This window comes from Allobacillus saliphilus (assembly GCF_018138385.1).
Taxonomy (GTDB): Bacteria; Bacillota; Bacilli; order Bacillales; family Alkalibacillaceae; genus Allobacillus; species Allobacillus saliphilus.
In genome coordinates this window covers 1-57671 of the sequence record NZ_JAGSIE010000026.1, presented here as the reverse complement: position 1 = coordinate 57671, position 57671 = coordinate 1, and the positions used below count along the sequence as shown (strand labels likewise).

The 57671-nt window shown below is 40.5% G+C and carries 61 protein-coding genes, 2 tRNA genes and 1 other RNA gene; 5 read left to right on the top strand and 59 right to left on the bottom strand.

What is annotated here, in order from left to right; genetic code table 11:
• Nucleotides 1–143 precede the first annotated feature (143 nt).
• The 14 genes from KC820_RS09245 to spoIIE form a co-directional block, all read right to left on the bottom strand.
• The gene (locus KC820_RS09245; RefSeq protein WP_212370436.1) at nt 144–782 is read right to left on the bottom strand and encodes a hypothetical protein; all 639 of its coding nucleotides are present in this window, start codon (nt 780–782) and stop codon (nt 144–146) included.
• Nucleotides 783–1005: 223 nt separating this feature from the next.
• Nucleotides 1006–2499 (bottom strand): lysine--tRNA ligase, encoded by a 1494-nt coding sequence (gene lysS, locus KC820_RS09240; protein ID WP_377862677.1) that lies wholly within the window; start codon nt 2497–2499, stop codon nt 1006–1008.
• A 125-nt stretch (nt 2500–2624) separates the two neighbouring features.
• Nucleotides 2625–2780, bottom strand: a complete 156-nt coding sequence (locus KC820_RS09235) for a hypothetical protein (RefSeq protein ID WP_212370434.1) — start codon at nt 2778–2780, stop codon at nt 2625–2627.
• A gap of 48 nt (nt 2781–2828) precedes the next feature.
• Nucleotides 2829–3323 (bottom strand): 2-amino-4-hydroxy-6-hydroxymethyldihydropteridine diphosphokinase, encoded by a 495-nt coding sequence (gene folK, locus KC820_RS09230; RefSeq protein WP_212370432.1) that lies wholly within the window; start codon nt 3321–3323, stop codon nt 2829–2831.
• Entirely contained in the window at nt 3313–3687 is a 375-nt protein-coding gene (gene folB, locus KC820_RS09225) for a dihydroneopterin aldolase (protein ID WP_212370430.1), read from the bottom strand. The genes folK and folB overlap by 11 nt, the downstream gene beginning before the upstream one ends.
• Nucleotides 3680–4516 (bottom strand): dihydropteroate synthase, encoded by an 837-nt coding sequence (gene folP / locus KC820_RS09220; protein WP_212370428.1) that lies wholly within the window; start codon nt 4514–4516, stop codon nt 3680–3682. Before folP ends, folB begins: the two co-directional genes overlap by 8 nt.
• Nucleotides 4517–4560: 44 nt before the next feature.
• Nucleotides 4561–5433, bottom strand: coding sequence for an Hsp33 family molecular chaperone HslO (hslO, locus tag KC820_RS09215; RefSeq protein WP_212370426.1), 873 nt, complete (start codon nt 5431–5433; stop codon nt 4561–4563).
• A 6-nt stretch (nt 5434–5439) separates the two neighbouring features.
• A complete protein-coding gene (locus tag KC820_RS09210; RefSeq protein ID WP_144089594.1) occupies nt 5440–6213 on the bottom strand; it encodes a type III pantothenate kinase in 774 nt (257 codons plus the stop codon).
• A 904-nt stretch (nt 6214–7117) separates the two neighbouring features.
• On the bottom strand, nt 7118–9193 hold the full coding sequence (gene ftsH, locus KC820_RS09205; RefSeq protein WP_212370424.1) for an ATP-dependent zinc metalloprotease FtsH: 2076 nt from the start codon (nt 9191–9193) through the stop codon (nt 7118–7120).
• A gap of 149 nt (nt 9194–9342) precedes the next feature.
• Nucleotides 9343–9879 carry a hypoxanthine phosphoribosyltransferase gene (hpt, locus tag KC820_RS09200; protein WP_144089592.1) on the bottom strand — a complete coding sequence of 179 codons (537 nt, stop codon included), beginning with the start codon at nt 9877–9879 and terminating at the stop codon, nt 9343–9345.
• A 29-nt stretch (nt 9880–9908) separates the two neighbouring features.
• Nucleotides 9909–11288, bottom strand: a complete 1380-nt coding sequence (gene tilS, locus KC820_RS09195; protein WP_212370422.1) for a tRNA lysidine(34) synthetase TilS — start codon at nt 11286–11288, stop codon at nt 9909–9911.
• A gap of 80 nt (nt 11289–11368) precedes the next feature.
• The gene (locus tag KC820_RS09190; protein WP_212370413.1) at nt 11369–12337 is read right to left on the bottom strand and encodes a protein kinase domain-containing protein; all 969 of its coding nucleotides are present in this window, start codon (nt 12335–12337) and stop codon (nt 11369–11371) included.
• Nucleotides 12300–13040, bottom strand: a complete 741-nt coding sequence (locus KC820_RS09185) for a vWA domain-containing protein (protein ID WP_212370411.1) — start codon at nt 13038–13040, stop codon at nt 12300–12302. Before KC820_RS09185 ends, KC820_RS09190 begins: the two co-directional genes overlap by 38 nt.
• A gap of 86 nt (nt 13041–13126) precedes the next feature.
• Complete coding sequence (gene spoIIE, locus KC820_RS09180) at nt 13127–15571, bottom strand: stage II sporulation protein E (protein ID WP_212370409.1); 2445 nt, start codon at nt 15569–15571, stop codon at nt 13127–13129.
• Between the two features lie 1125 nt (nt 15572–16696).
• Here spoIIE and KC820_RS09175 point away from each other — a divergent pair.
• Nucleotides 16697–16770: transfer RNA gene (locus tag KC820_RS09175), tRNA-Met, on the top strand.
• Between the two features lie 52 nt (nt 16771–16822).
• Nucleotides 16823–16894: transfer RNA gene (locus KC820_RS09170), tRNA-Glu, on the top strand.
• A gap of 150 nt (nt 16895–17044) precedes the next feature.
• On the opposite strand, the gene KC820_RS09165 is transcribed toward KC820_RS09170, so the two are convergent.
• The 26 genes from KC820_RS09165 to metG all read right to left on the bottom strand — a co-directional run bounded on the left by KC820_RS09165 (nt 17045) and on the right by metG (nt 41058).
• Entirely contained in the window at nt 17045–17425 is a 381-nt protein-coding gene (locus KC820_RS09165) for a S1 domain-containing RNA-binding protein (RefSeq protein ID WP_212370407.1), read from the bottom strand.
• A 71-nt stretch (nt 17426–17496) separates the two neighbouring features.
• Complete coding sequence (locus KC820_RS13395) at nt 17497–17889, bottom strand: FtsB family cell division protein (protein ID WP_212370405.1); 393 nt, start codon at nt 17887–17889, stop codon at nt 17497–17499.
• A gap of 15 nt (nt 17890–17904) precedes the next feature.
• On the bottom strand, nt 17905–18471 hold the full coding sequence (yabQ, locus tag KC820_RS09155; RefSeq protein WP_212370403.1) for a spore cortex biosynthesis protein YabQ: 567 nt from the start codon (nt 18469–18471) through the stop codon (nt 17905–17907).
• On the bottom strand, nt 18468–18770 hold the full coding sequence (gene yabP / locus KC820_RS09150) for a sporulation protein YabP (RefSeq protein WP_212370401.1): 303 nt from the start codon (nt 18768–18770) through the stop codon (nt 18468–18470). Before yabP ends, yabQ begins: the two co-directional genes overlap by 4 nt.
• A 58-nt stretch (nt 18771–18828) precedes the next feature.
• Nucleotides 18829–19095 (bottom strand): RNA-binding S4 domain-containing protein, encoded by a 267-nt coding sequence (locus KC820_RS09145; RefSeq protein ID WP_212370399.1) that lies wholly within the window; start codon nt 19093–19095, stop codon nt 18829–18831.
• A 1-nt stretch (nt 19096) separates the two neighbouring features.
• A complete protein-coding gene (gene yabN / locus KC820_RS09140; RefSeq protein ID WP_212370397.1) occupies nt 19097–20560 on the bottom strand; it encodes a bifunctional methyltransferase/pyrophosphohydrolase YabN in 1464 nt (487 codons plus the stop codon).
• Nucleotides 20561–20565: 5 nt separating this feature from the next.
• Entirely contained in the window at nt 20566–22068 is a 1503-nt protein-coding gene (locus KC820_RS09135) for a polysaccharide biosynthesis protein (protein WP_212370395.1), read from the bottom strand.
• A 94-nt stretch (nt 22069–22162) separates the two neighbouring features.
• Nucleotides 22163–22354, bottom strand: coding sequence for a hypothetical protein (locus KC820_RS09130; protein WP_212370393.1), 192 nt, complete (start codon nt 22352–22354; stop codon nt 22163–22165).
• A 54-nt stretch (nt 22355–22408) separates the two neighbouring features.
• Entirely contained in the window at nt 22409–22942 is a 534-nt protein-coding gene (gene spoVT / locus KC820_RS09125; RefSeq protein ID WP_212370390.1) for a stage V sporulation protein T, read from the bottom strand.
• Between the two features lie 107 nt (nt 22943–23049).
• Complete coding sequence (gene mfd / locus KC820_RS09120; RefSeq protein WP_212370388.1) at nt 23050–26589, bottom strand: transcription-repair coupling factor; 3540 nt, start codon at nt 26587–26589, stop codon at nt 23050–23052.
• Nucleotides 26590–26666: 77 nt separating this feature from the next.
• Nucleotides 26667–26894 (bottom strand): anti-sigma-F factor Fin, encoded by a 228-nt coding sequence (locus tag KC820_RS09115; protein WP_144089370.1) that lies wholly within the window; start codon nt 26892–26894, stop codon nt 26667–26669.
• Nucleotides 26895–26978: 84 nt separating this feature from the next.
• Nucleotides 26979–27536, bottom strand: coding sequence for an aminoacyl-tRNA hydrolase (gene pth / locus KC820_RS09110; protein ID WP_212370387.1), 558 nt, complete (start codon nt 27534–27536; stop codon nt 26979–26981).
• A 209-nt stretch (nt 27537–27745) separates the two neighbouring features.
• Nucleotides 27746–28387, bottom strand: coding sequence for a 50S ribosomal protein L25/general stress protein Ctc (locus KC820_RS09105; RefSeq protein WP_212370385.1), 642 nt, complete (start codon nt 28385–28387; stop codon nt 27746–27748).
• 110 nt (nt 28388–28497) lie between these two features.
• Entirely contained in the window at nt 28498–29451 is a 954-nt protein-coding gene (locus KC820_RS09100) for a ribose-phosphate diphosphokinase (protein WP_212370383.1), read from the bottom strand.
• Between the two features lie 18 nt (nt 29452–29469).
• Nucleotides 29470–30840: a bifunctional UDP-N-acetylglucosamine diphosphorylase/glucosamine-1-phosphate N-acetyltransferase GlmU gene (gene glmU, locus KC820_RS09095; RefSeq protein ID WP_212370381.1), complete on the bottom strand. Its 1371-nt coding sequence runs from the start codon at nt 30838–30840 to the stop codon at nt 29470–29472.
• Between the two features lie 153 nt (nt 30841–30993).
• A complete protein-coding gene (spoVG, locus tag KC820_RS09090) occupies nt 30994–31281 on the bottom strand; it encodes a septation regulator SpoVG (RefSeq protein WP_144089365.1) in 288 nt (95 codons plus the stop codon).
• A 238-nt stretch (nt 31282–31519) separates the two neighbouring features.
• Entirely contained in the window at nt 31520–32332 is an 813-nt protein-coding gene (purR, locus tag KC820_RS09085; protein WP_212370379.1) for a pur operon repressor, read from the bottom strand.
• A gap of 90 nt (nt 32333–32422) precedes the next feature.
• Nucleotides 32423–33277, bottom strand: a complete 855-nt coding sequence (ispE, locus tag KC820_RS09080; protein ID WP_144089363.1) for a 4-(cytidine 5'-diphospho)-2-C-methyl-D-erythritol kinase — start codon at nt 33275–33277, stop codon at nt 32423–32425.
• A gap of 190 nt (nt 33278–33467) precedes the next feature.
• On the bottom strand, nt 33468–33644 hold the full coding sequence (locus tag KC820_RS09075; protein ID WP_212370377.1) for a small, acid-soluble spore protein, alpha/beta type: 177 nt from the start codon (nt 33642–33644) through the stop codon (nt 33468–33470).
• A gap of 199 nt (nt 33645–33843) precedes the next feature.
• Entirely contained in the window at nt 33844–34098 is a 255-nt protein-coding gene (gene veg, locus KC820_RS09070) for a biofilm formation stimulator Veg (protein ID WP_144089361.1), read from the bottom strand.
• Nucleotides 34099–34270: 172 nt separating this feature from the next.
• Nucleotides 34271–35158 carry a sporulation peptidase YabG gene (yabG, locus tag KC820_RS09065; RefSeq protein WP_144089360.1) on the bottom strand — a complete coding sequence of 296 codons (888 nt, stop codon included), beginning with the start codon at nt 35156–35158 and terminating at the stop codon, nt 34271–34273.
• Between the two features lie 59 nt (nt 35159–35217).
• Nucleotides 35218–36096 carry a 16S rRNA (adenine(1518)-N(6)/adenine(1519)-N(6))-dimethyltransferase RsmA gene (gene rsmA, locus KC820_RS09060; protein ID WP_212370374.1) on the bottom strand — a complete coding sequence of 293 codons (879 nt, stop codon included), beginning with the start codon at nt 36094–36096 and terminating at the stop codon, nt 35218–35220.
• A complete protein-coding gene (gene rnmV / locus KC820_RS09055; protein WP_212370372.1) occupies nt 36093–36674 on the bottom strand; it encodes a ribonuclease M5 in 582 nt (193 codons plus the stop codon). Before rnmV ends, rsmA begins: the two co-directional genes overlap by 4 nt.
• 78 nt (nt 36675–36752) lie before the next feature.
• Complete coding sequence (locus KC820_RS09050) at nt 36753–37994, bottom strand: G5 and 3D domain-containing protein (RefSeq protein ID WP_212370370.1); 1242 nt, start codon at nt 37992–37994, stop codon at nt 36753–36755.
• 301 nt (nt 37995–38295) lie between these two features.
• Entirely contained in the window at nt 38296–39063 is a 768-nt protein-coding gene (locus KC820_RS09045) for a TatD family hydrolase (protein ID WP_144089356.1), read from the bottom strand.
• Nucleotides 39064–39093: 30 nt separating this feature from the next.
• Entirely contained in the window at nt 39094–41058 is a 1965-nt protein-coding gene (gene metG / locus KC820_RS09040) for a methionine--tRNA ligase (RefSeq protein WP_144089355.1), read from the bottom strand.
• Between the two features lie 295 nt (nt 41059–41353).
• Here metG and KC820_RS09035 point away from each other — a divergent pair, with 295 nt between their 5' ends.
• Nucleotides 41354–41635, top strand: coding sequence for an AbrB/MazE/SpoVT family DNA-binding domain-containing protein (locus tag KC820_RS09035; RefSeq protein ID WP_144089354.1), 282 nt, complete (start codon nt 41354–41356; stop codon nt 41633–41635).
• A gap of 89 nt (nt 41636–41724) precedes the next feature.
• Here KC820_RS09035 and rsmI read toward each other — a convergent pair whose 3' ends face one another.
• The 12 genes from rsmI to KC820_RS08980 form a co-directional block, all read right to left on the bottom strand.
• The gene (rsmI, locus tag KC820_RS09030) at nt 41725–42606 is read right to left on the bottom strand and encodes a 16S rRNA (cytidine(1402)-2'-O)-methyltransferase (protein ID WP_212370368.1); all 882 of its coding nucleotides are present in this window, start codon (nt 42604–42606) and stop codon (nt 41725–41727) included.
• On the bottom strand, nt 42575–43366 hold the full coding sequence (locus KC820_RS09025) for a tRNA1(Val) (adenine(37)-N6)-methyltransferase (protein ID WP_212370366.1): 792 nt from the start codon (nt 43364–43366) through the stop codon (nt 42575–42577). Before KC820_RS09025 ends, rsmI begins: the two co-directional genes overlap by 32 nt.
• A gap of 213 nt (nt 43367–43579) precedes the next feature.
• Nucleotides 43580–43705, bottom strand: a complete 126-nt coding sequence (locus KC820_RS13390) for a hypothetical protein (protein ID WP_272874476.1) — start codon at nt 43703–43705, stop codon at nt 43580–43582.
• Nucleotides 43706–43742: 37 nt separating this feature from the next.
• The gene (locus KC820_RS09020) at nt 43743–44069 is read right to left on the bottom strand and encodes an initiation-control protein YabA (RefSeq protein ID WP_236782597.1); all 327 of its coding nucleotides are present in this window, start codon (nt 44067–44069) and stop codon (nt 43743–43745) included.
• A 25-nt stretch (nt 44070–44094) separates the two neighbouring features.
• Entirely contained in the window at nt 44095–44925 is an 831-nt protein-coding gene (locus KC820_RS09015; RefSeq protein ID WP_212370364.1) for a PSP1 domain-containing protein, read from the bottom strand.
• A 7-nt stretch (nt 44926–44932) separates the two neighbouring features.
• Complete coding sequence (gene holB / locus KC820_RS09010; protein ID WP_236782594.1) at nt 44933–45919, bottom strand: DNA polymerase III subunit delta'; 987 nt, start codon at nt 45917–45919, stop codon at nt 44933–44935.
• Nucleotides 45920–45947: 28 nt separating this feature from the next.
• Nucleotides 45948–46388: a YaaR family protein gene (locus KC820_RS09005; protein ID WP_212370362.1), complete on the bottom strand. Its 441-nt coding sequence runs from the start codon at nt 46386–46388 to the stop codon at nt 45948–45950.
• A gap of 29 nt (nt 46389–46417) precedes the next feature.
• The gene (locus tag KC820_RS09000; protein ID WP_212370361.1) at nt 46418–46747 is read right to left on the bottom strand and encodes a cyclic-di-AMP receptor; all 330 of its coding nucleotides are present in this window, start codon (nt 46745–46747) and stop codon (nt 46418–46420) included.
• Nucleotides 46748–46818: 71 nt separating this feature from the next.
• Entirely contained in the window at nt 46819–47451 is a 633-nt protein-coding gene (gene tmk, locus KC820_RS08995; protein ID WP_212370360.1) for a dTMP kinase, read from the bottom strand.
• 14 nt (nt 47452–47465) lie between these two features.
• A complete protein-coding gene (locus KC820_RS08990) occupies nt 47466–48902 on the bottom strand; it encodes an aminotransferase class I/II-fold pyridoxal phosphate-dependent enzyme (RefSeq protein WP_212370358.1) in 1437 nt (478 codons plus the stop codon).
• Nucleotides 48903–49183: 281 nt separating this feature from the next.
• Nucleotides 49184–49363 (bottom strand): sigma factor G inhibitor Gin, encoded by a 180-nt coding sequence (locus tag KC820_RS08985; protein WP_186279657.1) that lies wholly within the window; start codon nt 49361–49363, stop codon nt 49184–49186.
• 87 nt (nt 49364–49450) lie between these two features.
• Nucleotides 49451–49717 carry a pro-sigmaK processing inhibitor BofA family protein gene (locus KC820_RS08980; protein ID WP_144089343.1) on the bottom strand — a complete coding sequence of 89 codons (267 nt, stop codon included), beginning with the start codon at nt 49715–49717 and terminating at the stop codon, nt 49451–49453.
• A 194-nt stretch (nt 49718–49911) separates the two neighbouring features.
• On the opposite strand from KC820_RS08980, the gene KC820_RS08975 reads away from it, so the two are divergent.
• Nucleotides 49912–50463 carry a hypothetical protein gene (locus KC820_RS08975; protein ID WP_212370356.1) on the top strand — a complete coding sequence of 184 codons (552 nt, stop codon included), beginning with the start codon at nt 49912–49914 and terminating at the stop codon, nt 50461–50463.
• 373 nt (nt 50464–50836) lie between these two features.
• Here KC820_RS08975 and recR read toward each other — a convergent pair whose 3' ends face one another.
• The 6 genes from recR to tadA all read right to left on the bottom strand — a co-directional run bounded on the left by recR (nt 50837) and on the right by tadA (nt 55337).
• The gene (recR, locus tag KC820_RS08970) at nt 50837–51433 is read right to left on the bottom strand and encodes a recombination mediator RecR (RefSeq protein ID WP_212370354.1); all 597 of its coding nucleotides are present in this window, start codon (nt 51431–51433) and stop codon (nt 50837–50839) included.
• A 12-nt stretch (nt 51434–51445) separates the two neighbouring features.
• A complete protein-coding gene (locus KC820_RS08965) occupies nt 51446–51763 on the bottom strand; it encodes a YbaB/EbfC family nucleoid-associated protein (protein ID WP_212370352.1) in 318 nt (105 codons plus the stop codon).
• Between the two features lie 12 nt (nt 51764–51775).
• A complete protein-coding gene (gene dnaX / locus KC820_RS08960; RefSeq protein WP_212370350.1) occupies nt 51776–53473 on the bottom strand; it encodes a DNA polymerase III subunit gamma/tau in 1698 nt (565 codons plus the stop codon).
• Nucleotides 53474–53681: 208 nt separating this feature from the next.
• The gene (nadX, locus tag KC820_RS08955) at nt 53682–54458 is read right to left on the bottom strand and encodes an aspartate dehydrogenase (RefSeq protein ID WP_212370349.1); all 777 of its coding nucleotides are present in this window, start codon (nt 54456–54458) and stop codon (nt 53682–53684) included.
• Nucleotides 54459–54520: 62 nt separating this feature from the next.
• An RNA gene (gene ffs / locus KC820_RS08950) (signal recognition particle sRNA large type) lies at nt 54521–54787 on the bottom strand.
• A gap of 79 nt (nt 54788–54866) precedes the next feature.
• Entirely contained in the window at nt 54867–55337 is a 471-nt protein-coding gene (tadA, locus tag KC820_RS08945; RefSeq protein ID WP_212370348.1) for a tRNA adenosine(34) deaminase TadA, read from the bottom strand.
• A gap of 108 nt (nt 55338–55445) precedes the next feature.
• Between tadA and KC820_RS08940 the strand changes: the two genes are divergently transcribed.
• Complete coding sequence (locus tag KC820_RS08940) at nt 55446–56729, top strand: glycoside hydrolase family 18 protein (protein ID WP_212370347.1); 1284 nt, start codon at nt 55446–55448, stop codon at nt 56727–56729.
• Nucleotides 56730–56798: 69 nt separating this feature from the next.
• On the opposite strand, the gene KC820_RS08935 is transcribed toward KC820_RS08940, so the two are convergent.
• The gene (locus tag KC820_RS08935) at nt 56799–57563 is read right to left on the bottom strand and encodes a DUF3891 family protein (RefSeq protein WP_212370346.1); all 765 of its coding nucleotides are present in this window, start codon (nt 57561–57563) and stop codon (nt 56799–56801) included.
• Between the last annotated feature and the right edge of the window lie 108 nt (nt 57564–57671).

Below are 57671 nucleotides of genomic sequence, written 5' to 3'. Positions count from 1 at the left end.
AATTACCCAGCATAAACACGCTCTTTCTTTTAAACTAAATCACGTTATAATCACTACTTGTTCGCACCTTACCAGCAAGTGTGTTCATCAAAAAACCAGCCGATCCTTTATTAAAGGATGACTGGTTCCCGACATTCGTTCTCTTACCAGATTCTTATCTCTTCCCCTAATCTTGTTTCTTCTACTTCCCCGTTCGGCTTTAAAGAATAATTGACCCATCCCACATAGTGGTTTTCGTTCTTCTTCGCTTGTTGTTCTGTCCATCCACCTGCAGTGCTTAACCATTGGCCTGTTTCATCACCAGGAGGTGTACCTGGTTTCGGATGACTTGATCCATTCGAAGCAATCACTTCGCAGCCACTTACATATAGAAATTCGACCGGGAATTGACTAGATGCTACTCGACACCCTGTAAAAATCACCTTGCAAGATGAACAAAAGGTAATTTTCCCTTGCTGTACAAGTTGCGCAAAATCATTCATATATCTTGCATCTGCATCATCGTATATACTCGGTTGCGAATAAAAACCAGCAACATCTATTCCACCTAACTTTACACCCCCACGGTTACCACCTGGAATATAGGGCCACGCATGTGAGAATATATATAATCGTTCAATACAGTTTTCTCCACCTCGAGATGCGTTGACCAAATGAGTAAGCAGTTCTTTCCCTGACCCCCATTGTTTCGTATTCGATGCTCCTACCGCTCTTGTGCCCCACGCTTTGAACGCTCCCTCATCCGTCCCTCTAGCTGCAAGCGCTAATGCAATCTTCGCCATTTTTATCCCCCTTGAAATTGAACTGATATAGCTTATGCGAGCATCTGTCGTTGTTGCATTTTCAAGGCAATGGCTTTCCCAAAAGGTTTCTTATAAGTACAATTCTCCGCCCGGTCTATTGATGTGACTGTATATACTCGATTGTATTCACAGATCGCGTTATTTTAATTTGAATCAAAATGAAAAAAGCCACTTACCAATCGGCAAGTGGCAATCATCCATATTATTCAGAGCGTTTTCTCATTTGAGGGAAAAGCAATACATCACGAATGGATGGAGAATTTGTGAGCAACATAACAATTCTGTCGATTCCAATTCCTAAACCGCCTGTTGGCGGTAAGCCGTATTCTAATGACTCAAGGAAGTCTTCATCCATATAATGCGCTTCATCGTTTCCTGCTTCCCGTTCTTTTAATTGGGACTCAAAACGTTCGCGCTGGTCAATTGGATCATTTAATTCAGAGAATGCGTTTGCGTGTTCACGACCTACGATGAATAATTCAAAACGATCGGTAAACCGCTCATCTTCAGTATTCTTTTTGGCCAATGGCGAAATTTCAACTGGATGACCGTAAATAAATGTTGGTTGAATTAAGTGTTCTTCAACTTTTTGTTCAAAGAACTCATTAACAATATGACCAAACGTCATATGCTTCTCAATTTCAACTCCATGCTCTTCAGCTAACTGACGAGCTTGTTCATCAGTCATTTTTTCAAAGAAGTCTACACCTGTATATTCTTTGATTGCATCGACAATATGCCATCTTTTCCAAGAAGGTGCTAAGTCAACTTCATATTCCCCATATTGAACTTTCGTTGACCCTAATACTTCTTGAGCGATGTGAGCAATCAACTCTTCGGTAAGGTCCATAATATCGTTGTAGTCCGCATACGCTTCATACAATTCAATCATCGTAAATTCCGGATTATGTCTTGTAGAAACACCTTCGTTTCTGAACACACGGCCGATTTCATACACTTTTTCGAGCCCACCAACAATTAGTCGTTTTAAATGAAGTTCAATTGCGATTCGCATATACAACGGCATATCTAGCGCATTGTGGTGCGTTTCAAACGGTCTAGCAGAAGCACCTCCTGGAATGGAATGCATCATCGGTGTCTCTACTTCTAAAAATCCTTGTCCATCTAAATAACGACGCATCGCTTGGATAATCTTACTCCGTAAAATGAATGTTTCTTTACTTTCATGGTTTGTAATTAGATCCAAATAACGTTGACGGTAGCGTTGTTCAACATCTTTCAAGCCGTGGAACTTCTCAGGTAATGGACGCAGCGACTTTGTTAACAATTCGAATGTAGTAGCCTTTACGGAAAGTTCGCCAACGTTTGTTTTAAACATAACACCAGTTACTCCGACAATGTCTCCTAGATCAGCGGATTTAAAAAGCTCATATGCTTCTTCCCCGACTTCATCTTTTCTGACATAAAGCTGAATTTGTCCATCCACATCTTGAATATGGGCAAAGCCTGCCTTCCCTTTACCTCGTTTCGTCATAATTCTACCTGCGATTGTAACTTCAGTTTCCGCTTCTTTCTCAGCCAATTCCTCTTTCGTAAATTGATCAAAAGCTTCTTTTAATTGATTGGTCAAGTGGGTACGCTCAAATTTATCGCCGAATCCACTGATTCCTTTTTCTTCTAACCCTCTCAATTTCTCTAGGCGGGTTTTCATTTGGTCATTCAATTCTTCAGACACTTGCTTCACCTCATATATGTTAGTTGTTTAACTTGATCTATTTTTGCAGATTCATCTGCATTGTTCTATAAACTGTTTAACATTCATCGTAAATCACAAGGTTCCAACAAAAAACAATCTACTTATTAATGAAAACTGCCTACAACAAGCAGTGAAGGCAGTTTCTCAATGGTGACATTCATTACAGGAAGTGGCTCGTTCATCGAAACACTTCTCTTTCTCACAATATAATGGTCATCGCTTCCACATAAGTTGATTCGTTTACTTACTTTATCATTCACTTTGATGCCTTTCAAGCACCAGAGTGAACGCTCTCGATTGTTCTGACTTTAGTCGGTTTGTCGTTTTCTCACATCCGCTAAGTCTTCTTGTGAAAGTTTACTGACGTACTCCCTTACTTGTTTGCCTCCAATTTCAATAGACGCGTCTATTTCAGCTAATGGCACTAATACAAATGCTCGTTCCTTCATTCGTGGATGAGGGATTGTCAGTTGCTCCGTTTTTACAGTTTCATTTCCATATATTAATAGATCTAAGTCGATTGTTCGCGGACCATTTTTTATTGTTCTTCTTCGCCCTAATGATTGTTCGATGGATTGACAAGCAGTCAACAATTCTTCGGGTGTATAAACCGTCTCGACTTCAACAACCATATTCAAAAAATAATCTTGATCGGTGTATCCGACAGGGGCGGTTTCATAAACAGAAGATTGATGAATCATCTTTATAGATGTATCAGCTTCCAATTTCCTTAACGCTTCGTTTAAATAATGATTCTTCGGTGGGATATTGGCACCTAACGCTATAAATACTCTAGGCTTCATAATCGCTTCTCTTTCGTGTGACTTCAACACCGACGGATTGATAATAACCGGGGATTGGTGGACCTGGTTTATCTATATAAACTGAAATGACATCCAATAAAGAAAAGGACTCGAACATCGACTGGGCAATGGACTCAGCGAGTGATTCCAGCAAATTATGTGCTTTTCCTTCCATAATGTCTTTGGTTACTTCATAAACCTGGCCATAATCAATGCTGTCTTCCATTTGGTCGGTTTGTCCGGCTTTGCGGAAGTTACCCATTAGTTCTACGTCAACGGAAAATCGCTGACCTAATTTGTTTTCTTCCGGAAATAGGCCGTGATAGCCGTAAAACATCATTTGGTTCACCTTAATTTTATCCAAATGAAACGCCTCCTTTGCCAAGCATTGCATCCATCATTTGAACGGCCCGATTGACTTCTTTCACATCATGCACCCGGACGATCTCAACACCTTGTTGAATGCCAGAACAAACAGTTGCAATCGTACCCTCTAACCGCTCTTCTACAGGTAAATCAAGTACTTTTCCGATCATTGACTTTCGTGACGTACCGAGTAAAATTGGATAACCCATCGCTTTCAATTCACTTAACCGGCGCATTACTAATAGATTTTGTTCAAGTGTCTTTCCGAAACCAATCCCTGGATCGATAATAATTTTATCTTCTGAAACGCCATTTTTCTTCGCAATTTCTATACTTTCACTCAAGCTTTTTTTCATATCTTCAATGATGTCATCATAAATAGGTTCATCTTGATTATGCATTAAAACGATTGGTGCATTGAACGATTTGGCTACAGCAGTAATTTCCGGGTCAGCTTTTGCTCCCCAAACATCGTTTATAATCGTTGCACCCGCTTGAAGGGCGTTTTCTGCTGTTTTTGCTTTAAACGTATCAATGGAGATCGGTGTGTCAATTGTTTCTGCCAACCGCTCAATCACCGGTACAACGCGTTCACTTTCTTCTTCGCAGGGTACGGGATCATGACCAGGTCGCGTTGATTCACCGCCAATATCGATTATTCCAGCTCCATCAGCAACTAGGCTTTTAGCGCGCTCAACGGCGTCATCTAACCGATTGAACTTGCCACCGTCTGAAAAAGAATCAGGTGTCACATTCAAAATCCCCATAATCGTTGTTTTTTTGTTGAAATCAATGCGGGATTGACTATTAATCGTTAGAGATTTCATCGCTCAACCTCCCTGAAGACTTTATATCTCTTTCTCATGAAAACTTAAGATGATTTTAATGCCGCTAATTCTTCAACGGTTAAATGGTAGCGTTCGTTACAGAAGTGGCAAGTTGCTTCTGCTCCACCGTCTTCCTCAATCATCTCATCGATTTCTTCATCGCCTAATCCGCGGATTGAATTTTCTACACGTTCTTTTGAACAATGGCATTGGAAACGAACATCTGATTGCTCATTAATTTTCCAGTCTTCTCCATCGAAAAAGATACTTAAAATGTCTTCCGGGCTTTTTCCTTCTTGAATCATTGTTGAAATCGCTGGAATTTCTCCAACCCGCTTCTCAAGCTTTGTGATGACTTCATCTGAAGCGCCTGGCATTACTTGAATAATGAAACCGCCAGCAGCCAAAATTGAATAATCCGTATCTACTAAAACACCCGCACCGACAGCAGATGGGATTTGCTCGGAATTAACAAAGTAATAGGTGAAATCCTCGCTCACTTCTCCTGACACAATTGGTACCTGGCCTGTAAAGTTATTTTTCAACCCTAAATCTTTCACGATATTTAAGGAACCATTGACTCCTACAGCTCTTTTGACATCCAATTTACCGTGCTCGTTAGATTCAAAATCGACATGCGGGTTCATGACATATCCACGGACTTCTCCTTTTGCATTACTATCTGCAATGATTGCACCAAGGGGTCCATCACCTTCTAGCTTGACGGTAAGCTTATCTTCATTTTTCAACATCCAGCCCATCATAGCGGATATAGTCACAGTTCTACCAAGCGCTGCCGATGCTGTTGGCCACGTGTCTAACCGTGAACAATTTTCCTGCACGGTATTCGTCGAGCGAATCGCAAACGCTCGTACAGATCCTTCAAATGCTGTTGCACGAATCATATAATCCTTCATATATCATCAATCCTTTGTATTGTTTTGATAAATTTCATATAAGCCTTTTAATGTTAATGAGTCATCGACATGATCAATCGTTCGAGAACCTTTTCCGATTAGTTTAGCCAAACCGCCCGTTGCTATAACGGTTGGTTCTGTACCGGCTTCTTCTTTCATTCGACGCACAAGCTCATCCACTTGGCCAACATAGCCGTAAAATACACCCGATTGCATAGCTCCTACAGTTGATGTGCCAATTACAGTATCAGGACGTGAAATTTCAATTCTCGGAAGCTTTGCTGCCTTCGTGTAAAGTGCTTCAGTCGAAATTTTTATTCCCGGGGAAATAAGTCCTCCGCTGTATTCTGCGTTTTCATTGATATAACAAAATGTCGTTGCCGTTCCAAAATCGACAATGATTAACGGAGCACCGTATTCTTTAATCCCTCCGATTGCATTAACAATTCGGTCTGCCCCGACTTCCTGTGGCTGAGGGTAATTCATTTTCAATTCTGTTTTAACGGAGCTCTCACCGACAACCAATGCTTTTGTTTTAAAATACTTCTTACTCATATTTTCTAATGCAAACATTGCCGGTGGAACAACGGACGAAATAATGACACCTTTGAAGTCACTGAAATAAAGTCCGTGGTGTCGTAATAATGCTTTTATGTTCATGGCATATTCATCTTCAGTTTTAAAACGATCTGTTTTAATTCTCCATTGATAGATTAGCTTGTCATCTTCGAACGCACCAAGCACAGTATTCGTGTTTCCGACATCTAAAACAAAGATCATAAATTCAACCCATTTCTGTCTGGTTTTTGTTTCTAAGCAAGTTTTGGGGAGGCTGGGACATAATCTTTAAAGTTAACACAGAAACGAACATCCTAATTCAGTGTAGTGGAAATACCCGCTTCGGAAATATACTCCGCTTTTCGCGGGCAGCTGTTGAGCCTCCTCGTGCTTCGCACTGCGGGGTCTCACCTAGGCTTTTGCTCCAGCAGAAGTCTACGTATATTTCCTACGCTAAGTTGGATTGTTATTCGTGTTTCTTAGTTTATAACCTTGATTTGTCTCAGCCTCTCCTTATTCACACCATAAACGTTGTGTAAGTTGTCTTCGAAGAGGTTCATATTTTCCTTTTGCCGATTTTGAAGTATCTCAATCTCTTTTTCGAATTTTGGTGTCGCTGATATTTTTACGGTATCGTAAAACTCATACATTTCGTTTTAATCGTGCTGAAGACCTCTCGCCCTATCTTGCGTGTTTTTTATGTCTCATCTAACACTTAGTTGGTCCAGGCGAGGAGCGTCGGCGGTGACGCCTGCGGGTCAACTAAGATCGGTCACGTCCTGTGACCAACGTTGACACTAGCCCGTCCTGGCCGTCGGAAAAGCGCAAGCTGTGCCCGGCGGTATAGAAGACACTGCGATTTATCGCAGATGTCGCCTTATGCCCTGTGGGTACAAGCACCCACCGTAAGTGTATCGCCTGATACCAACGGCCATAATCAAAACTATGCTAAGTTGTGTATTTACTCTAACAAATACTTTAGAGCCTGGTTTTTCACCGTAAATCATATCACAATTGGCAACATGATGTGTAACAAGAGTTCTTCATTTTACAAATTTTTGTGCGTTCAATGAAAAAGCGAAACACCAATCAGATGATTAGTGTTTCGCTATTATATACGCTCTTGTTATTCTTTACGATTTGAATCATCTTGGCTATCTTCTGGCTTGTTCGAATCACTTTCTTCCGTGTCTTTCGAATCAACAACCGAAGAATCACTCTCTTGACGATTAATGTTTACTTTCACATCTGATTGACCTTCTCGATTTTCCATTTGCTCTGAGGTCGTATCAGATTCGTCTTCTTTATACTCAGCCTTCGTATTGTCAATTTCATTTAATTGCTCTTCGACATTCTCTTCTTCCTCTTTTGGCTCAGGGAGCTTTCCGTGATAGAAGAGGCCATCGATTTGTTCTGCATCTAAAGTTTCAACCTCTAGTAATGTTTGAGCAATTAACTCAAGCTGTTCTTTATGCTTTGTAATGATCTCTTTAGCTCGTTCATAACAAGTATTAATGATATGTTGAATTTCTAAGTCAATTTCATAAGCGATTTTATCACTATAATTCGGTTCGTTTTGTAGGTCGCGACCTAAGAATACTTGACCGCCACCAGAGCTACCGAACTGAAGTGGACCTAATTTTTCACTCATACCAAACTCTGTAACCATACGTCTGGCAATATTCGTTGCTCGTTGGAAGTCGTTATGTGCACCCGTACTTGCTTCATTAAACATAACTTCTTCAGCAACGCGTCCGCCAAGCAATCCAGTAATTTTATCCAATAACTCTGGTTTTGTTTGGAAGTAACGATCTTCCCTAGGAAGCATAACGGCATATCCGCCTGCCTGGCCACGAGGAACAATCGTTACTTTGTGTACCATATCTGCATCGTTCAACACAACACCGATTACTGTATGGCCACTTTCGTGATAAGCGACGATGTTTTTCTCTTTTTTAGAGATGACACGGCTCTTCTTCGCTGGTCCTGCAATCACACGGTCAATCGCTTCATCGACGTGTGACATATTAATCATCTTCGCATCTTCACGAGCTGCAACAAGTGCTGCTTCGTTTAACAAGTTTTCTAAATCGGCACCTGAGAATCCAGGTGTACGCATAGCAATTGTTTTCAAGCTAACGTCTTTCGCAAGTGGCTTGTCTTTCGCATGAACACCAAGCACTTCTTGACGACCTTTGACGTCTGGCGCATTGACAGGAATCTGTCTGTCAAAACGACCTGGACGAAGCAATGCTGGGTCAAGGATGTCCGGACGGTTAGTAGCCGCCATGATGATAATTCCTTCGTTCACACCAAAGCCATCCATCTCAACAAGAAGTTGGTTCAATGTTTGTTCACGCTCATCATGTCCACCACCGACACCTGCGCCACGTTGACGGCCGACAGCATCGATTTCATCTATGAAAATGATACAAGGTGCGTTTTTCTTCGCGTTTTCAAACAAATCACGAACGCGCGATGCACCAACACCGACAAACATCTCTACGAAATCAGAACCACTGATGGAGAAGAACGGTACGCCCGCTTCACCAGCAACAGCTTTCGCAAGGAGTGTTTTACCGGTACCAGGAGGTCCAACGAGTAGAACACCTTTCGGAATACGTGCACCAAGGGCAGAGAACTTACGCGGATCCTTCAAGAATTCAACCACTTCAACAAGCTCTTGTTTCTCTTCATCTGCACCGGCAACATCGGTAAATCTCGTTTTCTTCTTTTCTTCGGTATACATTTTCGCTTTACTTTTACCGAAGTTCATCATTTTACCGCCGCCGCCTTGCATTTGGCTAAGCAAGAAGAAGAAGAGAATGAAGATAATGATGAAAGGAATGAGCGTCGTCAAAACACGAGCCCACGCACTTGGTTCTTCAGCTGGTTTTATTTTCAAGTCACTTTGCTGCTTTGCTTCTGTGACAATCGAATTAATAATCTCATCATTTGCTGGAATTTCAGCAACGAAACTTTGTGTACCTTCATCTCCCGTGTATTCACCACGGACTTCATAAGCAAAATTCGTATATTGCAAGGTCATTTCTTTTACTTGACCTTCTTCTAACACTTCAGTGAATTGGTTATAATTCAATTGTTCTGTCTCTGGCGCAGGGTTATTAAACATACTGACAATCGTGATCAGAACCAAGAATATAACCAAATAAAATATGGTATTACGGAACACCCGACTCATTACTTACCTCCTCCTAAAGCACAAAACTAAACTCATACTATCACAAATTTTTTTGCTCACTCAACTATAAGGTCTTGACTTTTTTCCAAATCATTAAGATGTGGATCAATTTGCCAACTATAGCTTGTTCTACGACGATTCAACTCATTCTATGAGTAAATTTCCGGTTTCAACACACCGATATAAGGAAGATTTCTATATTTCTCTTCGAAATCTAACCCGTAACCGACAACAAATGCATCTGGCACTTCAAAACCAACTAAATCAGCCGAAACATCCGCTTTGCGACCACTCGGTTTGTCCAACAAGGTTACAATCGTGATCGACTTTGCTCCTCGGTGTTTAAATAGATCTACTAAATAACCGAGTGTCAAACCGCTATCAATAATATCTTCAATGATTAATAAGTCACGGCCTTTGACTTGCGTGTTTAAATCTTTTACGATTCGAACTTCTCCGCTGGATTCCATGCCACCGCCGTAGCTTGAAACGTCCATGAAATCCATTTCCACATGTGTGTTCACATTTTTCAATAAATCGCTCATGAACGGCATGGCACCTTTTAAGACGCCGATCGCTAACGGGAACTTGCCTTCAAACTGCTTCGTAATGGTTTGCCCCAGTTCCTTTGTTTGTTTCTGAATTTCATCTTCTGTAAACAATATTTCCTCGATCTCATTATGCATGGATGGTCCTCCTAATCTTCGTTGGTCCTTCAATTTTTCTTTTGATGGTTCACACGAATCACAACATAGGAAGTCACTTGATCACTAAGTGTACCCAACTCACTTCGGGCCAATAAAGGAAGCCAAAGGATTTCTCCATCTCCGTTCACGACTATTGGCCATGAGTCCCGGTCATTGGCTGGTATTTTTTTATCGATAAATATATCCTTCACTTTTTTACTACCCGCTAATCCTAAAATTCGAATTCGATCACCGGGTTTCCGTGTACGAATGTGTAAAGGAAATTCGATCAGCCGTCGATCACAAACAAAAACATTTGCATTCGTTAATTCGCTCGTATTCGCTTCTGTTTCCTCGACGGTCACTGACCAACCGTTCGGTAAGTGTCGTGTATCATTTAACTGAATTTCTTCAGAAAATGATGAATTGAACCTCTCGTTCTTTTGTATTACACATTGTCCATAGCTTTTAATCCAACTATAGTCTTTTTGAAAAGAATATGTAGCATTCGGCTTTTCAGCTTGAATCCATTCCAAAAAATCAAAAAAATAATCTTTTTTTCCTATCGGAACTTGAAGATAGTTTAATATTAGATGAAACCCTCTTCTTTGTAAAGGTAAAGGAAGCGCCAGAAAACCATCTATTGAAAACGTCACTTTTTGTTCATAAAACTGAGTGAAATCACACATTTTTTCTTCAGACAGCTCATCCAAAATCGCATCTTCATCACGCTGGATTTCAGCCACTCGTTGTACACCTTCCAGAAACTTAGGATTTTCGTCTTTAAAAAATGGCAACACATATTTCCGAAATCGATTTCGAGTGTATGTATCTTCTTCATTGGAAGGATCTCGATGATAAGGGATTTCCTTTTCATTCGCATACGAAATCAACGCTTGTTTACTGACGCACAGAAAAGGTCGGATTAGTTGGATACCTCCAAATTGCCCGTGAACAGGAATTCCTTTTGGCCGGACACCTTTTGCAAGTTGCATGAACATCGTTTCTGCCTGATCATCGGCATGATGTGCAGTAACCAGCTTGGTCTTTTCCTTTCCTTGCATTTGTTGCTGAAAAAAATCGTATCTGAGTGTCCTTGCCGCTTCCTGCGTACCTATTTGATGGACCCTTTGATATGCTTTTACATTTACTTTCCCTTCGATGAAAGGGATATCTCGTTTTGCGGCTTCTTTTTTAACCAACTCAACATCTTGCCGTGAGTCTTCTCCACGGAGTTGATGATCGACAGTAATGACGTACAGTTCCAGCGACCACGCATCCTTGATTCGATAAAAAAAATCAAGCATGGCCATTGAATCTGGTCCGCCTGAAACCGCCAAATACAACGTATCATGTTGTTGAAACAATTGATGCTTTTGATTAAACGTCAAAATAGTTTGTAAAAGCATTCGCCCGCACTCCGTTTTTCATCATCTACATTCATTCCAGTATATCACCACTGTTCAACTAGATTCAACGAATGCTTTCGTTAAAACCAATAATATAAGCCGGCCAATAACGAGAATTGAACGAATAACAGCGAACCGATTCCGACCAACTCTTTTTTCATCGTCTGTTTGGCTGGGTGGAGGTGCTGAATGTTTGGCTTACTGGTTGTTTTTTTCGTTAAAGAAGCCTTCTTTTTTCTTCCGACATTTCTTTGTCCGTTCAATTTTAAACGATCCAAATCTTTTTTCATTTCCATCGCTTGTTGATATTGACCTTGTACGGCCTTTTTTAAAATGGTGTGATACGGCTGTACGGTTTGGCTCTGATTGATTAACTTCACTAGATCTCGTTGATTCGTAGCCATACGTTTAAACATAGGGTCAAGTTGAAGGATACAGATGGCTACTGCAAATAAGTCGTAAGCAGGGTCGGCTTTTCGTTCGCCCATTTGCCAATAGCCTCGGTCATAATGACTTGTATATTCACGAACAGATCTCCCTAGCTGTGTCACTCCACCAAAATCAACGAGCCTTACTTGCTTCGTCTGCCGGTCAATCAATAAGTTTTCTAACTTTAAATCACCAAAAATATAGCCGGCGAGATGAAGATGATGCAACTGAAAAAGTAGCTGCTTGATTACGATTGCAAGGTGAGAAGCTTTACTTGGGTGGTACCAGTCTTTGATACGTACGCCATCTACGTATTCCATCACATAAAAAGAATAGTGTGTTTGCCGATAAGTAAAATCATCGACGTCGATTAAAAAAGGCCCAAGCTGTACGCCCTGGACCTTTTTCATGAGTCGAAGAATTTTTGCCTCTCGTGTAATGACAAATGGATCCTTACTGATTTTCAACGCATTCAGTCCTTGATTCCCTTTGACAAGGTAAATGGACCCTCTTGCACCCTCACCAATTTGCCGTATGACTTTATAGGTCTGCCTATGCCATTTGCCAACAATCTTCGTACCGTTAGCTAGATGAACGGTAGGATGAATCGATGATGTCATAATGTGGTTCCTCTCCAATCACTTCTTCGTCGAACATCTTCACCGCTTCCTTCAACGCTGCCCCAGTCGGTGTAATCCCACCTGTTGCAAGCTTCGGAAATACTTTTGCGATTTCTGCTCCTTCATTTGTCCATGAAAGCAGTCTCTTCGTAATTTGTCTACGAGTCGGAAAATGATAGATAGAAAAATAGTAGCCACCCAAACGTGACCTTAAACTAATAACTAAATCATTTAAAGATTCTCGTACCGCTGACATTTTATGCTGCATACTCGCACTTGTATCGATCAAAATTAATACTTGCAAGTCGACCGTCTCACCTAAATCCTCAACGATTTCGTGGACTTCTTCCTTTGTCTCCGGTGATAGTTCTTCCTCATTCACTTCTTTTCCGAAAATATCCTTTAATTCTTTTGAAACATAACTTTGAATCGTTTGTGTGATGGCCTGTTGGGTAACCATCTGGACAGTTTCTGATAGCTCTTCAGCATAAACGATTCGACTGACACCATTTCCCGCTTCTGCGATGTCATTCACTTCGGTCAACCCGGTTGGATCTTCCGTTTGGTCATCTTCCAACACGCCAATGACATTCACGGAGATTCCTTGCTTTGCAATATGTTCACTCACACGAACCGGGTCTTCCCCTTGGTTTGAACAACCATCTGTGATTAATAGAATTTGCCGAATGGTTCCTTTACTCATTGCCGATCGCCTCCTCTATTTTTATCTCCATTCTTAACCTATCCAGTAGCTTTTATACGATGGAGAGATAAAATATTTATGTTTCATTACATGCCGACAAACGCAGTAAAGGAAGCCCACTTCGGTTTGCTTTTATCAATCTTTGCAACAAGGATTGTCATATCATCGATAATTTGTCCGTAATTACTTCGAACCACTTCTTCCAATAATAAATCGGCTATTTCTTGAGGTTGCTTCGTTTCCATTTGTTTAAGTTTGCGTTTCAGCCATGCTTCTCTATTTTCCGCCCGATCCGTTGATTCCAAAATCCCATCGCTAGCCATGACGAGAATATCTCCGTCTTTCAAATCTTCCCTCACTGGTTCCACATCGAATTCTTCCAAAATTCCAATTGGTAGATTTCCTGACTCAACCGGATAAATCGACCCGCCACGAAGGATATAGCTTACGGTCGCTCCAATTTTCAAGAAATTGACGTAAGGTTGTTGCAAGTCGACAATTGCTAAATCTAATGTCGCATAAATTTCATCCGATGTTCGCAATGAAAGAATTGAGTTGATCGATTGAATAGCTACCTCTTCGCTAATGCCAGAATTTAAAATCTGTTGCAAGAGCCGTAATGTTTCTGAGCTTTCTTGATAAGCCCGTTCACCATTCCCCATGCCATCACTAATTGCTAAAGCATACCGGCTTTTCCCTAATTCTTTAATCATGTAACTGTCGCCTGATAGGAAATTTCCATTCTTCGCAGCATGCGAGATGCCTGTCGTTAGTTGAAACTTTCGAATGGAACTTAGGTGGAACGTCCGGTATCCATTTCGACCACCGAATGTCTCTTCTTTTTCGACTACAACTGTCTCTCCCAATAAATCGGATAAATAAGGGGCAATCAACTTCTCCGCTTCTCCGTGGTAATCATGGAAATAAGCAGTCACTTCAATATCAATATTTCCTTTATGGATTGAATATAGCTCAAGTCGCTCTAATAAAATATTCATTTGACCAAGCACACGTCGGATTTCTTCTTCATGCCACGAATATTCTTCTCGTTCCTTCATCATTTCTTTTGCGAAATTATTCATGACTTCCGAGACACCATTCAATTGCTCTGAAACAAACTTTCTACTTTCCTTTACCTGTTGCTTCAATCGTTTGTTTGCATGGTAATAGGAAAGCTCGTAACGCATTTGATCCGTCATTTGTTCCGGTTTCACACAAAATTTTCGTAACTTACCAATGTTGAAATTCGTCCGTGATGTATCTTTTTCTTCAACCGAATGAATCATGTCGCGCAACACAGGGTATGTACGGTCGAAATTTTGTACCCAACAGGAATGCTTTTTCAAGCATGATTGACATGTGTTTTCAGTGACCCTGCTTAAATATTCATCCACTTCCGCCTGACTCTCCAGTTGCTTCCCTTCTTGCTCAATCGATGCGAAACTATGCGACAATGCTTGAAACGTTTCTGAAAAACGTTCCACTCGCTCTGCTGTCACATGGCGAATTTTTTCTGCGTATTGATCTTGACTCTCCTTCTCTTCATTGGTCCCTGGAACGAATCCAGCAATCTTTTTCAATAATCCTTTTGGTGTGAGCAAGAAGAGTCCTGTCGCAATCGATGCTTCGATTACGAGCTGTTCAAACTGAATCACTTCAATATTGTAAAAGCCGATTAAAAGAACAGCGAGAAATAATCCGAATGCCGATAACAATCGATGCATATCTTTTAGTAAGCCGACCATCAACCCAGCAAGTGCCAACAAGCTGACATGGTATAAATCCATCATATTGACGAAGCTCAACATCAATCCAACGATGACACCAACGGCAGCACCGACAGTGGCACCAGATATATAAGCTCCCATTAAAATAAAATAACTGGCGCCGATCACTTCCAACTGCAAATCATAAAACTGAATACCTGCCAACCCTGTTAAAATGGCTGTTACAAAAATAACCAAGCATACGAGCTCTTCAACCTTTAACTTTTTCGTCGATACTTGAATCGTTAAAAATGGATAAGATTGAAGAAAAATCATAACTAAAAATGATGCTAGTAAAGCCTCAATAAAAATAATTGCACCATTATACAAGGTTAATGAATCGACAAGGGCCATCACAGACGTTCGAGCAGTCACCGAACTTAAAAAAATCGTGAAGATCATCGGATAGATCATCTTTGTGATTTTGGTTAATAAATGCTTATAACATAGAAATAACAGCATGCCTGTACCTAATACATAAAAAGTTTGCTCCAAGTTCACGGTCCAAGCACCGAGGGCCAAAGAAAGATAAACCCTAAACGCAAGTGACTTCTTGGCGACAATGGTTGCACCTAAAAAGGCTATAGCAAACGGGGATACACTGGATAAAACAATAGCTCGTCCGAGTAAAAAGCCAATTAAGTAAAATAACCATCCTCGACTCAAGAAGCTACTGACCCATTGAGTTTTTAGTGAGCGAAAAGTTTGAGATATCCTCCCGATTCTCGAATCAACTATTACTTCACCGATCTTCATTGAATCCATATACGTTATTCCCCCTCCTGTGTACACTATCTAACCACAGACCGGGGGAAGTTTTTTGTCATAAAAACAAAGGGACAACAAAAAATCATTCGACGAATCAAGGGAAATTTATCTAATGATTCTACAAGAACTGATGGAATTAATAAATTTTGTTACGAATTTTTGTAGATAGGATACAGAAAGTCGTCGATTGACGAAAGCAAAACCAATTTACGGTTAATTTGTGGATTGAAAAGCTATACGAAATTTCTTCTGAGGGAGAATTCTATGACTGAATCGGATCCTGACGGTATTGTAAAGTTGTCTAGAGCTACTCTCGATGACATTTCCATATGCGAACGACGGCATTTATGTATCGAGAGCTATTCTCGATGACATTTTCACATGCGAAAGACGGCGTTTCGGTGTCGAGAGTCCTTCTCGATGACATTTCCACATGTGGAGGAGACCGTTTCGGTGTCGAGAGCACTTTTCGTTGACATTTTCACATGCGGATGACGGCGTTTCGGTATCGAGAGCACTTCTCGTTGACATTTTCACATGCGGATGACGGCGTTTCGGTATCGAGAGGCCTTCTCGATGACATTTTCACATGCGGACGACGGCGTTTCGGTATCGAGAGCCGTTCTCGTTGACATTTTCACATGCGGAGGACGGCGTTGCGGTAGCGAGAGGCCTTCTCGTTGACATTTCCACATGCGGAAGACGACGTTTCGGTATCGAGAGGCCTTCTCGATGACATTTTCACATGCGGACGACGGCGTTTCGGTATCGAGAGGCCTTCTCGTTGACATTTTCACATACGGACGACGGCGTTTCGGTATCGAGAGCTATTCTCGATGACATTTTCACATGCGAAAGACGGCGTTTCGGTGTCGAGAGTCCTTCTCGATGACATTTCCACATGCGGAACAAGACATTTATGTATCGAGAGCTATTCTCGATGACATTTTCACATGAAGAGAAGCGTATTCGGGTAGCGAGAACACTCAAGGGATTGAACTCGGTATAAGTAGCGATAGAATTTAAATAAATAGAAAAATTAATTTTCGACAAAGTTATTGACAGGAGCAGGGAACCTGTTGTACCATAATTTTTGTGTCTAAGAGACATATTTCAATAAACGGCGGCGTAGCTCAGCTGGCGAGAGCGTACGGTTCATACCCGTGAGGTCGTGGGTTCGATCCCCTCCGCCGCTATAAAAAGGGATCGGTTTTCTGATCGCAAACCGGTCTCTTTTTCTTTACATAAGGCCCGTTGGTCAAGTGGTTAAGACACCGCCCTTTCACGGCGGTAACACGGGTTCGAATCCCGTACGGGTCATCATTTCATAAGTACGTAAAAAGTTGGAGAGAAGCTTTTAAGTTTCTCTCCAACTTTTTTTATAAATAAAAACCTGTTCATCTTATCGGTGAACAGGTTGAGCGATCATATATTGAATGACATTCTTAATATAATCATCATAGACAGCAATTATCCCCGCTTAGCACCTCGACCTCCACGACGAGACTCCGTGTGTTTTTTTAGTGAGGCGAGTTTGTCTTCGCTATCCTTCAAGAATTTGTTCATTTTGGATTCGAAGCTTTCTACTCGTTTGCGTGGTTGCGGACGGTTATATTTCTCATTAGCTTTCTTGATGGATAAGCCAATTTTACCGTTCTTCTCTACATTTAATACTTTTACAGTGACTTCATCACCGACAGAAAGGTGTTCGTTAATATCTTTTACATAACGATCAGCGACCTCACTGATATGAACCAACCCTGTTGATCCTTCTGGTAGCTCTACAAAAGCTCCGAAATTCGTAATGCGGGTTACTTTACCGCTTAGCTTGCTGCCTACTTCGACTGACATAAAAAAAATGCTCCTCCTTAAGAATTTAAAAGTATATTCTAATACATTATATATATCCGGTTCAAAAAGTGTCAATAAGAAGGCTCTTCATCTGGTAATTTAAAGATGATTTCACCGTCTTTTGAGAAAAAGTAATCTTTTCTGGCAATCTGGAGTAAATAATCAATATCACTCAGTTTTTCCACTTCTTCTTTCAATGCTTGGTTTCTATTCGTATATTGTTCCATCTGCTCATTGAGCTGCTCGTATTCTGTTTGCTTTTCTTGCATTTGAGCACGTTGTTGAAAATGATAGGTTGTCATTAAGCCACCAATAAGTAAAAAAAGGACGACAAAAGCAATTAGACGACGAAAGAGAAGTGTTTTTTCGCGTGATTTTTGCGCCATTTGTTTTTCCTGTTGTTTCGCATACGTTGAATTTATTTTTGCGATATTGTTTCGCTTACGTTCTTTTCTTCTCCCCACGTTATCTGTCGCCTCCTATCTTTTCATCATTGCTTTGATGCGGAATAATAGCTTATCTTTTATTCTACTACATTTTGTAAGAAAAGAAAGTCCACTTCGCTTGATTTTTTCTGGAATTAGTGGTCCTACGAGCCACCAAACCATTTTACCGATCAAACCGATGACTTTTTGAAGGATGTGTAAAATGAAAACAATCAAAGTGAATACTTGTAAAAGAATCCAAATGATTGGTTGAAAAACGATTCGATTGAGAATTCTCAAAACCATCCCGACAAAGCCTTTTACAAGACGTACCAACTTGTCCAATAACCACAAATACCAATTTTGCAGCAGGGCATAATAAACCGAGATGCCAAGTGCAACAGCTAGAAATAAATAAAACTTCAGGATTCCACCATTAATTTGATATAAGAAGTAAAAGAGGACACAAGCTTCCGTTAAAAAGAATACGATGTCAACGCCGATTTGCCGCCAAAAAGAGGCGGGCCGGAATAATTGCTTGTACGTATCAAATGTAAGTGCTGCTTGAATGCCACCCGCAACCATTACGGCCATCGATAAAAACTGTACGCTTAGCGTCATTTGAATAGCTTACCTAATAAGCTCTTTGATTGTTTTTGATCGTCATCGATGTAACTGAATGATGCAATCCTACCTTGAATCGTTAGAAGCCCTTGTTCGACGTTTAAATTTTTCATATGCAAGTTGTGGCCTTGAATGACGAGATAACCCTGAGTTGTTTTTAATAGAAACTCTTCCGTATCAAAACTATCAACATCTTCTACACCTTGAACTTCCAGCTTTCTACGATTGACTAGCTTTAATTCGTGATCCTTTTGTTGGCTTCTTCCTTGGTTATACGTTGGTTTTTCATAAGACATGTCCTTTCCCTCCTATCAATACAAAATATGAGGGAAATCTATAAAACATGCCTATAATCTATTCTTCACTGTTAATTCTTTCTTCATTGATAACAGAGTATAAATTTTCTGCCTGTTCTTTGTTGACTTGTTCCCGCAAATCTTCTATTTTAATCGTTAATTTTTTTTGAGCAAAATGAATCGTCAGCTCATCTCCTACTTGAAGGTTTGATGATGCCTTTGCTGGTTGACCGTTCACTTGAATTCTACCTTTACCGGCGATTTCTTTGGCGACTGTTCGTCTTTTAATAATTCGTGATAACTTTAAAAATTTATCTAAACGCATGTTATTCCTCTCCTTTTCGTAACACTTTCGCTTGGTTCCAATAGTTTTCCATATCTTCTAAAGATAAGTCTGTCAGTTCAATCCCGTTCCCTTTTGCGACGGATTCAATGTATTGAAAACGATTTTTGAATTTTTGACTCGTTCGATGAAGCGCGATTTCCGGATCGATTGAAAGCAGCCGTGCAACATTCACCAATGAAAACAATACATCGCCGAATTCTAGCTCAATTTCGTTTGTATCTTCTTTCTCGATTACTTCTTGTAATTCCTTTATTTCTTCTGCAACTTTTTCAAAGGCAAGCGTTGCATCGCCCCAGTCAAACCCGACTTTAGATGCTTTTTTCTGCATTTCTTGAGCGTAAAGTAAACGGGGTAACGCCTCTGAGATACCTTCCAATAAAGTCTCTTTTTTCGCTTTCCCTTTATTTTTGATTGCTTCCCAATTGGACGTAACTTCATCTGCTGAATCAACTTCGACATCGCCGAATACATGTGGATGTCGTTCGATCATTTTTTCGGTGATTGAACGGATGACATCGTCAACAGAGAAAAATCCATTGTCTTCCCCAATTTGACTATGTAGCATGACTTGAAGCAACACATCGCCAAGTTCTTCTGCTATATGGTCGTCATCTTCTTCCTGTATCGCGTCAATCACCTCGTAAACCTCTTCAATCAAATACGGACGAAGCGACTCGTGCGTCTGTTTTCGATCCCACGGACAACCGTCTGGTCCACGGAGTGTTGCGATGACTTCTCTTAAGTGGTCAAACGTATGTGTTAATGCATCACTGGATTGTGGCGCAACATATAAAGTCGTTAAATCACTAAAAGTTCCTTCACGATCGAGCTCATATAAAGGTAATGTCGTAACCTTTTCATCTTTACTTCCTGCAGCGTCGACGATTGTCACCGGATAACCTTCCGGCAAATCTTCCATTAATGTCAGCTTAATATCTGAAGCGACAAATGAATCATACACTTGTGCAATTAATAAGTGATTCGTAAATTGAATGGAAGACCGTTTTAATGCTGTTCCGTCTAATAATTGAAAGCCCTCGATTGGATCAATTTTCAATGCATTAAAGAGTGGATCTAAAAAACTTTGTCCACCGTGAAACTTGATTTGAAGATAATCGTCTTCATGCTCTAATAGTAATTGAACCGTTCGCTCTGCAACAAATGGATGTCCAGGCAATGCATAAACAAGATCCTGCTGTTGCGCAGCTTCGACTAATTGTTTCGTGATGTCGCGATATACATCTTCAAATTGTTCATGTTTTTCATAAACGTTATCAAAACTTCTAAACGTCACACCCTCTTCTTCTAACTCTTTAATGACAGGGTGTTGATTCGTTCGAACAAAGACTTCCTTTTCAAGGTTTGTTAAAAACCGATATATCCCTAAAGGTAATTGGTCAAGCGTTCCTGCCCCTAGACCGATCACGTGAATCGTTTGACTCATTCTGTTCACCTGCTTTTTTTCAGTATGTTTTGGAGAAAATCTTTAGGAAAAAGCTTCATTGCCCATGTCATCATGAATACGACGATGACACCGACAAGACTTAATACGATTGTTGGTATAATTAAAAATAACCGTGTGGCGTCGATAGAAAACAGCTGTGCTACGAAAACAACAACGACATACATGAACCCGATTGTGACGATTGCTTTCATATAAAATAACAAGTCTAGATGTATCCCTGATCGCTTCATCCAAATCCAATAAAAAATGAAGGCTAACGTTGCCGCTGAAAGGATTGAAGCGATGCTTGCGCCAAGTATGCCATAGATTGGAATCAACCAAAAGTTACAAGCGATTTTCACCGCAAACATGAATACAATCCATTTAAATTGCTGTTGTTTATAACCAATACTTTGCAATAAAACGGAAAATGTAATAATTAAAGACAATAAAAAAACGAGAAGCATTAACCACTGAATAGCCGTTGTTCCTTGCTGATCCAAATAAAATAACGGATTCAAAAACGGCATAATCGCAATTAACCCAGCCGCTGCCGCTAAAGAGAAAAGAAAAGTCATTTGGACCGCTTGCTCCGCTTCTCCCTGCTTTCGTTTTGATTGTATACTAGGAATTAAAGCAAATGCGAGGGAAGAACCGAATACTAACCCTAATTGAATCATTGGATTACCACGATCAAAGATACCCTTTTGTACTTTAGATTCTTCAAAAGACCATCCATACTCCTGAAGAAGTGGAATCATTGTCATCACGTCGACAGCTTGGAAAATCAAGTGAAGAACATACGTTAAACTGTAAATGAATACACCAGCAAAGAACCATTTAGCTGTTTGCCTAAACGGTATGTTATTTGGCGGTACCTCCACGGAGTTCTTCCGCCGAAGAAACTTAATCCCTAAATAGATCACTGCAACAAACGAGCCGATGATCGTTGCCAATGCGGCAAGCGCCCCGAGTTCATACAGTGACCGATCCGTTGAAACGACGTAAAATGTAGTGCCAATAATCAAGATGACGCGCACAAATTGCTCGACCACTTGTGAAATGCCGACCAAATGTGTCTCTTCATAGCTTTGAAAATAGCCCCGTAATAGTGAAATCATTGGGAGAAGCAAAAACATAAAACTGCTCATTCGAATCGGTTCTGTCAGTTGTATATCGCCTATCATGTTTGCCCAAGTTTGCGCAAATAAATAAATGACCAACCATGCTAAAATCCCCAGTCCTGTCAGCAAATAAAAGATTCGGGTAAACAATTGCCGTGACGTCTGGTTTTCTGAAAACTGCTGTGTGACTGCACTTGGAATACCATACAGCGATAGGATAATGGCCAATGAGAGTAAAGGATAAATTTGCTGATACACATATAACCCTTCGTCTCCAGCAATATTTTGTAAAGGAACACGATAAACCATGCCTAAAAACCGACTGATTAATCCCGTGATCGTAAGGATGATTGCGCCCTTCACCCATTTATTTGTATCACTCATAAATAATTCACTTCCAACGATAATTCAATCTTTTAAACGAGTCTTCTTTAACTTTATCATAGTTTGGAGTATTTTAGCTGGTGGTCATGTGTACCTACGCGGTTATTTGAATGGTTAGCGCAATGCTTTGAACGGATAGCATACTGATTTGAACGGTCGGCTCATTCCTTTGAACGGTCATATGCATTTTTTGAACGCTTAGCCCACCGCTTTGAACGGTCACGCACGTTATTTGAACAGTTAGCCCGACGCTTTGAACAGTCAGCACAGTTCCTAAAGAGATCATGTTTCAGGCATGCAAAAAGCCTACCGGACTCTTTCCAGCAGGCTTTCATGAAGTCTATTCCATTTGACGGCCAAGGAAGCTGGCGGCTGTTTGACAAAGCTTGATCTCCACATCGGTGACAGAATCTTTATCCGAAAATAAGACGACACTTCCGACAGGGTCACCATTGGAGATGATCGGCTGAATTAAATACGATGCTACTTTCTCTTCAATGCCATCGACGATTTCCAATGTGTATTCGTTCTTTTCTATAACCGCTTCCCGATCTTCCATTGCTTTTTCGATTAGTTGTCCAATATTTTTGTTCAAATACTCTTTTTTACTTACGCCCGCTGTAGCAATAAATTCATCCCGATCTGCGATGAGTATTTTTTGTCCAACTGCTTCAAAAAGCGATTGTACATATTCATCAGCGAATTCACTAAGCTCATTAATCGGAGAGTATTTTTTTAAAATAACTTCCCCTTCTCGGGCAACAAAAATCTCGAGAGGGTCGCCTTCTCGAATTCTCAATGTTCGCCTAATCTCTTTCGGTACAACAACTCGTCCGAGATCATCAATACGGCGTACAATTCCTGTTGCTTTCATCTTCGAATCCCCACTTTCTTTGATGTACTTGCATGGGTGAAGCCTTGCTAAAGGATCCTGGCTAAATCACCTGCTAGTAATTGTTAGTATAAATCAGTGGCGATGAACTATTCATTGTTTGAAGAAATTTTTGCCTGATGAAGCTTAGAAAGGAAATCTTCAAGCTGATCGTGACGAATTGCTTTATTATGTCTGGAGAACTGGAACACAATTTTCAACTGTCGGCCTTCTGTACCGAGTTGGATCATTCGTCCATATTCGTTGGCCAATTCAAATAGCTTTGCGCCATCGATTTGTTGGCTTTGTTCAGCTTCCATAAGACATTCAATTTTTTGTTTTGACTCATGAATCGATTCAATTTTGTTCTCTTTTCCATATAAACGTATTCTTGAAATTTGCAGTAAGTTTCCAACTTCATCTGGATACTCACCGAAGCGATCTAACAATTCCTCGTTCAAATCGTACGTTTCTTGAATTGACTCCAACGCTTGAATCCGTTTGTACATTTGAATTTTTTGGCCTTCATCTTGAATATAAGATTCAGGAATATAAGCGTCTAGATCAAGACCGATTTCAACTTCAAATGGTTTTGCTTCTTCATAAGTAATCCCTTGTTGTTTCGCTCGAACTGCATCATTCAACATTTGTGAGTATAAATCGAACCCGACGGAATCAATAAAGCCATGTTGCTCCGTTCCTAAAAGGTTTCCGGCACCGCGAATGGATAAGTCACGCATAGCAATTTTAAATCCACTACCAAGTTCGGTAAATTCTTTGATCGCTTCCAGTCGTTTTTCAGCGATTTCAGACAACACTTTATTTTGTTGATAGGTAAAATAAGCATAAGCTAATCGGTTCGAACGGCCGACGCGTCCACGGATTTGATAAAGCTGGCTTAAGCCCATTTTATCCGCATCATTTACAATTAACGTATTCACATTCGGTATATCCACACCCGTTTCAATAATGGTTGTACTGACTAGCACATCCGCTTCTCCTTCTAAAAACTCCAACATGATATTTTCCAACTGTCGTTCGTTCATTTGACCATGAGCATAGACCACGCGCGCATCCTCAACGAGTTCATTAATTTGCGCGGCGACCCGATCGATCATATCGACTCGATTATATAGGAAAAACACTTGGCCGCCTCTTGCCAATTCACGCTCAATGGCATCACGAATGAGTAGTGGATTATATTCCACGACATAGGTTTGAATTGGAAAACGATTTTCCGGTGGCGTTTCAATGACAGAAAGATCTCGGACGCCAACCATCGACATGTGTAATGTTCTTGGAATGGGTGTCGCTGTCAACGTTAATACATCAACATTCGATTTCAGTTGTTTAATTCGCTCTTTGTGCTTCACGCCGAAGCGTTGTTCTTCATCGACAATTAATAGACCAAGATCTTTAAAGACAACATCTTTAGATAAAACACGATGCGTTCCGATAACGACATCAATCAACCCTTTTCGGAGCTGATCGATTGTTTCTTTTTGTTGCTTCGGTGTTCTAAAGCGACTAAGCAACCCGACATTTACGCCGAATTCTTGAAAACGTTCTTGAAATGTATCGAAATGCTGCTGTGCCAATATAGTCGTCGGAACCAACACAGCTGCTTGCTTTCCTTCCACAATCGCTTTAAAAACTGCCCGGATAGCAACTTCTGTCTTCCCGTAACCAACATCCCCACATAGTAGGCGATCCATCGGTTGCGGTTTTTCCATGTCCGTCTTAATCTCTTCGATACAACGAAGCTGATCTTCCGTTTCTTGATACGGGAAAGCCATTTCAAAGTCTTTCTGCATTTCCGTATCTGGACCGTACTGATGACCCCGAGCCGATTCACGCTCAGCATAAAGCTTGATTAAATCGTCAGCAATATCTTCAACGGAGGATTTAACCCGTGACTTGACCTTCTTCCACTCGCTTCCCCCAAGTCGATATAACTTTGGCTCTTTACCTTCTGAAGCGACATATTTCTGAACTTGATCGATTTGATCAGGTGGAACAAAGAGCTTATCATTCCCTGAATACCGCACGACCATATAATCTTTATGAAGTCCGTTGACCTCCAGCGTTTCAATGCCAAGGTACTTTCCGATCCCGTGACTCGTGTGAACGATGTAATCGCCTTTATTTAATTCTTGATAGCTTTTAATTCGCTCCGCATTGGAGATTTTTTGGCGTCTACGTTTTTTCGGTTTTTTCTTTTTAAATAGTTCTTCTTCCGTTAAGACAGCTAGCTTGTACGCAGGCATCTCAAAGCCTTCGTTCAAGTCGCCTTGCAAGACAACAGGCTCTTCCATTGGAACACTAATTGGGCGGACGCCTTTTCTCGCAGCAATGTCGTAATCATCAAGCACGCGAAGAACACGGTCGACTCGCTCTTCGTCCACCGCATAAATGACTACTGAAAACCCAGCCTTACTCCAACGTTCCATCTCACTTTTCAACAGATTCATCTGACCGTGGAACTGCTGCATTTGGCGACTGGAAATATTCACTAAGTTATCGGGCTTCGTGTTCGGTATATGTCGTAAAAACAACGAAAGATAAATGCGTTGATGGTCAATCTTCTCGAACACTTCGTCCCATGTAAACGAAAATGTTAAATCTTCTACAATCATCCGTTGATCGAGCAGATCTGTGTGCCAAGTAGCTTCTTCACGGTCTAATCGTTCCGCAACCTCCGTGATTCGGCTCATTTCATCGAATATAAACAAGCTGTTCTTCGGAAAATAATCTACTAAACTATGAACATCCTCGTAGAGCAATGATAAATACTGATAGATTCCATCAAACGGCTGTCCTTCTTTTAACCGCTCTATATCATGAGATAACTGCTCATTCAATTGCTGCTTCTCTTGGTCGGAATGAATGTTTTTCAATGACTTTTGTAAAAGCTTTTCTAGCTTTTCGCCTGCTTTTTTCATTTGTTCTTCCGAAAAAATCCACTCTTCCGTCGCCGTGATTTCAATTTGATCCAACTCTTCGATTGAACGTTGCGAACCAACATCGAAATACCGTATCGACTCAACTTCGTCATCGAACCATTCAACCCGTATAGGGTAAACGTTTGTCAAAGGATAGATATCAATAATACCTCCGCGCTTACTTGCTTCTCCTGGAGCAGATACCATATCCGACACTTTATAACCCATCGTTACGAGACGCGCCATCGTATCGTCTAATGAATACTCTTTTCCTGTTTCGATGGTAAGAGACAAGTCACCTGCCATTTCTTTTGGCGGCATGAGTCGCTTCAACCCCGCAATAGGAACGATGAAAATCCCGTTTTCGTTCTCCTGCCAACGATTTTTCGCCTCAATCCGCTGCGATTTCAACTCAGGGGAGGCAGTCATAATCTCAGCGGGCAGCATTTCATTGATAGGATATAAATACAATTGATCTGGATTTTCCATCAACCCTAGCAGATCTTCGTATAACTGTTGCGCTTGACTCAATTGATGTGTGACGACGACTACCGGCCGATTCGTCGACTCATGGGACATAACCATTAAGAAGTTGCGTAATGAGTTTGTTAATCCAGAAACAAGCTGTTCCTGCATTTCACCCTTAATCCCATTGATAATATGTACAAAATCGTTTTGTAAGCTTAAATAATCTTTTAAACCTTTCATCTGCTCTCCCCCTAGATTGATACGTTCCTATGCGGATTGTTTACACGGAAAAATGCCTTGGCGAATACCAAAGCTACTTAGTGAATAAAATTATCATTTTCAAATAAACTTGGATTATGCGAGAGCGTATCTTCGCAAGTTTCGCAAACTAATCGTAACATCAAATCACCTTGCTGATTTTCTTTCATCATATGATTCGATTCCTCAGCTGATAACTCTTGATTCAATAAATCCATTACACGCGGGTGCTCGTTCAACTCACCCATAGATTCGCCACAATGCCGACATGTCATCTTAATTGCCATCAATGTCCCTCCTTAACATAAGCTAGTGACTAGCTTTTCCAAGAAGGAACAATATTATTCTTTTGATTAGCTAAACGAACCCCTCTAGTTGAACTTGTTCATGACTTCTGCAAAAGGAGTTTCCATCCACGCTTCACAAGCATCATACGTTTTCATGATAGATGGGTTAATGATTTCCTTTTCTTTTTTAGAAAATTTACTGAGCACGTAATGGACAATGTCGATATTCGTTTCAGGTCTTCCAATTCCAAAACGAACACGGTTAAATTCCTTTACCCCAAGATGTTCGATGATATTCCTAATTCCATTATGACCACCATGCCCACCTGTATGTCTGAGGCGTATTTTCCCCGTCGGAAGATCCAAGTCATCGTAGACGACGAGCAAGTTTTCGGGTTCAATATCGTAAAAATCCATTGCCTGTCTGACAGATTGACCAGATAGATTCATAAAGGTTTGCGGTTTCAGTATGAGCACCTTTTCCCCTTGCCAGTTTTCAACAGCATAGTGGGCTTCAAACTTTCCTTTTTTAAGCTTCCAACCATTCTGTTTCGCCAAGTAATCAATTACATCAAATCCAATATTATGTCTTGTATGTTTGTATTTTAAGCCCGGGTTCCCTAAACCAACAATACATTTCATGACATTCCTTATCTCCTTTTTGTCCATCGACTAGCAATTTTGACAGCGTAATTCTCACCAACAACGGAACGAATAGTCCCTCGGCATTTCATCAAAGTTTACCCTAAGAAGCATTGCGTCATGCCGGTCTAATCAAAAAAATACAACATGAAAACAGATCGAAGCGCAAACGTGCTCCGATCTGTTTATTTCATGCTATGAAGACGGACTTATTTTTCTTCCTCTTCTTCATCATCTTTCGCATTAACCAACTCTGGTTCTGCTGGCTCTTCACCACTATCTTCTGTTTCAACTTCTTCTTGCTGTGGTGGTAGAATTGTAATGATGGTCGTTTCATCTTCGTCCATAATTTCGTAGTTTTTATCGCCTTTAAGGTCACCGACAGTGATGACATCACCAATGTTAAGCTCAGAAATATCGATTAGAATCTCTTCAGGAATATTTCCTGGAGTCGAACGGATATTCAAGACGTGCATTGGTTGCTGTCTGACACCACCGTCTTTTTCACCAACTGCTTCTCCTTCAAGGCGAATGTAAACTTCTACGTCTACTTCTTGAGACATGTCCACCATATAGAAATCAACATGCGTCAATTCACCTTTGATTGCATCTTGTTGATAATCATACAACATTGCGTCGTATGCATTGCCGTTATCCAATTTAACAGAGAATACAGCGTTTCTACCTTCGTCACGAACTTTCTTAATCAAGTCGATTCCATCTACAGAAATATTAACCGGCTCTTTCCCTTTTCCGTATAGAACTCCAGGAATTTGCCCTTCACTTCTCAAACTCTTTGTATTAGAAATACGTAAATCCGTTCTTGCTTTACCTTCAATTGTTGCACCCATAATATTTCACTTCCTCCATAAATAATTTCCAGTATATTTGTATTCTTTTCTATTATAACCTTTTAGTCATCATTTTTAAAATTTTAGCCTGTTTGAGCAAAAATTAAACGTTAACTAAACAACGTACTGATTGAACGATGCTCATGTACACGCTTGATTGATTCTGCAATTAACTCACCGACAGAAAGTTGTTTAATTTTGCTTGAAGTAATTTGGTCCGTCAGTGGTATCGTGTTCGTCACAATCAATTCTTTGATTGGTGATTTTTCAATACGATCATTTGCCGGGCCAGATAACACCGGGTGCGTACAACATGCATAAACTTCTTTTGCACCGCTATCCAACATCGCCTCAGCTGCTAATGTAATTGTTCCAGCTGTATCAATAATATCATCGATTAAAATAGCTGTTTTTCCTTCAACTTCGCCAACAATATTCATCACTTCTGCCACATTCGGTTCCGGGCGTCTTTTATCTATAATAGCAATAGGAGCTTTCAGACGGTCTGCTAGCTGTCTTGCTCGTGTCACGCCTCCGTGATCTGGAGAAACGACGACGACATCTTTCAACTGCTTTTCTTCAAAGTATTTACTTAAGATCGGCATGCCGAAAAGATGATCGATTGGAATATCGAAGAAACCTTGAATTTGAGCCGCATGAAAGTCCAATGTTATCAAACGATTGGCACCTGCTTTTTCAATGATATCAGCAACTAATTTTGCAGTGATCGGCTCACGGGATCTTGCTTTTCTGTCCTGTCTTGCATAGCCATAATATGGTGAGACGACATTAATTGTACGAGCAGAAGCGCGTTTTAACGCATCGATCATAATCAAGAGCTCCATTAAATGCTCATTCACCGGGTTGGAAGTCGATTGTACAACATACACATCACAACCCCGCACACTTTCTTCGATATTAATTTGCACTTCTCCATCACTGAATCGCTTTACAGAGCTTTTTCCTAATTCCACACCGATATGATCAGCTATTTCCTCGGCCAGCTTCGGATTTGAATTTAACGAGAATACTTTTAAAAATTCATCTTGATATTGACGAGTCATCTTGCAACCTCCAACCAATTATTTTTTATTTAAACGCTCAACGTAACCCTCTTTATTGACTTGACGTGCGCGGGCAATCGACAATGCTTTCTCAGGAATGTCTTTCGTAATCGTTGAGCCAGCAGCCACATAAGACCCTTCCTTTAGTGTAACAGGAGCAATCAAATTCGAATTGCAGCCGATAAATACGCCATCTTCAATAATTGTTTTATGTTTATTTTTCCCATCATAATTGACGGTAATCGAACCACAACCAACATTCACATCGTCGCCGATTTCTGCATCACCAAGATAAGATAAATGCGAAGCTTTACTATTTTGTCCCATCGTTGTCTTCTTGATTTCTACAAAGTTACCGACTTTTACGTCATCTTTTAATAAGCTCTCAGGTCGAACGTGAGCGAAAGGACCGATTTTGACTTGTCGGCCGACTTCACTTTCCTTCAATACACTTTGGTGAACCTCTGTACCTTGGCCAATTGTACAGTCGATAATCTCACTATTTAATCCAATATAAACATCGGATTGAATCGTCGTTTTCCCTTGAATACGACACCCTGGTTCGATCACAACGTCCGACTCAATCACTACGTCAGGACCGATATAAGTTTGATCAGGATCGATCAACGTCACACCGTTTTTCATATGTTTTTCGTTGATTCTTTTTTGCATTAGTTTTTCAGCTTTGGAAAGCGCCAAGCGATCATTGACTCCAATTGTTTCTTCATCATCCGGAGTTAAATAGGCAGTGACCTTTTTACCTTCATCTTTAGCAATCTCCAATACGTCAGGTAAGTAGTACTCGCCTTGAGCATTTGAATTAGAGACATTTTTCAGTGCATCGAACAACAATTTATTATCGAAACAATACGTACCAGTATTAATCTCAGTCAGTTGTTTTTCTTCATCTGTTGCATCTTTATCTTCAACAATTTTAGCTACTTCGTTTGATTCATTACGTACGATACGACCATACCCTGATGGATTTTTAAGTTCAGTCGTTAACACGGTTACGGCGGATTGTTCTTGCTCATGATGTTCCATTAACTGTTTCAATGTATTTGCTGTCAGTAACGGGGTATCTCCACAAACGACAACGGTCGTTCCTTCATTATTTCCAATGAACGGCTCGGCCATTTGTACCGCATGACCAGTTCCTAGCTGTTCTTCCTGCAGCGCATACTCACTACGGCTCCCCAGCTGTTCTTTTACTTTTTCAGCTCCGTGGCCTACTACAGTAATCAATTGGTGTAACTGCAACTCATCCAGTTGATCGACAACATGCTCGACCATCGGCTTCCCACAAACGGGGTGCAGTACTTTATATAACTTCGATTTCATGCGAGTTCCTTTTCCCGCTGCCAATACGACAGCATATCTATTCGCCATAATTTCCCCTCCATACATAGGCATACATTATGAATATATCTTAAATAAAAAGTCGATGCAACTGATGACAGGCAGTTCATGCAACTTCTTTTCTCATCAACAAAAAAGAAGCCTATTCATTAACTCCATGAATAGGCTTCTGATCAATCCTTTTTAGGAAGCACCTGCTTCTTCAAGCTCAGATTCTTCTCCAACACGATGGTATTCTTCTAATACAGCATCTTGAATTTTACCTCGTGTATCTGAGTTGATTGGATGCGCGATATCTCTGAACTCTCCGTCTGGTGTGCGTTTACTTGGCATAGCAACGAACAGACCATTGTTTCCATCAATCACACGAATATCATGGACGACAAATTCATCATCCAATGTAATGGAAGCGATTGCACGCATACGACCATCAGTGTTCACGCGGCGTAATCTTACGTCGGTAACTTGCATTATGTATCACCACCTTTAATGAAAACTGCGCTTACAGTGCATCGTAAGCTTGATCGGTTTCTCCATTCTTTTTTAAACAAAGAATTCGACTTATTAATGTCAATTCAACATTCTCTCGATAAATCCTTCTTTTTATTAAAAAAAATTAAAAAAATATTGCGTTCATATAACCACTTAAGGGTGAACAATGCGTTCACCCTATATGTTACAAACAATCCAGTTGTCTATTGTGAAACGATTATTCAAAATAATTCCCGCGAGCAACTTGAATGCGACCTTCACGCTCATTGACTTCTTGAAACTTCAACAAGGATATATAATCATCAACTCGGCGGTCTTCTTCATCATCTTCAGCCTCTGCCAACACACCAATTCCTTTGACGGTTGCGTTGAATTCGTTCATCAGGCTTACCATGCCGTGAATCGTTCCTCCCGCTTTCATGAAATCATCCAAAAGAATCACATTCGAATTCTCTTTAATACTCCGTTTCGAAAGGACCATCGTCTGTATTTTTCTGGACGAGCCTGATACATAATTAATACTTACAGTAGAACCTTCCGTCACTTTTGGATCTCTTCGAATAATGACAACAGGAACTCTCAACACATCAGCAACAGCATATGCTAACGGAATACCTTTTGTCGCAACTGTTACAACGTAATCGACATCATATGCTTTGAATGCCGCGCCAAACATTTTTCCGATTATGCGCAACTGTTTTAAGTCACCGAGCAGATCACTCATGTAAACATATCCGCCAGGTAAAATTCGTTGCGGGTCTTCTAACAGCTCAATAATTTCATCGATTTTCTCTTTACTTAGTTCCATATCGTAATCGGGAATATATTGGACCCCACCAGCTGCTCCTGCTGATGTTTGTAACCGTCCAATCCCTAATCGTTCAAACATCGCATCAATGATATCTAAATCTTCACTAATCGATGATTTTGCCGCTCCAAACCATTTCACGAAAAAAGGCAACGAAATATGTGTATAAGGATTTTCCTTGAAGTAGTCTGTCATTGCTACTAGTCGTTCGCTTCGTCTCATAACCTTTCCACCTTTTATTTTCCGAATATTAATTAATAATATATCACTTAATGTTTGTGTTTACTACCTCTTAGTGGTACTGATATATGGTTAATCCGTTAATGCACGAACTAAATAAACTTCCTGGCAAAAACCTCTTAACCCATTCACGGTTCGTTCAGCTTTTGACAGGTGTTCAGTCAATCCATAAACGGTCGGTCCACTACCACTCATCAGTACGCCTTCCAAGCCTTGCTTTTGCATAAATGTTTTTATTTGGTCTACTTCTTGATGCATCGCTACCGTAATTGGTTCCAATACATTGCCTAGGTGGTTACATAACGAATGAAAATCCTTATTGCGAAGAGCGTTAGCCATTGACTCAGTATCCGGGTGCTCGATTTGATCAATATTCACATTTCCGTACACATCTTTTGTCGACACACCGATACTCGGTTTAGCGAGGACGACCCAACAAGGCGGAGGAGACGGTAAAGTTGATAACTTCTCCCCCCTCCCTCTCGCAATGGCCGTTTTTCCAGACACACAAAACGGAACATCCGAACCAATTTCCTCACCGATTTGTTGAAGCTGTTCAGTCGTTTGGCCGAGGTTGAATAACCGGTTCATTCCTCTTAATGCCGCTGCTGCATCACTACTTCCCCCAGCAAGTCCCGCTGCAACAGGTATTTGCTTATCAATCGTAATTTTAACACCGGATTGAATACCGAACTTCTCCCGCATCAAAGCTACCCCTTGATAGGCGAGATTTCGCTGGTCATTGGGAACATATCTTTTTTCGGACACGATCGTAATGCCCTGATTATCTGTTTTCTCAAAAGTAAGTCGGTCTGCAAGATCAATCGACGTCATGATCATTTCGATTTCATGATAGCCATCGTCTCGTTTATGTAAAACGTCTAGCGTTAGATTGATCTTCGCCGGCGCTTTTTCAAAAATCATTATTTCACCTTCTGCATAATTAATTTCTTTGATTGTATCACATACGAGAAATCATTTATAAAGAAAATGTGCTCATTGGTTCTCATTCTATAGGTTTCAATGTGATATACATTTAAAAAAGGAAATCGGCCACAGTTCAAATGAACTATGACCGATGCAGTCAGTAGGGGGACATGCAGTTGGAAGAGAATACTTACGCTTTGTTTTTCGAGTTCTCCTCAGCCATCTCAATTGCCCGCTTCACCATGTTGCCGGCATCACGGGACTTGATGCCTCCCCATCCTTCTTTTTGGACCGTGTCGTAAATTCCCATATCTTTTGCGATCTCCTCTTTCAAGCGATCAGACATAATGCCTTTTCGTCTACTCAATGACCACAACTCCTTTTCGGTATTATTTACGACAGACTTAGTATATGTATTCCCGAAAACATAAGACATGTAATTTTTGGTGTTAACCACAATGAAAATTTTTAAATAACAATATTTAATAAAACTAAGGAATAGACCATTTCAAACAGAAGAGCTTCTACAGCCAATTGACTGTAGAAGCTCTTCTGTTTACTTGCCGTTAAGCCATTTTACTGACTTCATCTGTGAAGGTAATCTCTACGGTTTCAGTAAGTACGTCTGCATAGCTGTAAGAGACTCTTTCAAAAGAATGCTCATCTTGATCTAGCTCAACGATAAAAACAGATGGGTACGTTTCTGCCAACACCCCAAAACGCTCAATCGTTTTGCGTCGACCACCGTTCGCTTTCAATGTTAATTGCTGCCCGATCTTAACATCCAAAGCTTGTTTAATTTCAGCCAAAGTTTTTCCCATACGACTCCACCTCACTAAGTGCTATCTTAACACAAAATGGCCCGAAAGTCAAAAAGTATTTAATTATATCAACATTCCAGCCAAGGTGTCAACATAAATTTTACGAACTACTATTTACCATTTCCTAATTAGCCAAATTCATGCATTCGGAATTCCGTTAAACATAAGGCTTCTATTCATCTGTGTTCGCTTTTTCATGTGTCTTAGGTAACTTTTTCATATAAGGTAATCCTGTTCGAAAAAGGCCTCGCGTTTCCAATCCGCCGATCCCTTTTTCTTGGGTTACCGTTTTTTCGATGACGTCATAAATATCCACCTTTTCCATAAAAGGCGTATAGCCAACTTTAGCTGCTACATATACAGGATCCAAGGCATGGATATTAATTCGCGTCGGCGAACTGGCGAAATTCGCTCCTGCGCGAATCAACGACTCAAAGTGTGATTGACATGCACCCGCAAAAATCACAAGCTGATCCAAGTGAGAAACCTTCTTTCTTGCGACACGTACCGCTTCAACGAAATAACGGCTATTTCGGTAAGCGCGCAAATCCAGTTCCTCCCCTTTTTGTTTAGAGTAAGAGTCATGTCCCGTCAACACTAAAATGTCCGGCTGTACCTTTTCAAGAAGATCAGCTACTTGATGCTGCATCTCGCTCTCTTTGACATGTGCTCCGTGCACTTGAAGTCCAAGCTTGTTATAAAGAAGTATACACTTCTTCAAAAATAGCGCGTCACTATCCATATGAAGCACTTTCGGGCAAATTTGAAACCGAGGTGCATCTTTGATGGAAATTGGTTGTGAGTGGTCTCTGAAGGACCTTAAATAGTAATCCTGCCTGAACAGTCGATATGATTCATGCTCTTTATGAATAATGGATTGCTCCGCGCGTTTCTTTTCTTCTTGAACAACTAGCTTCAAATCATCAATCGGCGCGTCGACTTCAAGGCGAAAGTTTTCACCGTACAATTGAGCTTGGTCATGGTCGATTGATTGGACACGAAACAATAAATCATGTTCATAAGAATGTCTTGTGACAATATCGCCTCTTTGAAGATTCATGGATGTCTCTCCCCCGTAATAGGCTCTCTCACTATCCTATTGAGGGTTCACATGATTTGTTACACTTCTAATGCCTCTTTCATAAATTTCGTCAGTGTCGAGAATTCCTCCATTGATAAGGATTCACCCCTACGAGAAGGTTCGATGGCAGATTCGTCAAACACATTTTGTAATTGCTCTTTAGACATTCGATCTTGAAAACCTTTTTGAAGATTGTTTTTTAACGTCTTTCTCCGTTGTTGAAAACTTTTCTGAACGACTTCGAAGAACAGATCTTCGTCTGTGACATCAACTGGCGGCTTGTCACGTTTTACTAATTGTAAAATTGCTGAATCGACATTCGGCTGTGGAACGAAACAAGTCTTCGGTACAGTCATGACTACATTGGATGTCGTGTAATATTGAACAGCAATCGACAACGAGCCATATTCTTTAGAGTTAGGCTTTGCCGCCATTCGTGCAGCAACTTCTTTTTGCATCATCACGGTGATGGAATGTATTGGTGACTTTTCCATTAACAGTTTCATTAAAATTGGCGTAGTAATATAGTACGGAAGATTGGCTACGACACGGACATCGGAGGCCTCTGGCATTTTTTTAGCGATAAATGCATTTAAGTCCACTTTCAAAATATCTTCATTAATCACTTGGATATTTTGAAAGCTTTGCAATGTATCTTTTAATACTTCAATAAAACGCTGGTCGATTTCAATGGCAAAAACGTCTTTCGCTTTCAATGCCAGTTGTTCTGTTAACGCACCAATTCCCGGACCGATCTCTATGACTGTCGTATTTTCAGTAACACCAGCTTTATCAACAATCTTTTTTAAAATATTCGCATCGATCAAGAAGTTTTGGCCTAAACTTTTCTTAAAGGATAGCTTGTGTTTGTCCATAATCTCTTTCGTTCTGGAATAGGTCGCGATCGGTTTGCTCATGAATTGTTCCATCCTTTATCGTCTTCATTCTGAATAATCTTTTTCATTACCGCTTCAAACTGTTTCTCATCAATAGCAAACATGCTTAAACGCTTTTCTAATTGTTTGGCATTGGCATACCCAATCTTCAATTCATTGCCAAGCTTCATTCGACGTTCTTTAGCTTTCGGGCCACCAATTAAGCCATATTGAAGTAAATAAGGCCGCCAATCAATTGAACCCTTCATTTCTTGTCGTACAGCATGTACATCTTCTAACGCTTGCTGAATATCTTCAATATCGGCATGCTCAATCCCTAACCCTTTTCTCTTACCTTTCGCCTTAGTTTTTTCCTTTGGTAGAAAAGCATGCTTACACCCAGGAATATTGGCATCAATCAATCGTCTAAGGCGCTCTCCTGGATAGTCTGGATCGGTAAAAACGATGACCCCTCTTTTTTCCTTTGCATGCTTAATTTGGTCTAATGTACGTTGATTTAAAGCAGAGCCATTTGTTTCAATTGTATCTGCATCTACGGCTAACTTAATACGAACAGTATCATCTCTGCCTTCTACGACAATTACTTCTTTAATTTTCATACGAACCCTCACTGAATAAATATCGAAAAAAATAAATCCTGCTACCATTTAGTATAGCAGGATTCATAATTATTTTTATTAATATACTTTAATTCGGACTGTTTTTCTTCCGAATGATTTTGCTTTCTCATAAGATGAAAAATGAATGTCGATTTTCTTCCCTTTAATCGCTCCACCCGTATCGCCAGCGATTGCCATGCCGTAACCTTCAACCCAAACTTTCGAGCCTAACGGAATGACACTCGGATCAACCGCAATAACTCTTGGATTCGAGCGTAAGTCAATTCCTGTAGCTGTATGGGTACTCAATGAAGGATTATTCGTTGAATACGCTGTCGCTTGAACAATCATCGTCTGACCCTCTTCTTGATTCGTTTCTTTCGTTTTTACTGTAGACTCAGACTTTGCGGATGTTTGTTGCACATTGTTGGATGATTTCTTTGCGACTGTTTGCTTCGGTGGTTCCTTCGTTCCTTGTGCAACAACGCGGTTTTGACTTTCTTCTGTAATTTCTTCACTTACCAGTTCACGAGAGACTTCTTCACCGTTTTTATACGTAATTTCAAAGGTTTGAACTTTTTTACCCTCTTTACCTTTTTGAACGATTCGCGTTTTACCTTTTTCTAAGGAATCATCGCTTTCCGTCTTCGTGTTGTATGGAATAATTTCATCATATGTTTTCTTCTCTTTATCTACTCGAGTAATCTTAATGATTTCGTTCGATTCTAATTCTTTAGTAGGCTCCATGTTGAGCTGGTCGAGCTCCGTCAGCTTAATCCCTTCTTTTGCGAGAAGCGACTGAATCGTTTGACCTGTCGTCATGACGGTTTTCTTTTCGCCACCATCATTTATTACGACTTCAAAAGCTTTAGATATCGCTAAATGCCGTCCATCACTTAACTCTTCCTCTAAATCAAAGGACAGATGATCATGCTCGTTAACCTCGATGTTCTCTTCTTCTAAAAATTCTTCTGCTGTATTTGCAAAGGTGTGGTACGTTTCCGTTTCATCGTCAATGGTCACGACTACCTCGTTAGAATAGTCCAATTCGATTTCCATGCCATCTTCTAACTCTTTTGTAAGATCTTCAGAAAGATAGTCATGTTCGTCTCGTTCAACACCTAGTTCATTTAAAACTTCTTCAACTGTTTTAGCCATCGTGTTCGTTTCGTATTCTTCTTCACCGGCTAAAACCGTTACTTCTTTTTTCATAGATTCATAAACAATAAAAAATAATGAAGCCATAGCAACTACTGTTAAAGATAATATGATAAAACCTTTAACACCAAATCGTTTTGAAGCTGTATTCTTTGAGTTCATAAACGAGCCTCCTATACGCAATTGATTATAGTCATACGAAAAAAGGAAGTCAATGAACAATCACATTACAAATTCATTACAGTTTTTACACATTGACTTCATCACGAGAACCAATTGCCCGTTTGATCGACCTAAGAGTCCCGCATGAAACAAAACAAAAGAAAAAACACACACCTAGGCGATCGTTTAAATGATGCTCATTTTAAACTGTATGCCTATGTGTGTGTTTTAGAACATTTAGTTAGTGTTCAAGCATTTACTAGCGTTGTTATTTCGGAATGATTGGTCAGCTTAAGAACCATTAAGCTATTCCAAATAACTTCTTCGCATTATTCCGAGTCACTTCACCGATCTCTTCTAACGTCATTTGTTTCATTTCAGCGATTTTTTCTGCTACTAACAAAACGTACGCAGGTTCATTTCGTTTTCCTCGGTTCGGATGTGGAGCAAGAAATGGACAATCGGTTTCAATCAACAATCGATCAAGTGGTACTTGTTCGGCAACAATTTTGGGATCCGTTGCATTTTTAAAAGTTACTGGACCACCTAATGATATGTGGAAGTTTAAATCGATACATTCCATCGCGTATTCAGCTCGATCATTGAAACAATGCATAATCCCACCGATTTCCTGTGCATTTTCATCCTTCAAAATGTCAATAATATCTTCAGTTGCTTCCCGGTTATGAATAATAATCGGCATCGCCAACTTTTTTGCAAGTCTAATTTGCTTTCTAAAAACTTCTTTTTGAACGTCTACAGGTGATTTATCCCAATGATAATCCAGACCCATTTCTCCAATTGCAACGACTTTTTCATGGGCCGCAAGCTCTTCAATCCATTTCAGATCATCATCCGTCATATCAATCGCATCAACAGGGTGCCAGCCAACCGCGGCATAAATAAACGGATAAGCTTCAGCAATTTCAATCGCTAGTGGAATGGTTTTTCTGTCGAAGCCGACGACAACCATTTCGGTCACACCTGCCGCTTTCGCCCGCTCGATGACTTCATCACGATCTTCCATAAATTGATCGGCATTTAAATGAACGTGTGTATCAAATAACACAGACTCATCCTTTCGTTTGAACAGTTCGAATTAGTTGATTTGTGTTCCGTTTGGTAATGTTTGATCTATCGTAGCCAAAGAGAGAGTACCTTCCTCGTCTTCTCCAGCTAAAATCATGCCTTGAGATAGTTCACCACGCAGTTTGACCGGTTTTAAATTCGAAACGACAATCACTTTTTTCCCTACGAGCTCTTCTGGTTTATAATGTTCAGCAATTCCCGAAACAACTTGACGTTTTTCATAGCCGAGGTCTACACGTAACTTGAGCAGTTTATCCGCTTTTTTCACTTGATCTGCCTCGATGACTTCACCAACACGAAAATCTAGCTTTAGAAAATCATCAATGGCCACTTCGGGAGCGATTTCCTGCTCTTTCGCCTCTTCTTTCTCTTCTTCCTTTTTCGGTGCTGGTGGCGCCATCATATCTTTGATCGCTTGAATTTCCACGTCGTTATCCAAACGAGGGAAGATTGGAGTTCCTTTTTGGACGCTTGTCCCTGTCGGAATGTCATCAAATGTATGCAAGCTTTCCCAGCCTTGCAGCTCTTCGTTTTCTACACCTAATTGACTAAAGATTTTTTGCGGTGTGGACGTCAAGAATGGCTGAAGCATAACGGCAATTTGTCTGAGTGATTCCACTAAATGAGCCATGACATTTCCAAGGCGTTCTCTTTTCGCTTCATCTTTTGCCAATACCCACGGTTCATTTTCATCAATATACTTATTCGTACGGCTGACGAACTGCCAAAGTGTAGACAGTGCTACCGAAAATTGCATATTTTCCATCGCCTCTTCCACTTGCTCTCTTGTCGACGAGGCGACTTTCATCAAATCTTGATCATATTCTGTTTCATTCAGCTGAATTGCTGGAATTTCACCGTCGAAATATTTATTAATCATTGCTACCGTTCGGTTTAATAAATTCCCAAGGTCATTTGCTAAGTCATAATTTGTACGCTCTACAAAAGCTTCCGGTGTAAAAACGCCGTCAGAGCCGAATGGCACTTCACGAAGCAAGTAGTAACGTAATGCGTCTAATCCATAGCGATCGATCAAAGTAACCGGATCGACCACATTCCCTTTAGACTTGGACATTTTTCCGTCTTTCATTAATAGCCAACCGTGAGCAAAAACTTTTTTAGGTAGTGGTAAATCCAATGCCATGAGCATAATTGGCCAATAGATCGTGTGAAAACGAACAATTTCTTTTCCGACTAAATGAACATCTGCCGGCCAGAATTTTTGAAAACGCTCGTCATTTTCCGTTCCATAACCTAATGTTGTAATATAATTCGACAATGCGTCAATCCATACATAGATAACGTGTTTCGGATCTCCTGGTACGCGAACGCCCCAATCAAATGTCGTCCGGGAAACGGCTAAGTCTTCAAGACCCGGTTTGATGAAGTTGTTTAACATTTCATTTTTACGGCTTTCTGGTTGTATGAATTCCGGGTTTTCTTCGTAAAATTCAACGAGACGATCAGCATATTTACTCATCTTAAAGAAATAAGACTCTTCTTTTACCTTTTCAACCGGACGGCCACAATCAGGGCACCGACCATTATCTAATTGACGTTCGGTAAAGAATGATTCACAAGGCGTACAGTACCAACCTTCATATTTGTCCAAGTAAATATCGCCTTGCTGATACAACTGATCAAATATTTTTTCGACAATATCTTTATGGCGCTTCTCTGTTGTCCGAATAAAGTCATCATGAGAAATATCCAACTGACTCCAAAGTTTTTGGATGCCTGAAACAATCTCATCAACGTACTGAATCGGCTCAACACCTTTTTCTGCTGCTTTGCGCTGAATTTTTTGTCCGTGCTCATCCGTTCCGGTCAAAAACATTACTTCATACCCGCGAAGTCGTTTATAGCGAGCAACCGCATCAGCGGCAACGGTCGTATATGCATGACCAATATGCAAATTGCCACTTGGATAATAAATAGGTGTAGTTATATAAAACGTATTTTTTTCTTCTGGCATCCTAGAACCTCCTGTTTTTTAACATATCTTTTCACAAAATGTTAACATTCCATGACAAATTTTTTTAAATTATAAAAAAATGTTCTCTATTTAGCAGTAGTTTGGTAAAATATCAACTAGATATTATTGTACCCATTTAATAGTTTAATTTCCACAGAGAAACAGGCAAGATTGTTTGAAACATTTTCTGACAATTCTTCCTTTACTTAATTGACGGTTAAAAATAATAGTGGTACATTAATGTCATAAGATAGCGAATCTTATATATATGATCGAGAGAGGAGAGAAAGAAACAATGAAATCAACAGGAATTGTAAGAAAAGTAGACGAGCTTGGTAGAGTCGTTATTCCAATTGAATTGCGTCGTACTCTAGACATAAACATTAAGGACGCACTTGAGATTTACGTGGATGACGATCAAATCATCTTAAAGAAATACAGACCAAACATGGCTTGTGCAATCACTGGTGATGTTTCCAATGATAATATCACTGTTGGCGATGGCTCCATTGTGTTAAGCCGAGAAGGTGCTGAACAATTAATCTCTGAGATTAATAAAAAGTTTGACAGTAAATAAATCTATGAATACATCATAGACTGTAGCGTAAAGCTGCAGTCTATTTTTATTTTTACATAGAATTTCATCGTTTTGATGCTCTTTGATTTCTATGAATCGCCTACGTGATATGCTTGATAAACCTCTCGTTTCGGTATAGACCGATCGATCGCTGTTTGTTTAATCGCATCCTTTGAAGAAAGTCCCTTTTGGATATAAGTCTCGACATGATCCACTAAATTTAAACTTTCCCACCAAGAGTCTCCAACAGAGCTTTCGTCTCCTGGACCGACAAGTAGAACGAATTCCCCTTTCAACGTCGCTTTACCTTGATCGATGAAATTTTTAACATCGTGAACTGTTCCACGTACGTATTCTTCAAATTTCTTCGTTAACTCGCGCGCTAAAACAATTTCCCGATCAGTCTGATAATATTCCGCCATGACCTCTACCGTTTGTTTAATTCGATACGGTGACTCATAAAAAATTACTGTTTGCTTGATCTGATCTAAGCTAGACAAAATTTCTGTGATTTCCTTTTTCTTTTTAGGAAGAAATCCATAAAACGTAAATGTATTGGCAGGGAGACCCGAAGCAACCAAGGCAACAAGCGCTGCATTGGCCCCTGGAAGGCTCACGACATCAATATGTTCTTCTCGCGCTCGCTGAATCAGTCCAAAGCCTGGGTCTGACACGACTGGCATTCCTGCATCACTGACAAGCGCAATCGAATCGCCATTCCGCAATTTCGACATGAGCTCATCTTCTTTTTGACGATTACTATGCTCATGGTAGCTGATCAATGGTTTGTGAATATCAAAGTGATTCAATAGCTTCTTTGTTTGGCGCGTATCCTCACATGCAATATAAGAAACTTCCTGTAGTGTTGAAAGTGCTCGATACGTTATATCATCCAAGTTGCCAATCGGCGTCGGTACTAAATATAACTTCGCTTCCGATTCATTCTGAAAACTCTTCTGGACGTCGACCATGAAATCGGCTCCCCTCTTCACCGTATAAAATCTTTGCAACCTCACCTGTATAATGACCATCTTCGTCATGAATATAAATCGGTGGCAAGACATCGAGATCCGGTTTACCATCCTTCGAATATTCAATGAGCACAATATTTGCTGCACGACCCTCTTTTGGATGGACGAATTGAAGACGTTTCGGTTCCAGATTATATTTCTTACCAATCGTCATTAAATCTGCCACACGTTGCGGCCGGTGAACAATCGACACTTTACCCTTTGAACGCACTAAGGAGCTACATGCTTTTAATACATCATCTAAATTACATAAAATTTCATGTCTGGCGTACGCGAGAAATTCATTTTCATTGATTCTTTTCTGTCCATCATCCGTGCGGAAATAAGGTGGGTTACATGTCACGACATCAAACCGCTGACTGGAAATTTCTGCAGGCGGCTCTTTTAAATCACCCTTGACGACCTGAAGTTGTTCTTCAAGTTGATTTAATTTTACATTCCGTGTGGCCATATCAAAAATCCGTTCTTGAATTTCCAATCCATAAATGGTCGCATGGCTTCGCTTTGATAAAAATAAAGGAATGACTCCATTGCCTGTACACAAATCAAGTATCTTCCCCCTTTTTATCGGTAAATAAGTGAAATTGGCTAGCAATACGGCATCAATCGAAAATGAAAATACGGTCGGACTTTGAATAATTCGACGTTCTTGGTCAGCTAGCAAATAATCTATTCGTTCATCACCTTTAAGTTCCACCATAAGCTTTCCTCGTTTCTTCGTTGCTATGTTTAATGTTTTATTGCTTCATTATTTGTTAGATTTCATAATCCACTAAGGTTGGTCGCCTTTTAAAATTGGAGAGAAGGCTGATTAAGCGGCTTCGATTGATTTTTCGACGGCTTCATCTGATTTATCGACGGCTTCGGATGGTTTTTCGGCGGCTTCCCTCATTTTATCGGCGGCTCCGAGCGATTATTCGGCGGCTTCTCCCATTTTATCGACGGCTCCGAGCGATTTATCGGCGGCTTCATCCAATTTATCAGCGGCTACGATTGATTTTTCGACGGCTCCAAAGAGATTTTGATTGAAGAAAAACACCCTCTGTCGCTTTCACAACAAAGGATGTTTCACTGTTTCACTCAAAAAACTTCAGACAAAATATACAATCTTTTTCGCCTCTTGGCGTACCAAAATAGACGTGACAGATGTGAAAACCTTCTTCATAAATTCGTGCTAGATTGTCATACCCTTCTCCTACGGCTTGCATGTTTTCTCCATTTGTCTTTTCTGATTCGGATTCACTCTCACTCCGTAAATCATCAAGACGTTGCCGTAAATGGTGGTTTTCATGGGCCAACTGGTGATTTTCTTCAACCAATTGCACGAGATTGGTTTTTAATTTCACCAAATCCTCTTGTAACTCGGTAAACTTTTTTTCAAAGCTCGAGAAATGCTCTAACATTTCTTTTTTGTTCACGTTACCCACCTCATTGTTTAACAGCTGGAACTGAAAGGGCCCCCTCTTCAATCAGTTCGTCGATGGTATATTCGACAACCCGTTCCAATTCAGTCAATTCAACTTGGACAAGTCGTTCAAGCATATTAAGTCCAACTACTTTCCCTTTACCTTGCGCAGTGTTTAATCGCTCTCCAATGTCTGGAAGTTCTCGTTTTGCATCTTCATACATATCATTCTCGTATTTTAAGCAACACATGAGTCGACCGCATAATCCAGAAATTTTCGCTGGATTCAATGAAAGGTTTTGGTCTTTCGCCATTTTGATGGAAACGGGCTCAAAGTCCCCTAAAAAGGTTGAACAGCAAAGCATTCGACCACAAGGTCCTATTCCACCTAACATTTTCGCTTCATCGCGCACACCGATTTGGCGTAGCTCGATTCGCGTTTTGAATACAGATGCCAAGTCTTTAACCAAGTGTCTGAAATCAACACGGCCATCTGCTGTAAAGTAAAAAATAATCTTGTTTCGGTCAAAAGTGAATTCCACATCGACCAAATTCATATCTAGCTTGTGCTCTAGAATCTTCCGAGCACATAGTTCAAAAGCTTCTTCCGTTTGCTGTTGGTTTTCCAAAACGGTTTGATGATCATGCTCATCAGCAATCCGAATGACCTTCTTCAACGGAAGGACAACATCTTCCTCGTCGACACGCTTTTTCGCTATGACGACATCACCGTATTCGATCCCGCGAACTGTCTCAACAATAACACAGTGATCTGTTGTAATCGCTAAGTCGCCTGGATCGAAGTAATATATTTTACCCGCTTTTTTGAAGCGGACACCTATTATTTCAATCAACCTATATTCACCTCTCCATTTTGAGGATTAGTTGCTCCATTGCCAATGTTGGATGGACATGCATCGCCAATCTTCGTTTCGTTTGCAACACTTCATAAATTGCCGCTTTAATCCGCTGTAACGGCAAATGAGCTTGTTGCTGTTCCAGTCGATCCATTTGGTCAATGAAGACTAGTTGTTCCTTTTCATCTAAGTGTAAATAAACGAGATCCTTCAACCATACAAGCAACAAATCAAGACCTTTTTCATGCTGCAGTCGACCATCGAAATGTTGCATCCATGTTTGATGGAGATATATGTAGGATTCCTCATTAGACTGGACAATCCTATCCATTAATTGTACCACTATTTTTCGGCCATTCGCAAACCACTCATCACTTTGTATTTCTTTCGCCTCAATTAAATCAAAACGTAGCGCTGATGCCAATCGAGCATTTGCTTCACTGAGTCCTTCTTCACGCAATTGTTGTAAATAAGCCTCTTGTGCGAGCGGATAAAAATGAATGCGCTGGCAACGGGATAAAATCGTATCCAACAACGCGTCTACCTGCTCTGTCAAAAGAATGGCCAATGTTCGCCTGCTCGGCTCTTCTAAAAATTTGAGCAACCGATTTGCTGCGTTAACGGTCATTTTGTCCGCTTCTTCAACAATATAAATTTTTGAATCAGACTCAAAGCTTGAATATGTAAATTCCTTTTGCAAAAACTCAATCTGTTCCTTTTTGATGGATTGACCATCTGGCTTAATCCAATGCACATCCGGATGGTTTCCCGATTGAATTCGTTTGCAAGCCACACACTCACCACAAGGTTCTTCATTTTCTTGCGGATTTTCGCAAAAATAGCGCATGGCAAATAAAAGACTGGCCTCCCGTTTGCCAGTCCCTCTAGGCCCATGAAACAAATAGGCATGTGCTATTCGGTTTTTTTGAATACTGTTTTGCAACATTTTCGTTGCGACAGGTTGTTTTTCGCCTAGTGTTGACCAGTTCATCATGCCCATCCTATCTATTTAAATCGATTTAAGCGTATAAGTTTACTAGCAATCCTTTAATTTCACCGATTACTTTCAACAAATCGAGCGAGTCTTTTTCTTGATCTAAAAGCTGGTCGGTTAAGTTCATCAACTTCTCGTCTATTTGCTCGACCAATGTAAGTTGTCGATTTCCGCCTGTCAGGTCCCAGCTTCTCGACTGTTTCAACGTCATACCATGCTTGACAGCTTCGTCGATAAATTCATGAATCATTCGTTTATATTTAGCTAAATCTTTAAACGAACGGAATTTCGCGATTTTCTCACCTTGTGATTGTATTTGGTTAAGAAACTTCGTCAGCTGTTCTCCCTGTAGTTTATCTCGTTCTTGTCCAACCATCGATAAAAAAGCTTGTGAAGATTGTGAAGTATTCACACGTTTCGTTTGATTCGTATCGATTTTGGTTTGGAGATCTTGAGTGATCTTCATAACGATCTACCTACCTTTACATGAGGCAATTAAAATTTAAAAAACGATTCTACAGGTAATACAAACACCGTTGCTCCGCCAACTTCCACTCGAACAGGTCGTGGGATATAGGAATCTGCATTTCCACCCATCGGCGAAATTGGTGCAACCATTTGTTCACGTTGACTGCAATTATCACGGATAATATCAAGAGCCGCATCAACTTGGTCGTCGTCACAACCGATCATTAACGTCGTGTTCCCTTCTTTTAAGAAACCACCGCTTGATGCTAATTTCGTCGTCTTGAACTCTTTTTCCGATAACGCATCTTGTAACCGGCTCACATCTTTGTCTTGGACTACAGCAAGGACTAGTTTCATCCTTAACCTCCTTCAGATCCTTTTCTATCATTATAACAAGCTTTAGGGGATTTTATCACTAGTAAATACTTTTAACGCACATTTAATTGGTTTTTGATCAATTTTAAACATTCATTTTGAACAACTTCGGCTGATTGGCTAGCATCGATTGATTGAATACGATTTGGAAAGCGCTCGATCAACAATTCATAAGCATCAAAAACCTTTTGGTGAAATTCAATTTTCTCTAAGTCCAATCGGTTCTGCTCGCGATCTTTATTCGCAGCGATTCGTTCTAATCCTTTCACAGGGTCAATTCGAAATAAAACGGTTAAGTCAGGCATTGAATCTTGAATGGCAAACCGGTTCATTTCGTATACTTCGTCAATGCCAAGGCCTCTCGCAAAGCCTTGATACGCAAGACTACTATCGATGAAGCGATCGCAAAGGACGATTTTTCCTGCTTCCAATGCTGGCAAAACACGCTCGACTAAATGTTGTCTCCGGGCTGCAGCATACAGCAAAGCTTCGGTACGAGCCTCCATTGCTGTATGTTCAGGGTTTAAGATGACATCCCGAATCTTTTCAGCAATCTCTATTCCACCTGGCTCACGAGTTTGAATCACTTGATAGCCCGCTTCAGTCAATTGGTTATGTATATAGGAAAGAGCAGTCGTTTTTCCTGCCCCTTCAACGCCTTCAAATGTAATAAATAATCCACTCACGCACATAAACTCCTCTATATTTGTTCTCGATAAACTGTCATTCCACGTGTTAAATCATATCCGTCATATTGAATTGATTGGAATAGCTGTTCTTTTGAATGGAGAACCTCGAGATCTTTTTCTCGAATCCGTTCCCCCCGAAGAATCAATGGTATCCCCGGTGGATAGGGTGTGATGGTCTCCGCAGCCAATCGTTCGACTGCTTTTGACCACGGAACCCATTCCGTTTCCAAATGGTGGAGCTCTTGATAACTCAATTCCAATCGCTGAATATCTTTTTCTGCATGTCTACTTGTTATTTTACCATGAAAATCGTTTAACTTGAGCGTATTTACCGACTTTATTGCCTGTTGTAGACGAGAAAAATCAAATTGTTCATCATAGAAGCCATGAATCAACAATAATTGATTATTTTGTACCATCTCAGCGTATATGCCATTCGCTTGTAGTTGAGCATCAATCTCTCGCATATCGATGTCATTTGAATGCAATGTTGTTTTCAGCGGATCATCAATCCCCGGACGAATCGGTTGCATCGATACGTTTTGTAACGAACTGAGCAGTTCCCGAATCTTTTGGATTTGCGTAAACGTTGCTTCCAAGTCCTTCTTCGTACATGTCGCCAAAAAGTACCGCGCCAAATCAAGAGAAGCCATCACAACATACGACGGACTGCTCGTTTGCACCATTTGCAAATAATGCGCAATCCGTTTCGTTGAAATGCGCTTGCTGCTACAAACGTGTAAATAGGACCCCATCGTTAACGCCGGTAACGTTTTATGAGCAGAATGAACAACCACATCTGCTCCACAATCAATAGCCGATTTGGGAAACGGAGTACCCAACCGTAAATGTGCTCCATGCGCTTCATCGACCATTACGGGGAGGTTATTTTCATGACAAAGCTCAATAATCTTTTCCAGATCATATGTCGACCCGAAATAATCCGGGTACGTCAAAACAACCGCTTTAATGGAAGGATAGCGGTTAATAGCCTCTCGGATTGTTTCACGTGAAATAATCGATACACGGTCCACTTGTTCATCATAATCTGGTGAAACGAAAATTGGCTGAGCCCCTGCTAATTCCAGGGCATGCATGATTGATTTATGACTGTTTCGCTGAACAAGAATTTCATCCCCTGGCGAACAAGTCGCTAAAATCATCGCTAGATTCCCAGAAGTCGTACCATTCACGAGAAAAAACGTCCGTTCTACTTGAAAGTATTCTGCTGCCAATTCTTCTGCTTCCTGAATGACACCTTCAGGTTGGTGCAAATCATCCAAGTTGGATAGCTCCGTTAAATCAAACGTCATCATTTCTTGGAATGGATTTATCTTCTGCGATGGAAACACACGTCCATTTTTATGTCCTGGAACATGAAATGAGACAGGGTTCTCATTTGTATGTTCTATTAATTTATCAAATAAAGGGGTTTGATATTGATTCATGATTATTTCCTCTTCACACTCGTTTATATCGAGCATAGCAGAGCCACCCACAATTGAAAAGCTACTACCTTAATCGAATGGCGGTGCATATACTTCAATCTTGGGACACTGGGCCACTCTCACTCAATCAAGGGACCATATATTTTCAATTTGGGAACATAATTCACAAACTAAGTATTATAAATTCTTCTATTGGTCACATAAATATCTCAGACGGGCTTATAAACGCCAACAGTAGTCTCATATTTTTCATATAAGGGTACATATAAAGAAAAAAACTCCTACTGTTTTTGGTAGGAGCATGCTTTTAACCGTTCAACATAGTAATCATAACGTTCTTCTTCTGGCGATGTATTGATGATTTCCTTCTCACAATCCGTACATATAAACGCATATAACAGCTGTAATCCTTCATGCTTCGGCTGATCACAAACCTTGCAAACTTTCATAGATTCTCTCATAAATAACTTCCCCTCCTCTTTATCTACTAGCTTGTCCAGGACGAGAAGCATTTATACATAAATCTATGAAATTTTTAATAGAAATTGTTAAGGAAGAATCAAAAAGTGAATGGCTGCTAAACTTCCTAAACCAAATAGACCGAGAAACCCAACAAACAATGAGGTGAAAATATTAATGGGTATATGAAGACCGAACATCGACCCAAATACATTGGCAAAGAAAATAAACAATGCACCAATAACCAGCCGTACGACTCCTTTGGAAGCAAAACGCATCAACTTCAACGGCGGACCAAAAAACAGAACAAGCACAATCAATGCAACAATTGCTAAAATGACAACGATAGGATCCATCTGACATCCCCTTTCTGCAATTACTCTATTGTCATTTTATGTTGTGTGTATTTTAAGTAGAACAGATTGTTTATCTATTTTTCAATTTGGTAATTTTTTAAATATATTGATTGTGATATAGTAAATGTAGAAAATTTTTACAAGTTTAACGTGAACTTTCTAGCATTATATTCTAATATGATAAGGAGGAACATATGAAGAAAAGATGCTTTTTAATAGTCGGTTTAATATTTTTAGTTGCATGTAACCAAAGTGTAGACCTAGAAACGTCTAGCCAGCCAGAAGACGTACCGAAAAAGCAAAATGAAGAGACGCCTAATGAAGAAAACATTTCTTTAGAAGAACAATTCATACCTCCGAACTTTACAATCAATCAGCTAGAAATGGATGTACAAGAGAAGGAACTGATCATCCAACTTTATTTCACACTTTCTCAAAACCTCTATGATTTACTTCGTCAGCATGAAGATTATTACTTTGCTATTGAATATCCAGAGGTTTTTCGTGAATATACGGGAATTTACATATCAGAACCTGTAAAAGGTCCTATTCCAGCCAACAAAAACCTCTCTTATCAAACGAACATCCACACCAAATGGAACAAGAAATTGTCAGCAAGCTTAATGAAAAACCTTTCAGGGGAAGATGCTAGCTATAATCTACTGATTTTAAATAGTGAGTACGTTCCTGTTCATGAATTCAAGGACATCCAATGGTACCGGTATGTTAATAAAAATGAGGGATAGTCTAGTGTGTTTTCTATAAGACTTTCTGCCATGTTTTCTTGTTCATTCGATCGTATAGAGCACTTCTATTCGACCTTTCAGCTTGTTTCCTTGCTCGCTCGGGCGTATAGAGCACTTCTATTCGACCTTTCAACTTGTTTCCTTGCTCATTCGGGCGTATAGAGCACTTCTATCCGACCTTTCAGCTTGTTTTCTTGCTCATTCGGGCGTATAGAGCACTTCTATTCGACCTTTCAGCTTGTTTTCTTGCTCGATCGGGCGTATAGAACTTTTCTATTCGATCTTTCTAGCTTATTTTCTTGCCACGCGAGCTAGAATGACCACCTATGAAAAAATCCGCACGCTCCCATAAAAAGGAACAGTGCGGATTGTTTTATAAATCCCGTCGACCTTCCAAAGCTTTGGACAATGTTACTTCGTCCGCATATTCCAAGTCTCCTCCGACTGGTAATCCATGGGCAATTCGGGTTGTACGGATTCCAGACGGTCTCACTAACCGGGAAATATACATCGCTGTCGCTTCACCTTCAACTGTCGGATTTGTCGCTAAAATCAGTTCTTCTACTTCTTCATCTTTTAAGCGTTCAATCAACGATGTGACGTTAATGTCTTCCGGTCCAATTCCGTCCATTGGTGAAATCGCACCGTTCAATACGTGATATCTCCCTCGGAAGTCTTTCATCTTTTCCATCGCGATCACGTCTTTTGGATCTTGAACGACACAAATAAGCGTGTTATCTCGATTTGGATCCGTGCAAATATTACATGGGTCCTTATCGGTTATATGCCCACAGTTACTACAATGAGTTAACTCACGTTTCGCATTGACGAGTGCTTTCCCAAACTCCAACACATCATCTTCTTCCATCGTTAACACGAAAAAAGCCAGGCGGACGGCTGTTTTCGGACCAATGCCTGGCAGTTTTGTAAAACTGTCGACGAGCTTTGATATCGGTTCTGGATAATACATGAAGCGTGCCTCCTAGAAGCCTGGTATGTTCATACCTTTAGTAAATTGACCCATCTTTTCATTCGTCGTGTCTTCCACTTGCTTCATGACGTCGTTCGTTGCTGCAAGAATTAAGTCTTGTAGCATTTCTACATCATCTGGATCAACGACTTCTTCATTAATTTCAACATCTGTAATTTCTTTTTTACCGTTGGCGATGACTTTCACCATGCCACCACCAGCTGTTGCTTCAAATGTCATTTCATGTAGCTCATCTTGAGCCGCCATCATTTTCTTTTGCATTTTTTGCATTTGTTTCATCATATTATTCATGTTTCCTCCACCACGCATATAAATGCCTCCTTAAGATTCTTTTATTTCAAGTAGTTCGTTTCCAACAAGCTTTCGGGCTTCAGCGACTAAAGGATCTTCTTCAGTTTCTTCTTGTTTTGCTGGTTCATCCGTTTGTTGTTGGTTTAAAAAGTCTTCTCGAATTGTTGTCCATTCTGTTTCTGGTACTGGAATAATCGTTAAATGCTTTCCAGTATACTCACTCAATTGTGATTCTATCATAGTTTGATTTTCCATGACTAATGAACAATGGATTTCATAACGGAAAGAAATAATCAACGAGTCACCTGAAGCGGCTCGCGGCTTACTATCGACCAATTTCGCGTGAGCTGGCGGACTATTCCGCTTCAGCTGGTCCATGAAGTTCGCCCAATTTTGTTTCACATTTTGAATATCTTCCTTCGTCGCTTCCGTGAGTGTTCGTCGGATTTTTTCATATGGAATTTTATAACCAGAGCCTCGATTCGTCCTCCGCTTGGTTTCCTTCACAGGCGAAGGCTCTTGTTTCACCTGAACACCTTGTTCTTTCAACTGATTCAATGCTTTTTCAAGCTGGGCAACTTGTCTTTGTAGAACAGCTGTATCTTCTGCAGGTGCCGCTGGTCGATCTTCCGTCGTATGAAGGTCAATTTCTTGCAGGTCCAATAGTGCAACTTCAAGCAAAACTTGCGGGCTATTGGTCCAGCGCATATCTTGCTGCGTTTTATTTAAAATTCCAATTGCTGTCTCGAGCCAATGTCGAGAAACTTTTTCCGTCTGCTCTTTGAATTCATCGTTTGGAATGGCTCGTACAAGTACTTCAGCTTGTCCCCGAGAGCTTTTATACATCAGTACGTCTCGAAGGTAGTGGATAAAGTCAAAGACAAAGCGACCTGGATCTTTACCGGATTGCAGTTGATGATCTAACAGTTGCAAGGTCTCTTTTGCATTATGCTCTAATAATGCATTTGTTAATGTAAATAGATGCTCTTGGGCAATTGACCCTGTCACAGCAAGTACATCATCCATTGAAATCGTCGAGTCATCACTGTAGGCAATCGCTTGGTCGAGTAAACTGAGCGCGTCACGCATACCACCTTCAGCAGTCAAACTGATATGAATCATCGCATTCTCTTCATATTGAACGTCTTCTTCATCTAAAATATACTTCAATCGGTCAGTTATGGCCTGCTGTGAAATCCGCTTGAAATCAAATCGCTGACAACGTGAGATAATCGTAAGCGGAATCTTATGCGGTTCCGTTGTCGCCAAAATGAATATGACATGCTCCGGCGGTTCTTCCAATGTTTTTAACAACGCATTAAACGCACCTTGTGAAAGCATATGTACTTCATCAATAATATACACTTTGTATTTGACAGACGTCGGTGCATACTTCACTTTGTCACGGATTTCCCGGATATCATCCACACCATTATTCGATGCAGCATCAATCTCAATAATATCGGAAACCGTTCCATCTTGAATGCCTTGACAAGCTGAACATTCTCCACAAGGTTCCTCGACTGGTGAACGTTCACAGTTGATGGCCTTCGAGAAAATTTTTGCAGCACTTGTTTTACCGGTTCCACGAGGGCCAGTAAACAAATAGGCGTGCGCAACTTTATTCTGCAATAATGCATTTTGCAGGGTGCGGGTAATATGCTCTTGTCCGACGACATCGCGGAAATCTGTTGGTCGCCATACGCGATAGAGCGCTTGATATGCCATGAGTTTTTCTCCTTTAAAATTCTCTCTTTATTATAACTGATTTTGCTCGAATCGGACAGGATTTTAATATTGTTTCATTTCTTGAATAGAACGAAGTTTCACCAAAAATAAGCCAAAAAAAGAGCATCCGGTTTTAATTCCGCCTGGACGCTCCTTTTTTATGAACAAATTTTTCATTAACTGTTTTTGATTAAATAATTTTATAAGCTTAACCGATATTGATCTTTTTGGTCATTTTCTTTAATGTACCAAGGACACTTACAGCAGCAAGGTAACTTGTATTTTTGTTTGATGGAAATGGATTGTTTTTTATCTCAAACGAAGCTGTACCAAAATCACCGCTCACTTGGATAGAATGTATATTTTTATCCAAATTCGGATCCGCCAAAAGAGTTACTTTCGTTTGTCGCAAGCCAACTCCAGCTAGTGCTAATGCAATCGATACATTGATGTTTTTAGGAAATTGTTTAATTGCTTCCGCTGCATTCCCTTCAAAAACAACCTTTGTTTCATCGGTCGGTTCGCTCAACAGCGTATGGGCTGGTTTTCTTGTCACTAGAGATACAGTTTCGATGACTCCCGCTTCAGTAACGTTTTCAATGAGGTCTAAACCACCGATAGCTCCTGAAGGTAAGTGAATTCGATGATTCTTTGCTTTGATAATCTCTGTTATTTCATTTAAGAAGGTCTCTTCCGCTAACGCACCAATGCTGATTAATACGGTTTCTTTCTCGCTCACAACGTCTGGTAGCACTTCTTTAGCCGCTTGAACATTTGCAGCTTCCACAACGACGTCGATTGATGAATCTAAAAATTCATCGACAGATGTGTATAATTCCACATCATACCGTTCCTCTAGATATTGATATTTTTCTAAGTTACGGACGAACACACTAGTAATTCGTATATCTTGATCCTTTTTTCTGGAAAGCTCATCAAGTAAATACGTACCAATGGTTCCTGCACCAATTAAACCTACTCTCATTGACACTCACCCTATAAAAAAAGCTTACCGATTAAGGTAAGCCTTGATTTTTGTATGTAACACCGTGCACCCGTTGTCGACCAGGCCATCATATGCGTTACGCAAGTTTGCAGCTCGGCCCAGGCGATCCTGCGTCACATAGAAGGGTTCGCTTACTGCTGCTTCCTTCCGGACCTGACAGGGTTCGCGAGTTTCTATTGCGCAGGACCCAAGCGTCAACACTGCGCCCTTGCGGCAGGCCATACAATGACCTGGCCTCGAACGGGAGTTCAGCCCCACTATAGCGGATTGTGGGTTACAGGGCACCGCTACCTCCCCACCTAGCACGGCAAGTATTGAATATGCACTCCTAATTGAAGTGCACTACCTAGTATATAGCGATTTGAGGAAAAATGCAATCGGTAAAACTTACTTATCCGCATTCTTCTTCTTTTGATTTCTTAAGTTTTTAAAAAACGTTTTCAACAGTTCTGAGCATTGTTCTTGCAGCACTCCTGATATGACTTCTGATTGATGGTTAAAACGCTTTTCATCCAATAAATTCAGCAACGTACCAGCACATCCTGCTTTCGGATCCGCTGCCCCATAGACGACTCGTGGTATTCTCGATTGAACAATTGCTCCAGCACACATTGGGCAAGGTTCAAGTGTTACATAGAGCGTGCTATTTTCTAAACGCCAACTCCCTATCGTTTGATTCGCTTCTTGGATAGCCATCATTTCAGCATGAGCTAAACTATGTTGGTCTGTTTCCCTCCGGTTATATCCCTTTCCAATCACTTCACCGTCATGGACAATGACTGCCCCGATTGGTACTTCATTGATTGCTTCAGCTTTTTTTGCTTGTTCTATTGCTTTTTCCATCCAATAAATGTCCATTGGCGGCCAGCTCCTTTATTTAGCTTTTTTATGGCTGAATCTCCAAGTCATAACTTCTATTCGTACACATAAATATAACATATACTGTGCAAAAAGGAGTGTACGTGATTGATCATTCATACCGTTTCTCGAGGAGACTCCGTCTATTTACTTTCTCAACGTTATCAAACTGCTGTTGATTTGATTGTCCAAGCAAATGAATTGGATCAACCAGAAGACTTAGTGGTTGGGCAAGCATTAGTGATTCCGATTGATTCTTATACCGTCCAGCCAGGTGAAAGCTTATATTTGATTGCACAAAAACTGAATACAACCTATCAAACACTTGCAGCCTATAATGATTTGAGTTTAGAAGCACCTCTTTTAATCGGGCAGGTGCTGGCAGTTCCGAAACCTGCTGAGCGACCGATTGTTTCCAATGCGTACATCGAGCCTTCTGGAGGAGTCGTCAGTGAAAGGTTGCAACAATCTGCACGCTCAAAATCTCCGTACTTAACTTATCTGGCACCATTTACGTATCGGGTGAACCGAGATGGTACATTAAATCCTCCACCACTTGATGATTTTCCTGCAATTGCTGAAGCAAACGGAGCGGCTTTAATGATGGTTATAACGAACCTAGAAGAAGGGGCTTTCAGTGAGGAGCTTGGCCGTCTCATTTTAACCGATAATACGGTGCAAACAACGCTTTTGGATGAAATCATCCAAACAGCGACAGCAATGAATTATCGTGACGTTCATTTTGACTTCGAATTCCTGCCTGCAGAGCTAAAGGAAAGCTATAATGATTTTTTGCGGCGAGCGAAACAACGATTACAAGCCAATGATTTATTATTATCTACAGCATTAGCACCGAAAAACAGAGCGGACCAGCCTGGACAATGGTATGCGGCGCACGATTACAAAGCTCATGGCGAGATCGCCGATATGGTTGTACTAATGACTTACGAATGGGGATATAGTGGGGGCCCACCAATGGCTGTCAGTCCAATCGGTCCGGTTCGTGCAGTCGTTGAATATGCACTTACTGAAATGCCTGCTGAGAAAATTTTGCTCGGACAAAATCTCTATGGTTATGATTGGACGCTTCCTTATGAACCTGGCGGGGAATATGCTCGGGCACTTAGTCCAAACCAGGCAATCCAACTCGCACGTTCTATGAATCAAGCCATTCAATACGATGAGGAACCTCAGGCACCTTTCTTTACGTATTGGGACGCAGAAGGAAATCAACACGAAGTTTGGTTTGAAGATGCACGCTCGATTCAAGCTAAATTTGACTTAATCAGAGAGCTGAACCTCCGTGGCATTAGTTATTGGAAGCTAGGCTTGGCTTTCCCGCAAAATTGGCTGTTGCTTCAAGATCAGTTTGCGATCGTTAAAAATGTTTAATAAACAGTCAAAACATCCAGACGGAATGAAAGTCTGGGTGTTTTTAATGCTTACATATCAAAATTTTCATCAATCAGATTCAATTTTCGCTTCCCTAACCTTTGTCTCTGCCAATTCATACGCTTGTTTCAATCCATTTTGATTAATCTCAGCTTTTGAGATTTCCTTATAAGGAACCTCTAATGAAAATGTTTCTTTAAATGGTCCGTTGTTCAATAAAATTCGATTAGGTTCTTCCCAATAAGCTATGATTTTCTCCTCGACACCTTTAAACTGTTGACGAAAACCATGTTTAAACATTTTCGTCTCATTTTCTTTGTCGATTCCCGGTTCATTCAGGCAAAAATATAACGATAAATCGTCACAAAACTGCAATAAATGAAAGTGAAAATCAAATGCCTTCTCGTTAAACTGGTCACCGAGTTCCTCTTTAATTTGATCATTCTTTTTCATTTCCCGGGAAATATACTGCTGAATTACTGGATCTTCAGCTGAATGATCAAAAAACGACAAATAGTGATGACTGCAAAGTAAACCCGCATATTTCGACTCGCTTCGCACTTCATCTACACCCTTTTGGTAATGTTCGATCTTTGGTTCTATCGGATAATTCATAAAAGAGTGCGGTTCGTGTTTTTCTTCGTTCCACGTTGGTTGATCATCCAACGGAATCCAAGCTCGATCATGTTGCGTAATGGCAAACTCCACTTCTTCACGCAATTGCTCTGATAAAAACAATTCACTCGGCCAATGTTTCGCAATTTCTCCACTTACCTTTGCATGATCATGCTGTGTAAACATCCGAAAAGATTGATCATTTTTCGTTACAATCACTCAATTCACCTCATTGTTAAAGGAGTATGTACAAAATCGAGTAGGAGGAGGTAGTTAACCTCCGACCTCTCACACCACCGTACGTACGGTTCCGTATACGGCGGTTCA

Bases quoted from the DNA above. Each gene is read 5' to 3' on its own strand.
- yabQ (WP_212370403.1), bottom strand. From the start codon at position 18,471: ATGACGCTAAGCGTACAGTTTTTATCGATGGCCGTAATGGTTGCGGGT.
- tadA (WP_212370348.1), bottom strand. From the start codon at position 55,337: ATGGACATTTATTGGATGGAAAAAGCAATAGAACAAGCAAAAAAAGCT.
- yabP (WP_212370401.1), bottom strand. From the start codon at position 18,770: ATGTCTTATGAAAAACCAACGTATAACCAAGGAAGAAGCCAACAAAAG.
- ftsH (WP_212370424.1), bottom strand. From the start codon at position 9,193: ATGAGTCGGGTGTTCCGTAATACCATATTTTATTTGGTTATATTCTTG.
- purR (WP_212370379.1), bottom strand. From the start codon at position 32,332: ATGAGACGAAGCGAACGACTAGTAGCAATGACAGACTACTTCAAGGAA.
- KC820_RS08980 (WP_144089343.1), bottom strand. From the start codon at position 49,717: ATGGATCCTATCGTTGTCATTTTAGCAATTGTTGCATTGATTGTGCTT.
- KC820_RS09145 (WP_212370399.1), bottom strand. From the start codon at position 19,095: ATGCGTTTAGATAAATTTTTAAAGTTATCACGAATTATTAAAAGACGA.
- folP (WP_212370428.1), bottom strand. From the start codon at position 4,516: ATGAAATCTCTAACGATTAATAGTCAATCCCGCATTGATTTCAACAAA.
- holB (WP_236782594.1), bottom strand. From the start codon at position 45,919: ATGAACTGGTCAACACTAGGCGAAAAACAACCTGTCGCAACGAAAATG.
- yabN (WP_212370397.1), bottom strand. From the start codon at position 20,560: ATGAGTCAAACGATTCACGTGATCGGTCTAGGGGCAGGAACGCTTGAC.
- dnaX (WP_212370350.1), bottom strand. From the start codon at position 53,473: ATGGCATATCAAGCGCTCTATCGCGTATGGCGACCAACAGATTTCCGC.
- hpt (WP_144089592.1), bottom strand. From the start codon at position 9,879: ATGCATAATGAGATCGAGGAAATATTGTTTACAGAAGATGAAATTCAG.
- KC820_RS08985 (WP_186279657.1), bottom strand. From the start codon at position 49,363: ATGAGAGAATCTATGAAAGTTTGCAAGGTTTGTGATCAGCCGAAGCAT.
- yabG (WP_144089360.1), bottom strand. From the start codon at position 35,158: ATGAATCTTCAAAGAGGCGATATTGTCACAAGACATTCTTATGAACAT.
- rsmA (WP_212370374.1), bottom strand. From the start codon at position 36,096: ATGAGCAAACCGATCGCGACCTATTCCAGAACGAAAGAGATTATGGAC.
- KC820_RS09020 (WP_236782597.1), bottom strand. From the start codon at position 44,069: ATGTTAGAGCATTTCTCGAGCTTTGAAAAAAAGTTTACCGAGTTACAA.
- pth (WP_212370387.1), bottom strand. From the start codon at position 27,536: ATGAAATGTATTGTTGGTTTAGGGAACCCGGGCTTAAAATACAAACAT.
- KC820_RS09115 (WP_144089370.1), bottom strand. From the start codon at position 26,894: ATGGCAATTAAGATGACATGTCGGCATTGTGGCGAATCTATGGGTGAG.
- spoVG (WP_144089365.1), bottom strand. From the start codon at position 31,281: ATGCAAGTTACCGACGTAAGATTACGCCGCGTGAACACTGATGGTCGT.
- folK (WP_212370432.1), bottom strand. From the start codon at position 3,323: ATGAAGCCTAGAGTATTTATAGCGTTAGGTGCCAATATCCCACCGAAG.
- hslO (WP_212370426.1), bottom strand. From the start codon at position 5,433: ATGAAGGATTATATGATTCGTGCAACAGCATTTGAAGGATCTGTACGA.
- KC820_RS09135 (WP_212370395.1), bottom strand. From the start codon at position 22,068: ATGAGTGATACAAATAAATGGGTGAAGGGCGCAATCATCCTTACGATC.
- KC820_RS09105 (WP_212370385.1), bottom strand. From the start codon at position 28,387: ATGGGTGCAACAATTGAAGGTAAAGCAAGAACGGATTTACGTATTTCT.
- glmU (WP_212370381.1), bottom strand. From the start codon at position 30,840: ATGGCGAATAGATATGCTGTCGTATTGGCAGCGGGAAAAGGAACTCGC.
- rsmI (WP_212370368.1), bottom strand. From the start codon at position 42,606: ATGGTCGACGTCCAGAAGAGTTTTCAGAATGAATCGGAAGCGAAGTTA.
- KC820_RS09245 (WP_212370436.1), bottom strand. From the start codon at position 782: ATGGCGAAGATTGCATTAGCGCTTGCAGCTAGAGGGACGGATGAGGGA.
- KC820_RS08990 (WP_212370358.1), bottom strand. From the start codon at position 48,902: ATGAATCAATATCAAACCCCTTTATTTGATAAATTAATAGAACATACA.
- veg (WP_144089361.1), bottom strand. From the start codon at position 34,098: ATGGGAAAAACTTTGGCTGAAATTAAACAAGCTTTGGATGTTAAGATC.
- KC820_RS08965 (WP_212370352.1), bottom strand. From the start codon at position 51,763: ATGCGTGGTGGAGGAAACATGAATAATATGATGAAACAAATGCAAAAA.
- KC820_RS09005 (WP_212370362.1), bottom strand. From the start codon at position 46,388: ATGAAGATCACTCAAGATCTCCAAACCAAAATCGATACGAATCAAACG.
- KC820_RS09035 (WP_144089354.1), top strand. From the start codon at position 41,354: ATGAAATCAACAGGAATTGTAAGAAAAGTAGACGAGCTTGGTAGAGTC.
- KC820_RS09210 (WP_144089594.1), bottom strand. From the start codon at position 6,213: ATGATCTTTGTTTTAGATGTCGGAAACACGAATACTGTGCTTGGTGCG.
- KC820_RS09165 (WP_212370407.1), bottom strand. From the start codon at position 17,425: ATGTCAGTCGAAGTAGGCAGCAAGCTAAGCGGTAAAGTAACCCGCATT.
- KC820_RS09100 (WP_212370383.1), bottom strand. From the start codon at position 29,451: ATGACTCGTCAATATCAAGATGAATTTTTAAAAGTATTCTCGTTAAAT.
- tilS (WP_212370422.1), bottom strand. From the start codon at position 11,288: ATGCTTTTACAAACTATTTTGACGTTTAATCAAAAGCATCAATTGTTT.
- spoIIE (WP_212370409.1), bottom strand. From the start codon at position 15,571: ATGGATTCAATGAAGATCGGTGAAGTAATAGTTGATTCGAGAATCGGG.
- nadX (WP_212370349.1), bottom strand. From the start codon at position 54,458: ATGAGAGTAGGTTTAATTGGTGCAGGAACCATTGGTACGTATTTACTT.
- KC820_RS08975 (WP_212370356.1), top strand. From the start codon at position 49,912: ATGAAGAAAAGATGCTTTTTAATAGTCGGTTTAATATTTTTAGTTGCA.
- rnmV (WP_212370372.1), bottom strand. From the start codon at position 36,674: ATGAAAATTAAAGAAGTAATTGTCGTAGAAGGCAGAGATGATACTGTT.
- KC820_RS09185 (WP_212370411.1), bottom strand. From the start codon at position 13,040: ATGAGTAAAGGAACCATTCGGCAAATTCTATTAATCACAGATGGTTGT.
- recR (WP_212370354.1), bottom strand. From the start codon at position 51,433: ATGTATTATCCAGAACCGATATCAAAGCTCGTCGACAGTTTTACAAAA.
- mfd (WP_212370388.1), bottom strand. From the start codon at position 26,589: ATGAAAGGTTTAAAAGATTATTTAAGCTTACAAAACGATTTTGTACAT.
- KC820_RS09025 (WP_212370366.1), bottom strand. From the start codon at position 43,366: ATGGTGGAACTTAAAGGTGATGAACGAATAGATTATTTGCTAGCTGAC.
- KC820_RS09050 (WP_212370370.1), bottom strand. From the start codon at position 37,994: ATGAACTCAAAGAATACAGCTTCAAAACGATTTGGTGTTAAAGGTTTT.
- spoVT (WP_212370390.1), bottom strand. From the start codon at position 22,942: ATGAAAGCAACAGGAATTGTACGCCGTATTGATGATCTCGGACGAGTT.
- KC820_RS09000 (WP_212370361.1), bottom strand. From the start codon at position 46,747: ATGAAACTAGTCCTTGCTGTAGTCCAAGACAAAGATGTGAGCCGGTTA.
- KC820_RS09130 (WP_212370393.1), bottom strand. From the start codon at position 22,354: ATGATCTCTTTAGGAACTGTGCTGACTGTTCAAAGCGTCGGGCTAACT.
- KC820_RS09190 (WP_212370413.1), bottom strand. From the start codon at position 12,337: ATGACATCATCGATTCATCCTACCGTTCATCTAGCTAACGGTACGAAG.
- metG (WP_144089355.1), bottom strand. From the start codon at position 41,058: ATGCCAGAAGAAAAAAATACGTTTTATATAACTACACCTATTTATTAT.